General features: G+C 67.4%; 43 protein-coding genes and 1 riboswitch. Of the genes, 13 read left to right on the top strand and 30 right to left on the bottom strand.

The window, feature by feature from the left end:
- Positions 1 to 435 precede the first annotated feature (435 nt).
- Complete coding sequence (locus ATI53_RS16530) at positions 436 to 2,064, top strand: thiamine pyrophosphate-binding protein (protein WP_111550890.1); 1,629 nt, start codon at positions 436 to 438, stop codon at positions 2,062 to 2,064.
- Here the strand turns inward: ATI53_RS16530 and ATI53_RS16525 are convergent, their stop codons facing one another.
- From ATI53_RS16525 to hmgA, 10 genes are all read right to left on the bottom strand, one after another.
- The gene (locus tag ATI53_RS16525) at positions 2,065 to 2,502 is read right to left on the bottom strand and encodes a MarR family transcriptional regulator (protein ID WP_009504274.1); all 438 of its coding nucleotides are present in this window, start codon (positions 2,500 to 2,502) and stop codon (positions 2,065 to 2,067) included.
- Positions 2,503 to 2,507: 5 nt separating this feature from the next.
- Positions 2,508 to 3,815, bottom strand: coding sequence for a TRAP transporter large permease (locus tag ATI53_RS16520; RefSeq protein WP_009504273.1), 1,308 nt, complete (start codon positions 3,813 to 3,815; stop codon positions 2,508 to 2,510).
- Positions 3,808 to 4,248: a TRAP transporter small permease gene (locus ATI53_RS16515; RefSeq protein WP_034452281.1), complete on the bottom strand. Its 441-nt coding sequence runs from the start codon at positions 4,246 to 4,248 to the stop codon at positions 3,808 to 3,810. Before ATI53_RS16515 ends, ATI53_RS16520 begins: the two co-directional genes overlap by 8 nt.
- Before the next feature lie 11 nt (positions 4,249 to 4,259).
- Positions 4,260 to 5,288, bottom strand: coding sequence for a TRAP transporter substrate-binding protein (locus tag ATI53_RS16510; protein WP_009504269.1), 1,029 nt, complete (start codon positions 5,286 to 5,288; stop codon positions 4,260 to 4,262).
- A gap of 39 nt (positions 5,289 to 5,327) precedes the next feature.
- A complete protein-coding gene (gene maiA / locus ATI53_RS16505; protein ID WP_111550889.1) occupies positions 5,328 to 5,963 on the bottom strand; it encodes a maleylacetoacetate isomerase in 636 nt (211 codons plus the stop codon).
- Positions 5,956 to 6,144 (bottom strand): DUF2783 domain-containing protein, encoded by a 189-nt coding sequence (locus tag ATI53_RS16500; protein ID WP_009504266.1) that lies wholly within the window; start codon positions 6,142 to 6,144, stop codon positions 5,956 to 5,958. The genes maiA and ATI53_RS16500 overlap by 8 nt, the downstream gene beginning before the upstream one ends.
- Positions 6,141 to 7,742: an FAD-dependent monooxygenase gene (locus ATI53_RS16495; protein ID WP_009504265.1), complete on the bottom strand. Its 1,602-nt coding sequence runs from the start codon at positions 7,740 to 7,742 to the stop codon at positions 6,141 to 6,143. Before ATI53_RS16495 ends, ATI53_RS16500 begins: the two co-directional genes overlap by 4 nt.
- Positions 7,743 to 7,806: 64 nt before the next feature.
- Positions 7,807 to 8,757, bottom strand: a complete 951-nt coding sequence (locus ATI53_RS16490) for an MBL fold metallo-hydrolase (protein ID WP_009504264.1) — start codon at positions 8,755 to 8,757, stop codon at positions 7,807 to 7,809.
- Positions 8,754 to 10,004 carry a fumarylacetoacetase gene (fahA, locus tag ATI53_RS16485; RefSeq protein WP_111550888.1) on the bottom strand — a complete coding sequence of 417 codons (1,251 nt, stop codon included), beginning with the start codon at positions 10,002 to 10,004 and terminating at the stop codon, positions 8,754 to 8,756. Before fahA ends, ATI53_RS16490 begins: the two co-directional genes overlap by 4 nt.
- A gap of 93 nt (positions 10,005 to 10,097) precedes the next feature.
- Positions 10,098 to 11,396 (bottom strand): homogentisate 1,2-dioxygenase, encoded by a 1,299-nt coding sequence (hmgA, locus tag ATI53_RS16480; protein ID WP_223865935.1) that lies wholly within the window; start codon positions 11,394 to 11,396, stop codon positions 10,098 to 10,100.
- Positions 11,397 to 11,579: 183 nt separating this feature from the next.
- Here hmgA and ATI53_RS16475 point away from each other — a divergent pair, with 183 nt between their 5' ends.
- Complete coding sequence (locus tag ATI53_RS16475; RefSeq protein ID WP_009504261.1) at positions 11,580 to 12,014, top strand: MarR family winged helix-turn-helix transcriptional regulator; 435 nt, start codon at positions 11,580 to 11,582, stop codon at positions 12,012 to 12,014.
- Here ATI53_RS16475 and ATI53_RS16470 read toward each other — a convergent pair.
- From ATI53_RS16470 to cbiE, 8 genes are all read right to left on the bottom strand, one after another.
- Positions 12,011 to 12,505 (bottom strand): Lrp/AsnC family transcriptional regulator, encoded by a 495-nt coding sequence (locus ATI53_RS16470; protein ID WP_223865933.1) that lies wholly within the window; start codon positions 12,503 to 12,505, stop codon positions 12,011 to 12,013. The genes ATI53_RS16475 and ATI53_RS16470 overlap by 4 nt on opposite strands.
- A 273-nt stretch (positions 12,506 to 12,778) precedes the next feature.
- Positions 12,779 to 13,549: a precorrin-6A synthase (deacetylating) gene (cobF, locus tag ATI53_RS16465; protein ID WP_111550887.1), complete on the bottom strand. Its 771-nt coding sequence runs from the start codon at positions 13,547 to 13,549 to the stop codon at positions 12,779 to 12,781.
- A 71-nt stretch (positions 13,550 to 13,620) separates the two neighbouring features.
- The gene (locus ATI53_RS16460) at positions 13,621 to 14,298 is read right to left on the bottom strand and encodes an energy-coupling factor ABC transporter permease (RefSeq protein ID WP_111550886.1); all 678 of its coding nucleotides are present in this window, start codon (positions 14,296 to 14,298) and stop codon (positions 13,621 to 13,623) included.
- A gap of 97 nt (positions 14,299 to 14,395) precedes the next feature.
- Complete coding sequence (gene cobA / locus ATI53_RS16455) at positions 14,396 to 15,115, bottom strand: uroporphyrinogen-III C-methyltransferase (RefSeq protein WP_111550885.1); 720 nt, start codon at positions 15,113 to 15,115, stop codon at positions 14,396 to 14,398.
- On the bottom strand, positions 15,112 to 16,428 hold the full coding sequence (locus ATI53_RS16450; protein WP_111550884.1) for a cobyrinic acid a,c-diamide synthase CobB: 1,317 nt from the start codon (positions 16,426 to 16,428) through the stop codon (positions 15,112 to 15,114). Before ATI53_RS16450 ends, cobA begins: the two co-directional genes overlap by 4 nt.
- Entirely contained in the window at positions 16,421 to 17,227 is an 807-nt protein-coding gene (gene cobM, locus ATI53_RS16445) for a precorrin-4 C(11)-methyltransferase (RefSeq protein WP_009504255.1), read from the bottom strand. The genes ATI53_RS16450 and cobM overlap by 8 nt, the downstream gene beginning before the upstream one ends.
- The gene (locus ATI53_RS16440; protein ID WP_111550883.1) at positions 17,224 to 17,640 is read right to left on the bottom strand and encodes a cobalamin biosynthesis protein; all 417 of its coding nucleotides are present in this window, start codon (positions 17,638 to 17,640) and stop codon (positions 17,224 to 17,226) included. The genes cobM and ATI53_RS16440 overlap by 4 nt, the downstream gene beginning before the upstream one ends.
- A complete protein-coding gene (gene cbiE / locus ATI53_RS16435) occupies positions 17,637 to 18,830 on the bottom strand; it encodes a precorrin-6y C5,15-methyltransferase (decarboxylating) subunit CbiE (protein ID WP_111550882.1) in 1,194 nt (397 codons plus the stop codon). Before cbiE ends, ATI53_RS16440 begins: the two co-directional genes overlap by 4 nt.
- Between cbiE and ATI53_RS16430 the strand changes: the two genes are divergently transcribed.
- A complete protein-coding gene (locus tag ATI53_RS16430; protein ID WP_111550881.1) occupies positions 18,829 to 19,584 on the top strand; it encodes a cobalt-precorrin-6A reductase in 756 nt (251 codons plus the stop codon). The genes cbiE and ATI53_RS16430 overlap by 2 nt on opposite strands.
- Here the strand turns inward: ATI53_RS16430 and cobJ are convergent.
- Genes cobJ through ATI53_RS16395 form a run of 7 tightly spaced genes read right to left on the bottom strand, consistent with a single transcriptional unit; the run spans position 19,557 to position 27,595 of the window.
- The gene (gene cobJ, locus ATI53_RS16425) at positions 19,557 to 20,309 is read right to left on the bottom strand and encodes a precorrin-3B C(17)-methyltransferase (protein ID WP_009504712.1); all 753 of its coding nucleotides are present in this window, start codon (positions 20,307 to 20,309) and stop codon (positions 19,557 to 19,559) included. The two genes, ATI53_RS16430 and cobJ, sit on opposite strands and share 28 nt — an antisense overlap.
- Positions 20,306 to 21,073 (bottom strand): precorrin-2 C(20)-methyltransferase, encoded by a 768-nt coding sequence (gene cobI / locus ATI53_RS16420; protein ID WP_111550880.1) that lies wholly within the window; start codon positions 21,071 to 21,073, stop codon positions 20,306 to 20,308. Before cobI ends, cobJ begins: the two co-directional genes overlap by 4 nt.
- Positions 21,070 to 21,699, bottom strand: a complete 630-nt coding sequence (locus ATI53_RS16415; protein WP_111550879.1) for a precorrin-8X methylmutase — start codon at positions 21,697 to 21,699, stop codon at positions 21,070 to 21,072. The genes cobI and ATI53_RS16415 overlap by 4 nt, the downstream gene beginning before the upstream one ends.
- Positions 21,700 to 22,863 (bottom strand): ferredoxin-like domain-containing protein, encoded by a 1,164-nt coding sequence (locus tag ATI53_RS16410; protein ID WP_240778616.1) that lies wholly within the window; start codon positions 22,861 to 22,863, stop codon positions 21,700 to 21,702. It lies immediately after the preceding gene.
- Entirely contained in the window at positions 22,860 to 26,126 is a 3,267-nt protein-coding gene (gene cobN / locus ATI53_RS16405; RefSeq protein WP_111550877.1) for a cobaltochelatase subunit CobN, read from the bottom strand. Before cobN ends, ATI53_RS16410 begins: the two co-directional genes overlap by 4 nt.
- Positions 26,127 to 26,131: 5 nt before the next feature.
- Positions 26,132 to 27,190 carry a cobalamin biosynthesis protein CobW gene (gene cobW, locus ATI53_RS16400; protein ID WP_111550876.1) on the bottom strand — a complete coding sequence of 353 codons (1,059 nt, stop codon included), beginning with the start codon at positions 27,188 to 27,190 and terminating at the stop codon, positions 26,132 to 26,134.
- 3 nt (positions 27,191 to 27,193) lie between these two features.
- A complete protein-coding gene (locus ATI53_RS16395) occupies positions 27,194 to 27,595 on the bottom strand; it encodes a DUF1636 family protein (RefSeq protein WP_111550891.1) in 402 nt (133 codons plus the stop codon).
- A gap of 90 nt (positions 27,596 to 27,685) precedes the next feature.
- Positions 27,686 to 27,908: riboswitch (cobalamin riboswitch) on the bottom strand.
- Positions 27,909 to 27,944: 36 nt separating this feature from the next.
- On the opposite strand from ATI53_RS16395, the gene cobO reads away from it, so the two are divergent.
- Together cobO and ATI53_RS16385 are read left to right on the top strand one after the other, a co-directional pair.
- A complete protein-coding gene (gene cobO / locus ATI53_RS16390; RefSeq protein ID WP_009506413.1) occupies positions 27,945 to 28,556 on the top strand; it encodes a cob(I)yrinic acid a,c-diamide adenosyltransferase in 612 nt (203 codons plus the stop codon).
- 585 nt (positions 28,557 to 29,141) lie between these two features.
- Complete coding sequence (locus ATI53_RS16385) at positions 29,142 to 29,408, top strand: hypothetical protein (RefSeq protein WP_009506412.1); 267 nt, start codon at positions 29,142 to 29,144, stop codon at positions 29,406 to 29,408.
- A gap of 443 nt (positions 29,409 to 29,851) precedes the next feature.
- On the opposite strand, the gene ATI53_RS16380 is transcribed toward ATI53_RS16385, so the two are convergent.
- Positions 29,852 to 30,943 carry a sulfotransferase family protein gene (locus ATI53_RS16380; RefSeq protein WP_009506411.1) on the bottom strand — a complete coding sequence of 364 codons (1,092 nt, stop codon included), beginning with the start codon at positions 30,941 to 30,943 and terminating at the stop codon, positions 29,852 to 29,854.
- Positions 30,944 to 31,205: 262 nt separating this feature from the next.
- Here ATI53_RS16380 and ATI53_RS16375 point away from each other — a divergent pair, with 262 nt between their 5' ends.
- The 7 genes from ATI53_RS16375 to ATI53_RS16345 all read left to right on the top strand — a co-directional run bounded on the left by ATI53_RS16375 (position 31,206) and on the right by ATI53_RS16345 (position 39,075).
- A complete protein-coding gene (locus tag ATI53_RS16375; protein ID WP_170134600.1) occupies positions 31,206 to 31,928 on the top strand; it encodes a calcium-binding protein in 723 nt (240 codons plus the stop codon).
- A gap of 591 nt (positions 31,929 to 32,519) precedes the next feature.
- Positions 32,520 to 33,731, top strand: a complete 1,212-nt coding sequence (locus ATI53_RS16370) for a Gfo/Idh/MocA family protein (RefSeq protein ID WP_111550874.1) — start codon at positions 32,520 to 32,522, stop codon at positions 33,729 to 33,731.
- Positions 33,732 to 33,877: 146 nt separating this feature from the next.
- Positions 33,878 to 35,185, top strand: coding sequence for an extracellular solute-binding protein (locus tag ATI53_RS16365; protein ID WP_009506408.1), 1,308 nt, complete (start codon positions 33,878 to 33,880; stop codon positions 35,183 to 35,185).
- 70 nt (positions 35,186 to 35,255) lie between these two features.
- Complete coding sequence (locus tag ATI53_RS16360; protein WP_009506407.1) at positions 35,256 to 36,137, top strand: ABC transporter permease subunit; 882 nt, start codon at positions 35,256 to 35,258, stop codon at positions 36,135 to 36,137.
- 7 nt (positions 36,138 to 36,144) lie between these two features.
- A complete protein-coding gene (locus ATI53_RS16355; RefSeq protein WP_009506406.1) occupies positions 36,145 to 37,035 on the top strand; it encodes an ABC transporter permease subunit in 891 nt (296 codons plus the stop codon).
- Between the two features lie 10 nt (positions 37,036 to 37,045).
- A complete protein-coding gene (ugpC, locus tag ATI53_RS16350; RefSeq protein ID WP_009506405.1) occupies positions 37,046 to 38,089 on the top strand; it encodes a sn-glycerol-3-phosphate ABC transporter ATP-binding protein UgpC in 1,044 nt (347 codons plus the stop codon).
- A complete protein-coding gene (locus ATI53_RS16345; protein ID WP_111550873.1) occupies positions 38,086 to 39,075 on the top strand; it encodes an endonuclease/exonuclease/phosphatase family protein in 990 nt (329 codons plus the stop codon). Before ugpC ends, ATI53_RS16345 begins: the two co-directional genes overlap by 4 nt.
- 954 nt (positions 39,076 to 40,029) lie before the next feature.
- Here the strand turns inward: ATI53_RS16345 and ATI53_RS16335 are convergent.
- From ATI53_RS16335 to ATI53_RS16325, 3 genes are all read right to left on the bottom strand, one after another.
- Complete coding sequence (locus ATI53_RS16335; RefSeq protein ID WP_111550871.1) at positions 40,030 to 41,067, bottom strand: NAD(P)-dependent alcohol dehydrogenase; 1,038 nt, start codon at positions 41,065 to 41,067, stop codon at positions 40,030 to 40,032.
- A gap of 164 nt (positions 41,068 to 41,231) precedes the next feature.
- Positions 41,232 to 41,528 (bottom strand): CcdB family protein, encoded by a 297-nt coding sequence (locus ATI53_RS16330; RefSeq protein WP_009506402.1) that lies wholly within the window; start codon positions 41,526 to 41,528, stop codon positions 41,232 to 41,234.
- The gene (locus ATI53_RS16325) at positions 41,528 to 41,773 is read right to left on the bottom strand and encodes a type II toxin-antitoxin system CcdA family antitoxin (RefSeq protein ID WP_009506401.1); all 246 of its coding nucleotides are present in this window, start codon (positions 41,771 to 41,773) and stop codon (positions 41,528 to 41,530) included. The genes ATI53_RS16330 and ATI53_RS16325 overlap by 1 nt, the downstream gene beginning before the upstream one ends.
- Positions 41,774 to 41,906: 133 nt before the next feature.
- Between ATI53_RS16325 and ATI53_RS16320 the strand changes: the two genes are divergently transcribed.
- On the top strand, positions 41,907 to 42,386 hold the full coding sequence (locus ATI53_RS16320) for a MarR family winged helix-turn-helix transcriptional regulator (RefSeq protein WP_009506400.1): 480 nt from the start codon (positions 41,907 to 41,909) through the stop codon (positions 42,384 to 42,386).
- A gap of 41 nt (positions 42,387 to 42,427) precedes the next feature.
- Here ATI53_RS16320 and ATI53_RS16315 read toward each other — a convergent pair whose 3' ends face one another.
- On the bottom strand, positions 42,428 to 44,371 hold the full coding sequence (locus tag ATI53_RS16315; protein ID WP_111550870.1) for a TonB-dependent receptor plug domain-containing protein: 1,944 nt from the start codon (positions 44,369 to 44,371) through the stop codon (positions 42,428 to 42,430).
- Between the last annotated feature and the right edge of the window lie 278 nt (positions 44,372 to 44,649).

Here is a 44,649-nt window from a genome sequence, read left to right as displayed (position 1 = left end):
TGGTCCACATCCAAAAGCTCCTGCAAAACCTTGCCTCCGCCAAGGATTCACAAGTGATTCCAAAGATTCAAGATGTTCCCGGATGGACACTTAGAACCGGTCGCCGGGGGCCATGGCGTACCGCGTGCTGACGGTTCCTTCAGCATCGCCCATGTTTTCAATGATAATGGCCATATGAAAAGCGCCTCTGATTGTAAATGCATTCAACGGTCGAAGCTTTACCGAACTTACCAATCCGATCAACCGAAAGCTGTGGGCCGGGGGCGCACCGGCCTGCCTGTCGGCGGCGACGGCGTGGCGTGGCGCGTGCGATCATCGCATGCGTGGCCGCGGTTTCATGCACGGATCGTGCATCAAACCGCCGCAGCACCCCGCAAGATGCGCGCCACACGCATGACCGCTGCGCTATCCTTTGCCCAAAGAGGAGCGCCCGCAATGTACGACACCACCCCCCGGGACATCCCCGTGCATCAGGCCATCGCCCGCGCGGTACGGCACCACGGCATCGACGTGATGTTCGGCCTGATGGGCGATGCAAACCTGTTTCTGGCCGATCATTTCGTGCGCGGCTGTAACGGGCGTTTCGTTCCCGCCGCGCATGAAGGCAGCGCCGTGCTGATGGCGCTGGCCTATGCGCAGGTCACCGGGGCGCCCGGCATCGCCACCGTCACCCATGGCCCGGCGCTGACCAACTGCATGACCGCGCTGACCGAAGGCGTGCGCGGCCAGATCCCCGTCGTTCTGCTGGCCGGGGACACCCCCGTCGCCAACCCCCGCCACCTGCAGGGCATCGACCAGCGCGCCGTGGTTCTGGCCACCGGCGCGGGGTTCGAACAGCTGCGCGCGCCTGACACCGCCGCGCGGGATGTCGCCCGCGCGATCTGGCGGGCGCGGGTCGAACGCCGCCCCGTGGTGCTGAACATGCCGGCGGATTTCATGTGGGCCGAGACCCCCTATGCGCCCCACGCGCTGACCGTGTTCGAAACCCGCAGCTATGTGCCCGAAGGCGACGCGCTGGATCAGGCCATCGGCATGATCGCCAGCGCGCGCCGACCGGTGATCCTTGCCGGGGGCGGCGCGGTTCACGCGCGCGACCGGATCCTGCGGCTGGCCGAACGGCTTGAGGCACCCGTCGCCACCACCCTGCGCGCCAAGGGGCTGTTTCGCGGCCATCCCCATGATCTGGATATCTTTGGCACGCTCAGCACGCCCGCCGCCTATGACGTGATCGGCAAATCCGACTGCATCGTCGCCTTTGGCGCGGGGCTGCATGATTTCACCACCGACCGGGGCAAGCTGACGGCCGGCAAGCGGCTGGTGCAGGTTGACACCGACCCCACCGCCATGGGGCGGTCTGTGCATCCTGACGCGGCGCTGGTGGCCGACGCGGGTCTGACGGCGGATAATTTCGTGCATTGGCTGGATGAGGCGGAAATCGCGCCCTCGGGCTTTACCCCCGAACTTGATCCCGCAACGCTGCGCACCCATGTGCCGGGGCGGAAATCTACCAGCCATGTGAGCTATGTCGCAGCCCTCGACCGGCTGGAACGCGTGCTGCCGCAGGACCGCGTGCTTGTCACCGACGGAGGCCGCTTCATGACCGAGGTCTGGTGCCGGATTTCGGTGCGCGACCCGCAAAGCTTTGTCGTTACAGCGCATTTCGGGTCCATCGGGCTGGGCCTGCCCGAGGCGATCGGCGCGGGCATCGCGGCTCCGGACCGTCCCGTGGTGCTGTTTTCCGGCGACGGGGGGTTCATGATGGGCGGCTTGGGCGAATTCAACACCGCCGTGCGGCTGAAACAGGATCTGGTGGTGATCCTGTGCAACGATGCCGCCTATGGCGCGGAACATATCCAGTTTCTGGACCGCAAGATGGACCCGTCGCTGACCGAATTCGACTGGCCGACCTTTGCCGACGTGGCGATCTCGCTGGGCGGGCAGGGGGTTCTGGTGACCGACGATGCGGGGCTGGACGCGGCGCTGGATGCGATTGCGACCCGAGACCGCCCCTTGCTGATCGAACTGCGCCTTGACCCCAACGATGTGCCCCGGATGCGGATCTGACTAGCCCTCGCCGCAATCGACGATGAACGCATCCAGCAGCGCCACAAGCTGCGCGTACCGTTCCCGCCCGAACCGATCCGCAAAGCCATCGGTGACGGCGCGCGATACCGGCGCGGAGCGTGCGATCAGCGCCTGGCCCTGCGCCGTTGCCGTCACCACCTGACGCCGCCGGTTGGCGCTGTCCTGCCGACGCAGCACCAGCCCGCGTTCCACCATGGATTGCAGAATGCGCGACACCGATGTGGGCTGCAGACAGGCCGCCGCCGCCACATCCTGCACCGACAGCGCGCCCTCATGGGTCAGCACCCGCAGGATGCGCCATTGCGGTTCGGTCAGCCCCGCGTCGGCCATCATCGGGCGCAGCTCGCGCAGCATGGTTTCGCGCGCAAGGATGAGCAGGATCGGCAGCGAGGCGCGGGGCGGGGGCAGATCGATCATGGCCGCTACAGAAGACACAGCGACAGCCACGGCACCAGCACCAGCAACGCCAGCCGTACCAGATCGGCCAGCCAGAACGGCGTGATGCCGCGAAAGATGTCGGTCAGCGGGATGTCGGGCATGACGCTGCGCAACACGAACACATTCATCCCCACGGGCGGCGTGATAAGGCTGACCTCGGTCACGACCACGACGACGACGGCGAACCAGATCAACAGCGCCTCGGGGTCGGCCAGCGGGCCGGAGCCGAAATCAAGCTGGACGATGATCGGGTAGAACACCGGCACCGTCAGCAGGATCATCGACAGGCTTTCGAACACGCATCCCATCAGCAGGTAGATCCCCACCATGATCCAGACCACGGTCCAGGGGTTCACGTCGGCCTCGTAGATCATGTCGACCAGCGCGTCGGGCAGCCCGGCAAAGTTGACGAAGGCGGAAAAGATCTCGGCGCCGATGATGATGGCGAATATCATGGCCGAGGCCAGCAGCGTCTCGCGGCACGCACTTGCAAAGCCTTTCCACGTCAGCGCGCGCATTCCCAGCGCCAGGCCAAGCGAGGCGATGGCGCCCATGCCGGCCGCCTCGATCGGCGTGAAAAACCCGCCGTAGATCCCGATCATGATAAAGGCGAACAGCCCCAGCGTGCCCAGCACTCCCAGCTTGTCCTGCCGGGTCATGGGCTGGGACTGGCCCGCCTCGGGGGCAAGTCCGGGGTTCAGGCGCACCGCGACCATCACAGCGATCAAATAGAACAGGATGCCCAGCACGCCGGGGATCAGCCCCGCGATGAACAGCTTGCCGATGTCGCTTTCGGTCAGCAGCCCATAGATGATCATGATGACCGAGGGCGGAATAAGGATGCCCAGCGTGCCCCCGGCGGCGATGGACCCTGCCGCCAGGCTGTCGGCATAGCCGAACTTGCGCATGGGGGGCATGGCGACGCGGCTCATGGTGGCGGCCGTGGCAAGCGAAGACCCCGAGACGGCGGAAAACCCGCCACAAGACAACACGGCAGCCAGCGCCAGCCCGCCCTTCATGCGCCCGAACAGCCGGTCGGCCCCGGCGAACAGCCCGTGCGCGATGCCCGATCCCGCCAGAACGTTGCCCATGAAGATGAACAGCGGCACCACCGACAGCGAATAGCTGAGGCCGGTTTCGAACACGGCGGCCCCGACCATGGCGCTGGCCGGTTCCCAGCCGCGCAGCAGCGCAAAGCCCACCCCGCCCACAAGCGCCATGGCAAAGGCGATGGGCACGCGGGCGAACACCAGCCCCAGCAGGATGGCGATGGCGACAAGCGATTCAGTCATGGGTAAATCCCCGGATCAGTCCGAACAGCGCCGACAGCAGGCAGGCCGCTGCCCCCAGCGCGGCAAATGGCGCCAGCGGCACCCCCATCGACACCGACCGCGCGCCGTCGTGGATCTGGCCCAGCATCAGCATCAGCAGCGTCCAGGCGAACCAGCACAGCACCCCCGCTGACACCAGCGCGGCGAAAACCCCCAGCCCGCGGTTGACGGCGCGCGGCAGCACGCCCGCGACCAGATCGACCTCGACATGCGCACCGTTGCGACTGACCAGCGGCAGCGCCGTGAACACCAGCGCGCCCAGCAGCAGCTCGGTCATTTCGAACGCGCCGGACAGCGGCGCGTTCAGCAGGTAGCGGCCGATCACGTCGATCCCCGTCACCGCCATGAGGGCCAGCAGCAGCACCGCCGCCAGCCCCAGCAGACTTGTTTCCAACCGGTTCAGGATCATTGGGTCGCCAGGGTCTCCACGCCGGTCATCGCGCGCAGGCGCGCCAGGGCGGCGGCGCCGTCTTCGCCTTCGGGCAGGCTGTCGGCCCAGGTCCGTTCGTGTTTCCCGGCTGCCGTGCGCACCGCGTCGACCACCGCGTCCGGCGCCGGGTAAAGGTCGATCCCCGCGTCCGTTATGGCCGCTTCGGCGGCGAGGTCGGCGTCGTTCCACGCCTGGCCCACCAGCCGGGCAAAGGCCGCCCCCGAGATCGCGTCGATCGCCGCCTGATCCTGTTGCGGGATTTCATCCCACTTGTCCTGGTCCATCACCAGGAACCAGCTGGTGTTGTAAAGGCCGCCGGGCACGGTCATCGAATATTTGATGTCGTCGGTCAGCTTGAACGCGGTCAGCGCCTCATAGGTGAACGCTACCCCGTCGATCACGCCGCGCGACAGTTTTTCGTAAACCTCGGGCGAGGACATGAACAGCGGCGTCGCGCCGAGGTCTTCCGTCAGCGCCGCCACATAGCCCCCCGGAACCCGGATCTTGAGCCCGGACAGATCGGCGGGGGTTTCGATCTTGCGCACGTTGTTGTGCAGCAGACCCGGCCCGTGGACGAACAGGCCCAGCAGGTGGGTGCCGTCGTGTTCGGCCCGCGCGTTCAGGTCTTCGGTGTAGACGGTCCAGAATGCTTCGGACGCGCCGATCGCGTCATCGCCCAGAAACGAGAACTGCCCCAGTTGCGCCCCGGAAAAGCGGTCGTCCTGGGTAAAGCTGTGCAGCCCGTAGGTGATGTCGGCGATGCCATCGCGCGCCATGTCGAAATGCGACGGAGGGCTGCCGAGCGGTTTGCCCAGAACGCGCACGCTGACGCGGCCCTCGGTCACCTCTTCGATCTGTTTCGCCCATGGCTTGATGGCGTTGACAACGATGGGGTGGCGCGGCGGCAGCCAGCTGGACAGCGCCAGCGTCACGTCGGCAGCCTGTGCCGCGCCAGACATCGCCAGCAGGGCCAGCGCCGAAAGGCCGGTTTTCAGATGGGTCATGGTGTGTCCTCCCTTGGATCGGGCTTTGGCCCGGATCGTTTATGGTGTCGTCAGCTGCATCGCGGCCGCGTCGGCTCGCACAAAGGCATCCAGCGCGGCGCAATGCGCCGCCGCGCGCGTCAGGCGCGGCAGATCGTCGGTCGGCACGCCCCAGCGCGCGGCGTTGTAAAGCTGCGGCGTGATGCACAGATCGGCGAGCGTCAGCGCATCGCCCATGGCAAAGGGGCCGGTGGGGTGCAGCAGGGTTTCCACCGCTTCCAGCCCCGGACGGATGAAATGGCGCATCCACGCGGCGCGGGTGTCGGGGTCGGCGGTCAGCGTGGCGGCATGGGCCGCGACGCGCAGGTTGCACACCGGGTGGATGTCGCAGGCGATGGTCATGGCCACGGCGCGGGCGCGCGCCGCCTGCGCGGGATCCGCGGGGGTCAGCGACAGGCGGCCGGTTGCCTCAAGATAGTCGATGATCACAAGGCTTTGCGTCAGGCGGATGCCGTCGATGTCCAGCACCGGCACCAGCCCCTGGGCGCTGCGTGCCAGATGCGCGGTCGCGCGCTGATCGCCCGCCACCAGATCGACCGGGCGGCTGACCCAGTCGATGCCCGCCAGGTTCAGCGCGATGCGCACCCGCCAGGCGGCGGTGGATCGCCAGTAATCATACAGCACCGCGTCAGGCATCGGCGGCGGCTTTCAGCAGATCCTTCAGCACATCGACATCGCCGATCCGGTTGGCAAGGATCAGCACGAGGCGCGCGTTCAGCGCGTGGCTGGCAGGCTCGTCCAGCCCGTCATGCACCGCTATCAGCGCCTCGTAAAATTCATCGCCCCGGCTGCCGAGGCCCATCTGTTGCACGGTCATGCCGAAACCCTTTCGCAGCGTTTGCCCATGGCGCGGGCCAGCGCGGTCCGCGCGGCGTGGGCATCGACGACGCCCGTGAAGGTCGCGGCGACATGCCCGTCGGGGCGCACAAGATGGGCCACCCCGGTACCGTAGCGTTGCAGCGCATAGCCCTGCGGGTCGTCGTGACACTCATAGCCCCGCGCGGGTCCGCCGATGCCGACGCGCGGCAGACCGATGTCGGGCAGGGCGATGTCGCCAAAGCCCACCAGCGCGAACCGCCCCTGCACCAGCGGCAGCAGCCAGCCATCGCCCAGCGGCGCATCCACCATCGCCAGCCCGACGCCCGGACCGGGGGTCTGCAACGACAGCCCGTCCAGAGCGCAGGGCAGCGACAGCCGCCCCGAGTTTATCAGTTGGCGGGCAAAGGGATGGGTGTGGGCAAGACGCAGGGTTTCGCGGCGGAACATCGCCTCGACCGGGGTCTTGGGGGTCATGAAATTGGTGGCGCGGGTCGAATTTCGGATGTTTTCGGCGGACCCGCGGCTGCGTTCCTCGTGATAGCTTTCCAGCAGCACGGTGTCCGCATCGCCCCGGATCACGGCCGCCAGCTTCCAGCCCAGATTGTCGACGTCCTGAATGCCGCCATTGCCGCCGCGCGCGCCAAACGGGCTGACCACATGGGCGCTGTCGCCGACGAACACCACGCGGCCATGCACGAAGCGATCCAGCTTGATGCAGCGGAACGTGTAGACCGACAACCAGTCCAGCCGGAAGGGCCGGTCACCGACGATGGCGCGGATGCGGGGCGTGACCTTTTCCTCGGTCGCCTCCTGTTCGGCATCGGCGCCCTGATCCAGTTGCAGATCAATCCGATAGAGGTTGTCGGGCTGCATGTGCAGCAGCGCCGACTTGCCGGGGTGAAATTCGGGATCGAACCAGAACCAGCGCTCTGGCGTGCCCTGATCGAAGGGGCTTTCGGCCAGTTCGATATCGGCGATCAGGAACTGTTCGGCAAAGGTCTGTCCGGCGAAATCCAGCCCCATGCGGGCGCGCGTCTGCGAACCCGCGCCGTCGCAGGCCAGCAGCCAGTCGGCGTGCAGTGTGTAGGCCCCTTCGGGGGTGTCGACCTCCAGCGCCACGCCGGTGTCTGTGGCGCGATGACCGGTGACCCTGGACAGGAACCGCAGGTCGATCAGGTCGGGAAAATCGCGGGCGCGTTCCAGAAGGTATTGTTCGACGTAATATTGCTGAAGGTTGATGAAGGCGGGGAACTTGTGCCCGTCCTCGGGCAGCAGGTCAAAGCTGTAAACCTCGTCCGCGCCGTGAAACAGCCGCCCCACCTTCCAGGTGACGCCCTTGGCCAGCATCCGGTCGGCAACGCCGAGGCGGTCGAAAATCTCCAGCGTGCGTTTGGCCCAGCAGATGGCGCGACTGCCGACCGACACCACGTTGTTGTCATCCAACACCACGCAGCGCACGCCCTGCAACGCAAGATCGACGGCCATGGCAAGCCCGATCGGCCCCGCGCCGACGATGGCGACGGGCGCGCCGGTGCTGCCGCCATCCAGTTCGGGCGGGCGCACAAAGGGTTGGGGGTCGTAGGAATAGGCGGGCATCGTTGTCTCCTCCGTCGGGTCGGGGCGGTCCGGCTGCTGTTTCGGGCCGCCCCCCTTGCGCCGTTCAGCTTTGCAGATCGGCCCACATGGTCTGGTCGCGCTCGGCGGTCCAGATGCGCGGGGTGTCAATGCCGCGCGCCTCGTCATAGGCCCGCGCGACGTTGAACGGCAGGCAATGTTCATAGATCGCGTAATCGGCGAACTTGGGGTCGCATTCGGCGCGCACCGCATCCCAGGCCTCGCGCAGGGTGCCACCACGGGCGACCACCTTGGCCACGGGTTTGTAGGTCGAGCGCACGAAATCCGCCGTGGCGGCCAGCGCGGCGGCAACCTGATCCTCGCCCACCAGCGCATCGCCCCGACCCGGCGCGATGGCCTTGGGTTCATAGGCGGCGATTTCCGCCAGCGTCTCGGGCCAGTCGGCGAAATGCCCGTCGCCGCAATAGCAGGCCGAGTGATATTCGACGATGTCGCCGGTGAACATCACCTCTTGATCGGGCACCCAGATCACCGCGTCGCCCGCCGTGTGGGCGCGGCCCAGATGCATGATATCGACCCGGCGCCTGCCCAGATACACGGTCATGCGGTCGCTGAAGGTGGTGGTCGGGCGGGTCAGGCCGGGGATTTCCTCATGCCCCTGAAACAGCCGGGGAAAGCGGCCGAACTCGCTGTCCCAGTCTTCCTGACCGCGCTCTTCGACCATGGCGGCGGCAGTGTCGGACATGATGATTTCCCGCGCCCCATAGACCGATGCCCCCAGCACGCGCACCGCGTGGTAATGCGTCAGCACAAGGTGGCTGATCGGCTTGTCGGTGACGCTGCGCACGCAGTCGATCACCTTGCGCGCCAGACGCGGCGTGGCCTGCGCCTCGACGATCATCACGGATTCATCGCCGATGATGACCCCGGTGTTGGGATCGCCCTGCGCGGTAAAGGCATACAGCCCGTCACCCACCTGCGTGAAACTGATGGTCTTTTCTTCCAGATCGCCTTGCGATGCGAATGCCTTGCTCATGTCGTGCTTTCCTGTTTTGTCCATTCGGGCTGTGGGGTCGCGGGCAGAACCGTGCCGGTGCAGGCGCCGAACCCGATGCGATACCCATCGCCCTCTGCCGCGCCGTACAGCGTCAGCGTGTCGCCATCTTCCAGAAAGCTGCGCTGGGTGCCGGAGACGGTGATCGGCTCCTTGCCCCCCCAGCTCATTTCCAGAAGCGATCCGCGCGCGCCCTGGTCCGCCCCCGAAATCGTGCCCGATCCAAGCAGGTCGCCGGTGCGCATCGGGCAGCCGCTGGTGGTGTGGTGGCACAGCTGTTGCGCGGCGGAATAATACATCTCGGAATAGTTGGTGCGCGAGATGATCTGCTCATCCGCGCCCTCGGGGGCCAGGCCGACCGAAAGCGATATGTCATACAGCATCGGCCCCGGTTCGCGCAGATAGGGCAGCAGGTCACGCTCACGCGCCGGCGTGTCGACCCGGAACGGCGCAAGCGCCGCCGCAGTGACGATCCACGGGCTGATCGTCGTCGCCGTCGCCTTGGCCTGAAACGGGCCCAGAGGCTGGTATTCCCAGGCCTGGATATCGCGCGCCGACCAGTCGTTCAGCAGCACATAGCCAAAGATCATCGCGTCCGCATCGGCCACCGACACCATGCCCTCGGAACCGGTGCCGACGATGGCGCCCAGCTCCAGTTCCAGATCGAACCGCGCGCAGGGCGCAAAGCGCGGCGCGTCATCCTGCGGGCCTTTCAACTGCCCCCAGGGGCGGCGCACATCGCTGCCCGATACCACGACCGACGACGCCCGCCCGTTATACCCGATCGGGATCGACAACCAGTTCGGCGGCAACGCGTTCTCCGCCCCCCGGAATATCGTGCCCACATTGGTCGCGTGGTGCCTGGATGCGTAGAAATCCGTGTATTCGCTGACCGCAAAGGGCATCTTCAGCGCCACGCCCGAAAGCGCCACCAGATGCTCCGACACCGCGTCGCGATGCGCGTCGTTCCCAAGCAGTTCCATCAGCCGCGCCCGCAGCGCCGCCCAGACCTCCGGCCCCGCCGCCATCACCGCATTCCACGACGGGTCCGCGAAAAGCGCGGCGTCCAGCCCGTGATCCACCGCGGCCACATCCAGCACGCAATCGCCGATGGCCACGCCCATCCGCGCCCCCGCCCCGGCATCAAATACCCCATAAGGCAGGTTGTTCAGCGGAAATTCACAGCCGGGCGCGTTCGCGCTCTCCAGCCAACTTTTCTTCAAGCTCATTGCTCGTCCTTCCATGGACGCGGGGCGCCCATTCTTCATCTTGCCAAATAAACTCCGGGGGGCCGAAGGCGGGGGCAGCGCCCCCTCGACGGATCAGTCCCAGTTGCCCTCGATCGTGCCGTCGAACCGCTTTTTCAGGCTGTTCCAGCACTCTATGTAATCGTCCTGCAACGGCGCTTCGGTTGCGGCAAAACCGGTCAGATGCTGGGGAAACCGGGTTTCGAACATGAACGACATGGTGTCGTCCAACTTGCCCGGCTTCAGATCCGCAAGGCTGGCCTTTTCGAACGCCTCGTTGTCGGGCCCGTGCGGCAGCATCATGTTGTGCAGGCTCATGCCGCCGGGCACGAACCCCTGCGGCTTGGCGTCATATTCGCCGTAGATGTTGCCCATCAGCTCGGACATGACGTTCTTGTGGTACCATGGCGGGCGAAAGGTGTTCTCGGCCACCATCCAGCGTTCGCGGAACAGCACGAAATCGATATTCGCCGTGCCCGGCACGCCCGAAGGCGCGGTCAGCACGGTAAAGATCGACGGATCAGGGTGGTCGAACAGCACCGCGCCCACCGGGCAATAGGTGCGCAGATCGTATTTCACCGGCGCGTAATTGCCGTGCCAGGCGACCACGTCCAGCGGCGAATGGCCGATTCTGGTTTCGTGAAACTGGCCCTGCCATTTGATCGTGACGGTCGAGGGTGTCTCGCGATCTTCGAACGCCGCGACGGGCGTCTTGAAATCGCGCCGGTTGGCCATGCAGTTCGCGCCAATCGGGCCACGACCGGGCAGTTCGAATTTCTGGCCGTAGTTTTCGCAGACGAAGCCGCGCGCCGGGCCGTCCACCAGTTCCACCCGGTACACAAGGCCGCGCGGCAGAATGGCGATTTCCTTGGGTTCAAGGTCGATCACGCCGAGCTCGGTGCAAAACCGCAGGCGGCCTTCCTGGGGAACCACCAGCAACTCGCTGTCGGCGCTGTAGAAATAGGCATCCTCCATCGACCGGGTCACCAGATAGACATGCGACGCCATGCCGACCTGAGTATAGACGTCGCCGGCCGTGGTCATCGTGCGCATCCCCGTCAGCCAGGTCAGGGGGGCATCGGTATGGGGCACAGGGTCCCAGCGGTACTGGCCAAGGCTGATGACGTCGGGATCGACGCAGGGCGCGGTCTTCCAATAGGGCAGGTCGATCTTTTCATAGCGTTGTGAATGCTTGACCGACGGGCGGATGCGATAGCACCAGCTGCGTTCGTTCTGATGGCTCGGCGCGGTGAAGGCGGTGCCCGTAAGCTGTTCGCCGTACAGCCCATAGGCGCAACGCTGAGGGCTGTTCATGCCCTCGGGAAGGGCGCCGGGCAGGGCCTCGGTTTCGAAATCATTGCCGAAGCCGGGCATGTAGCCTTCGTGCAGGGCGCTGATGCCGCCGGCGCGGGTCAGGCCAGAGATTTGGCCAGAGATTTGGCCCGCTTGCCGGCCGGGTATTCTGCGTTGGTCTGTCATGTAGGGTCCCCTCCCTCGACGAATTGCTGACATGATGTTAGTTACCTTTGTAACCAACAAGGGGCTTTTCGAAAAATCATGCAAACCGAAGACGACTTTGAACTCGCGGGCTTTACCCCCTATCTTCTGACCCTTGCCGCCGAGTCGCAAAGCGATGTTTTTTCACGGAATTATCGTGATCTCTACGGCATGCTGCGCACCGAATGGCGGGTGCTGTATCATCTGGGACGCTACGGCGAGCTGAGCGCCAGGGAGATTTCCGAGCGCGCGCGCATCCACAAGACCAAGGTGTCTCGCGCTGTGCGGGCGCTTGAGGAAAAGCGATTCCTCGCCCGCGTGACCTCGGACACGGACCGGCGCAGCGAGCGGCTGTCGCTGCGCGCGCCGGGGCGCGCAGCCTTCGACGTGCTGAGCCAGGCCGCCCGCGATTACGAGGCAGCCCTTGAACGCAGGCTGGGCAAGCGCGACGCCAGAACCCTGCGCCGATTGCTGAAACGCCTGGCCGCGACCTAAAGCGTCACGCCCCCCCGATCCTTGAGCGTCTTGAGCACCAGTTCCGATCGCACCTGCCCGACCTGCGGATGCGGCAGCAGGTGGTCGTGGATGAACGCGGCATAGGCATCCGGGTCGCGCACGCGGATGTCCAGCACATAATCCGCATCGCCCGACACGGAAAAGGCGGCACAGATCTCGGGGCGTTCGGCGACGAAACGGGCGAAATCGGCGTCGCCCCCCTGCCCGTGGCTGCGCAGGTTGACGCGCGTGATCGCGCGCAGCCCGAACCCCAGCTTGCCCGCGTTGAGCCGCGCGGTATAGCCAAGGATCACCTGCGCCGATTCCAGCGCCGCGCGCCGGCGCGAAATCTGGCTGGCGGACAGATGCACCGTTTCGGCCAGCGCGGTGTTGCTGACGGTCGCGTCTGCCTGAAGCGCCACGAGAATCGCACGGTCGAAGCGATCCAGTTCCATATCGTGCACCTTTCCGGCCATGGGTGAGGGTTTCATGCAGAACCGCGCCTCCCATGGGTACCGCGCCCGCGCCGCCTTGCGCAAGTCCGCGCATAGGACGATGCTGCCGGGTTGCATGCGCCGTCCCGCCGCGCGTGACCGGCCGGGTGGCGCCGCCGCTCAACCGGTCGCGACCGCCCGGCCCCGCCTGATCGTCTGAACGCGATCAGAGGCCCTGTCACGTTCGGCGTGGACCGTCGCGGTCCGATCCCGCCAAAGCCGCGCCGCCGAGCAAGATACGATGAAGACCGCCGCCCGGCCCCGCCTGCGTCATCGCGTCGGCGGGGATCGGCGCCGCAGCAGATAGGTGTCCATGATCCATCCCGCCCGGGCCCGGCTGTCGGCACGGGTCGCGACGATGTCATCGGCCACTTCCGCCACCGGCCCCGCGCGCAGCACCTGCGCCGGGCTGCCAAGGTGCGCGCCCCACCAGATATGCAGTCCCACCGGATCGAGCGCGCGAAAGCTGCAATCGCTGTCAAGCATCACCACCAGGGTGTCTTTGCAGTCGGGGTCGCGGGGGTCGTCGGGCCAGCCGCCGGCGCGCAGCTGGCGGCCCGTGGTGATCCTGACCGGGCCGTTCAGCGTGCTCAACGGGATTGCATGGGCGGCGGTCAGCGCCTGCACGGCGGTGATGCCGGGGACCACGCGCAGCGTCGGGGGCGGGATCAGCCGCCGGGCAATGCGCAGGGTGCTGTCATACAGCGACGGGTCCCCCCAGACCAGCAGCGCGACCGGGCCGCGCGGCGCGTCAGCCCCAAGCGCGTCCATCCAGCGCGCCGCGATGGCGTCGTGCCAGACGCGGACACGGTCTGCATAGGGCAGGGCGGGATCGCGCAGCGGATAGTCGAAGGTCCGGATTTCGGCGCTGGTGTTCGCGGCGTGCAGGATGGCGTAGCGCAGGGCGGCGAGCTCTTCCTTGCTCTCGCCCTTGAGCGGCAGCAGGATGACGGCGGCATCGCGCAGCGCCTGCATGCCTTCCAGGGTCACATGCGCCGGGCTGCCGGTGCCCATTCCGATCAGCCAGAGATCCGTCATCATGTCGGGTGTCCTTTCACGACGCGCCCGGGGCGGCGAGTTCCGCCTCGGGCCGGTGTCCGTGTCGCGCCGGATCAGGCGGGGTCATACAGCCGCCGCGCCAACAGCCGCGCCGCGCCGGTGTTGCGGATCGCCCTGGCCCCGGCAAGGGCCGTCAGATCGGCCAAGGGTTCGATCAACAGCACAACCGCGTAGGCCGCGCCGAAGCTCAGCACCGACTGGAATGTCGCCGCGTTGACGCCCTGGCCGTAAAACACCCAGAAGGCGACCCAGGCGACCACGCCGCCCTGATACAGCGCCGACAGTTTCAGCACGTCGGCACAGGTCAGATCGACATAGGCAGTGCCTTGCGGAACCAGTCGCCGCGCCAGGGCCGACACGGCGAACAGCGGCACCAGCAGCGTGGTCACGTTGACGAAATACATCGGCAGGTCCGAGGGCGCCAGGAACAGGCCCTGCACCAGCAGCCCCAACGCCAGCCCCAGCGCGGCGGGGGCGCTGCCCAACAGCACGAACAGCGTCGTGCCAAGGATGAAATGCACCTCGGACACGCCGACGGCGAAATGCGGCAGCACCTCGAAGAATACGAAGGTGCCGACGCTGGCCAGCGCGGTGCGCAGGGCGAACGACACGGCGGTGCTGTGCGACAGGTCCGCGACGGTTTCCCTGACGGTACAGGTCGCCGCCCCTGCCGCGGTCGCACAGGCCAGGATCATCTTGGCGCCATCCACGACGCCGGGTTCGATATGCATGTAAAGTCCTCTCTGGATAGGCTGCCCCACCGGCAGCCGGTGGTGCCCTTGCGGGCGATGAATTGGGGGGCATGGCCGCTGGGGCCGGGGTGCTGCGCTACTCCTCCGCCAGGGGTCCGAACAGGATCAGCCCCGCCTTGTCGCCGGGATCGGATGACAGGGCTGCGGCAAGGCTTGCCACCGTGTGCCGGGTCAGGGACTGATCCGGGTGACTGACCGATTCCGCAAACAGCGCCGGAGTGTCGGGCGGCAGGCCATGCGCGACGAGCTTTTCGGCAAGGCGCGGAAAGGTGCGCTTGCCCATGAAGATCGCGGTCGTCGCGGTCGGGTCCGCAAGGGCGGCAAGGTTGGCATCCGCGGGCAGCGCGCCGGTGACATCGTGGCCGGTGGCGAATTGCACGCGCCGGGCCGTCAGGCGGCGGGTCAGCGGAATCCCGGCGGCGGCGGCGGCAGCGCAGGCCGACGGCACGCCGGGGATGATTTCATACGCGATGCCAGCCGCCTTCAGCGCCGAGATTTCTTCTTCGAGCCGCCCGAACAGACCGCAGTCGCCGGATTTAAGCCTGACCACGCGCTGGCCGGTCCGCGCGTAGTCGACCAGCAACCGGCTGACGTGATCCTGCCGGGGCGAGGGCCGCCCGGCGCGTTTGCCCACGCCGACAAGATCGGCGTCCTTGCGCGCATGGTCCAGAATCGGCCCCGAGGACAGGTCGTCGTACAGCACCGCATCGGCGCGCCCCAGCCGGTCGACGGCCTTCAGCGTCAAAAGCGCGGGGTCTCCGGGGCCAGAGCTGACAAAGCTGACAAATCCGGTCATGCGGCGTCCTCGGGTGCGATCAGGTGAAAAAAGGTGCCGGTGACGTGGCCCCGCACCGATCCGGTTTCGGCGACGGGCGCGCCATCGGCGTCGGTGACGGCGGCAAGCGGCGCGTCGGGTTGTTCCAGGATGGAGGAATAGTGAAATTCATGACCGCGCAGCACCGCCCCGCGCGCGTGGCCGGGCATCGCGGCGCGCAACGTGGCGCGTCGGTAGCCAAGGTGGAACCTGCGCTTTTCGTAACTGGTCACCAGCCCCAGCAGCCCGGCCATTCGGTGGCGCGTGCCGTCCTTGTCGATCAGCCCCGCGCCAAGCGCCATGTAACCGCCGCATTCGCCATGCACGGGCCGGGTTTGGGCATGGGCGCGCAGCCCGGCGCCAAAGGTCTCGGCGGCGGCAAGTCGCCCGGCATGCAGTTCTGGGTAGCCTCCGGGCAGCCAGACCAGATCGGCCCGCGGATCGGGCGGGGCGTCGGCGAGGGGCGAAAACGGCAGGATCTCGGCGCCCGCGGCGTGCCAGCCCCGCAACAGATGCGGATAGGTGAACGAAAACGCCGCATCGCGGGCGATGGCGATGCGCTGCGCGGGGGGTGGGGGCAGGGGCGCGCTGGCCGGCAGGGCGTGCCCCCGCGCGGCGGCCCCGATGGCAGGCAGATCGACATGCGCGCGCAGGAAATCCGCATAGCCGGCGATGGCCGCGTCCAGGTCCGGGTGCTCGCTGGCCTGTATCAGGCCAAGGTGGCGTTCGGGCAGCGCAAGATCGCCGCGCCGGGGCAACGCGCCCAGCACCGTCAGGCCCGCACGGTCCATGCCCGCCCGCGCCAGCCGTTCATGCCGCGCGGAAGCGACCCGGTTCAGGATGACCCCGGCAAAGGGCAGGTCCGGCATGTACTGGCGAAACCCCATCGCGGTGGCGGCGGCGCTTTGCGCCTGCCCGCTGACATCCAGCACCAGCACCACGGGCCAGCCCATGGCCCGCGCGGTTTCCGCGCTGCTGCCAAAGCCCTGCTGGCCGCGCGTCGCGACCCCGTCATACAGCCCCATCGACCCTTCGGCGATGCAGATGTCGGCATCGACCGCCTGCGCCCCGATCGCGCGCCACAGATCCGCGCCCATCGCCCAGCCATCCAGGTTGAAGCTGTGGCGCCCGGCGGCGGCGCGGTGAAAGGCCGGGTCGATGTAGTCGGGCCCGGATTTGAACGGTTGCACCCGCAGCCCGTCCTCGGCCAGCGCGCGCAGCAGCCCCAGCGTCACGGTGGTTTTTCCGGTGCCCGATGAGGGCGCCGAGATCAGCAGACCGGGGACCTCAGCCATCCTGACTGTCCTGCGCGGGTGTCCATCCGTGCCACGGGCTGCCGGCGCTCTGGGGGCGGTACCGGCGGTCGTAATCCGCCGCGTAAAGGCAGCTTTCGTCGAACGCTTCGCCGCCAAGCGCCGGGCCGACCAGGATCAGCGCGGTCCGGGTGATGCCGGTGCCCAGCTTTTGCTGAATATCGCCAAGCGTGCCACGGACGATCTGCTGGTCGGGCCAGCTGGCGCGATAGACCACGGCGACGGGGCAATCACGTCCGTATCGGGGCGCAAGATCGGCCACCACCTGCACGATGTTCCGGATCGACAGATGGATGGCCAGCGTCGCGCCGGTGGCGGCGAAATTGGCCAGCGTCTCGTGCTCGGGCATGGCCGACGCGCGCCCAGGCGTGCGGGTCAGCACCACCGATTGCGCAAGGCCCGGCAGGGTCAGTTCCGCCCCAAGCGCGGCGGCGGCGGCGGCAAAGGCGGGCACGCCAGGGGTGATCGACACCGGGATGCCAAGCGATCCCAGGCGGCGCAGCTGTTCGCCGAGCGCCGACCATACCGAAAGATCCCCCGAATGCAGCCGCGCCACATCCCGCCCGGCGTCATGGGCGGCGGCGATCTCCGCGATAATCTGATCCAGGCTGAGCGGGGCGGTGTTCACGATCCGCGCGCCGTCGGGGCAATGCTTCAGGATCGCCTCGGGGACCAGCGATCCGGCATAAAGGCAGACCGGGCAGGCAGCGATGATATCGCGCCCCCGCAGGGTCAGCAGGTCGGGGGCGCCGGGGCCGGCACCGATGAAATGAACGGTCATCTGTCTTGTCCTTCGTGCGACGCTGCGGCCAGCGCGCAGCTGGCCATGCGGTCGGTGGAAATCCGGCGTGCGCCCAGCAGCGCCGCGCCGGACCCGGCGGCGTTCGGGGCAACGGCAGGGGCAACGGCAAGGGCGGCGGCAAGGGCGGCGGCTTCGGCCACCGACCCGGTGCCGCGTTCGGCAAGGGCGCGGGAAGATCGGGTCAGCGTGGTCTGCGCGCACAGATCGGATGGCGCGACGCCCAGGGCGGGCAGGCCAAGCGCGTCTGCCAGCGCGCGAAACGCCGGGGCGGTGACCTTGTCGGCGGCGGTCGCGATGTGGGTCGCGCGCGCGGCGCCCTGTGCCTTGTCAAACGCGTCACGCAGGCTGGCTGGCGTCGCGGCGGCGCGAAATCCAAAGCCGGCGACAATCATGGGCGGCTCCATTGCATGATCGGAAAGGCGGGTTTCCAGCCGCGCCTCGTGCCGATGGCGGTGACTGACGACAGTTCGGCGCGCAGCAGATCGCCGCCGTGCCGGGCATGGGCGGCGACCAGCAGGGATTGGGTTTCCAGGGTCACCGCGTTGGCGACGATGCGGGGCCGTCCAGGCAGGGCCATCAGGTGATCCAGCAGGTCCGCGCCAAGCCCGCCGCCCACGAAAACCGCATCCGGGGGCGCAAGCCCCGACAGCGCCGGTGGGGCATGCCCGGTGACCACCCGCAGACGATCGACCCCCAGCCGGGTCGCATTGGCCGCGATGCGCGCGGCGCGCTCGGGGCGGGGTTCGATGGCGGTTGCGGTCAGGGTGGGGTCGCACAGCAGCCATTCGATGCCGATCGACCCGGACCCGCCGCCGATATCCCACAGGTGATCGCACGGGCGGGGGGCGAGCGCGGACAGGGTCAGGGCGCGCACCGGACGCTTGGTGATCTGGCCGTCGTGGTCGTACCAGTCGTCCGCCCGCCCCGATGCCAGAGGCACCACCGCGCCATCCCCCGCGATGTCGACGGCAGCGCAGACCGGCGCGGCGTACCGCCGATCCGCCAGCGCATCGCCGCGACACAGGCTGACACGTTCGCGCGGACCGCCAAGGCATTCCATCACCGTCACCTGTGACGGGCCAAAGCCCAGATCGCCAAGGTAGGCGCCCATTTCCGCCACCGCCGCGCCATCGCGCAGCAGCACGATCATCCGTTTGCCGGGCGCCAGCCGGGGGCGCATCCGGGTCAGCGGGGCGGCGTGCAGCCCGAGGCAGTCGGTCGTCTCCAGCGGCCAGCCCATGCGCGCCGCGGCAAGGGCAAACACCGACGCGCCCGGAAAGGCCCGCCATTCGCCGCGCGCCAGGCGCCGCGCCAGCACCGCCCCCGCCCCGAACCAGAACGGATCGCCAGAGGCCAGCGCCACCACCCGCTGCCCGCGCAGGGCGATCAACCGTTCGATCCCATCGGCAAAGGGCACCGGCCACGGGATGCGCCGTGCCCCGCTGTCGGGGATCAGCGACAGGTGGCGCGCCGGCCCCATGACGATTTCCGCCCGCTCCAGCGCCGCGCGGCTTGCGGCGCCAAGCCCGTCCGGGCCATCTTCGCCCAGACCGATGATGGTGAGCCAGGGAGCGTCAGACATGAACCCGAACCTGCTTGTGCTGGGCGGCACGCAAGAGGCCACCCGCCTGTGCCGAACGCTTGCGGGGGCCGGGGTGCGCGGCACGGTGTCGATGGCCGGGCGCGTGGCGACCCCCGCCGCCCAGGCGCTGCCCCTGCGGACCGGCGGGTTCGGCGGCCCCGACGGGCTGGCGCGCTATCTTGGCACGCACCGCATCAGCCATGTGATCGACGCCACCCATCCCTTTGCCGCGCGGATCAGCGCCAACGCGGTGCAGGCCTGCGCCGCGCGGGGCGTGCCGCTGATCGCGCTGACCCGTGCGCCCTGGGGCGAAACCGCCGCCGACCGCTGGCAACGCGTGCCCGACATGGCCGGCGCCGTCGCCGCGCTTGGGGGCGCCGCGCGCCGGGTTCTGCTGGCGGTGGGGCGGATGCACCTGCCCGAATTCACGGCAAACCCGCAGCATTTCTACCTGTTGCGCCTTGTCGACCCGCCCGCCCTGCGCCCGGCGTTTCCCGACCATCATGTCATCGTCGACCGCGGCCCTTTTGACGTCGATGCTGATACCGCGCTGCTGCGCCAGCATCGGATCGACCTGATCGTGTCGAAAAATTCCGGCGGCACGGGCGCCTTTGCCAAGATCGACGCGGCGCGTCGGTTGGGCTTGCCCGTGGTCATGATCGACCGGCCCGTTCTGCCAAGGCGCCGCGAAACCCATGACGCCGATGCGGTGTTGCGCTGGCTGGATCATGCGGGCACCGACCGGGGCGTGTAGACGAACGGCGCCCCCGCCCGCGCGATGATGCGCGTCGCCGAAGACCCCACGATCACCACCGTGCGCATGTCGGCCATATCGGCGCGGGCTTCGGGCAGCGGTACGACGCGGATCTGTTCGCGCGCCGTCGATACGGCGCGGGCAAAGATCACCGGGCGGGTATCGCGGCAGGCATCGTTGAGAATGTCCAGCGTGCGCGCAAAGCCGTCGGGGCGGGATCTGGACCGGGGGTTGTAAAACGCCATGGCGAAATCCGCCTTCGCCGCCAGCCGCAACCGCCGTTCGATCAGCCCCCAGGGTTTCAGGTTGTCGCTGAGATTGATGGCGCAGAAATCATGCCCCAGCGGCGCGCCGGCGCGGGCGGCGGCGGCCAGCATCGCGGTGATGCCGGGCAGCACGCGGATGTCCAGATCGCGCCACGCGGGGGGGCCGGCCTCGATCGTTTCGAACACCGCCGAGGCCATGGCAAAGACTCCGGGATCGCCCGACGACACCACCACCACCCGGCGCCCATCCCGCGCCAGCCCCAGCGCCTGGCGCGCCCGGTCGATTTCGACCCGGTTGTCCGAGGCGTGCAGCGTCAGACCGGGGCGGGCGGCGACCCGCGCGACATAGGGGATATAGCCCACCACATCGCTGGCGCGCGCCAGCGCGGCGCTGACCTCGGGGGTGACAAGCGCGTCGCTGCCGGGGCCAAGCCCCGCGATCACAAGGCTTCCGGTCATGGCCTGCGCCCCTGTCCGTGAACGAGGATGATCGAAAAATAGGGGGTGATGCGGCCCTCGGCCTCGGACAGGCGCTGCACGGTCTGATCCGGCATGGCGGCGTATTCCACCAGCCACGCGGCATCATAGCGCCCCGCGCGGCGCAGGGCGCGGCGGATCTTGTCGATGTTGCGGCCGATCTTCATGATGACCAGCGCATCGGCGCGAACCATCTGATCGACAAGCGCCTCCTCGGGAAGCGTGCCCATCAGCGTGCACATCACATCGTCGCCCCAGCTGATCGGCGTGCCCGTGGCGGTCCAGGCGGCGGCCATGCCGGTGATCGCGGGCACCACCCGCATCGGCACGGCATCGCGCAGGCGGATGTAAAGATGCATGAACGAGCCGTAAAAGAACGGGTCGCCCTCGGCCAGCACAAGCACCTCGTGCCCCGCATCGGACAGGGCGCGCAGCCGGGCGGCGCAATCGGCGTAAAACCGCGACAGCAGCGCGTTGTAACGCGGATCGTCCAGCGGAATTTCCGTGGTGACGGGGTATTCCATGGCGGTCTCGGTCACGTCTTCGGGCAGCAGCCCGTCGACGATGCGGCGAGCCTGTCCGCTGCGCCCGGCCTTGCGGAAATAGGCGACATGGCGCGCACGGCGCAGCAGGCGGTCGGCGCGCACCGACATCAGATCGGGATCGCCCGGCCCCAGCCCGACGCCCCAGATGGTGCCCTGAACGCGGGCCGCCGTCGGCGCGGCGATCTCTTCGCGGGCGTTCATTCGGCGCGGCTCGCGATGGCGTTGATCGCGGCGACGGTGATGGCGCTGCCGCCAAGGCGCCCCTCGACGATGCAGCAGGGCGCGGGTTGATCGGCCCAGAGCGCGGCCTTGCTTTCCATCGCGCCGACAAAGCCGACCGGGCAGCCGATGATCGCGGCGGGGCGGGGGCAGGCGGGGTCCTCCAGCATGTTGAGCAGGTGGAACAGCGCGGTGGGCGCGTTGCCGATCGCCACCAGCGCCCCGGCCAGCCTGGGGCGCCACAGCTCCAGCGCGGCGGCGGAGCGGGTGGTGCCGCCGCCGCGCGCGAGATCGGCCACCGCCGGGTCGCGCAGGGTGCAGATCACGTCGTTTCGGGCGGGCAGGCGGCGGCGGGTGACGCCTTCGGACACCATATGCGCGTCGCACAGGACGGGGGCGCCCCGCGCCAGGGCCGCGCGCGCCGTGGCGCCGAAGCCGGGGGAAAAGCGCAGGTGCCGTTCCAGCCCGACCATTCCCGCGGCATGGATCATGCGCACCGCGATCGGTTCGTCGTTGGCATCAAAGCGGGCCAGATCGGCCTCGGCGCGGATGGTCGCAAAGCTTTGCCGGTAGATCGCGGCGCCATCTTTTTCATAATCATAGGGCATTCAGATCATCCTGCTGGGGTGGGTGAGGTGCCTGGGGTCGATGCCGCGCCGGACGGGCGGATCGGTGGGCGTGCCTTGCCGCACCAGGTCGAACGCGCCGTCGCGCCCCACCAGCGTGACATCCGCCGGGCCTTGTAGCGCGCAGCCCTTGGCACAGCCCGACACATGCAGGGTGCCCGTCGCTAGCGGCGCCAGCCGTGTTGCCAGCGCGCGGGTTTCCACACTGGCCTGCGGGCACTGCGGCGCGCCGGGGCAGGCATGGGCGTCCAGCATCCGCGATCCCGGCGCGGTGACGAAGTCCGGCGCGGCAACCGGGCGGGCCCCGGTCAGACAGATCAGCCGACCCGGCATCGGGCGCAGCGCCGTCGCGCCGCTGTCGCGGATCAGCGCCGTCGCCGCGCGTGCCGTCATGCTGCCGAACGGCGTCCCGACGATCAGACCCTGCGCACAGGCGCCGGGCCGGGGCGGCGCGGCGGCGGCGCGCGGGGCAAGCCGGCACCACGCTGCCGGCAGGGCGTGGCGGCGCAGATGGCGCGCCATGCGGCCCGCGCCCGGCCCGCCGGTTGCCACGAACCACGCGACCAGCCGGATCAGCGCCGACATCGCCCGCGCTTCGCTCGACGGCCAACCCAGCGCCGCCCCGTCGGCGCGCAGGATCAGCCCGCCGTCCCGGGCCAGTTCGAACCGGAAATCGCCCGACCCGGTCCCCAGCACCGCGCCGCCGCCGGTGTCCAGCACAAAGCCCATCTTTTCCGGCAGCGCCGGAAGGCTGGGCAGCGTGGCGATCAGCGCCCCGTACAGCCGGTCGGTCAGATCGCCGCTTTTGCGGTCCGGCGCGACAAGGATATTGCGACGCGCTTCGCTCAGGGGGTCGGGATCGAGCAGGCCATGCGCGTCCAGCGCCCGCACAAGCGCCGGATGATCCTTCGGCGCCACGCCCCGGATCTGAAGGTTCGCGCGTGAGGTCAGATCGACCGTGCCGTTCCCCAGCCGCTGCGCCAGTTCGCACAGCGCAAGCGCCTGCGACCGATCCAGTTCGCCGCGAAAGGGGCGCACCCGCACCACCAGCCCGTCGCCCGACATCATGGGGCGATGCGCGCCGGGGCACCGGCCCCTGACCACCGGCAACCTGAGCAGCGGCGATCTGTCGGGCGGCGCGCTCATGCCCCGGCCCCAAGCCTGGCGTTGCGGCGGGTGTGCCACAGCCCCGCGTCCATCAGCGCGCGGAACCTGTCCAGCATCGCCGCATGGGCACCGGGGTTGGCATCGCGCAGAAAGCTGTCGGTGTCGGGATCGCCCAGCGTGGCCTCGTGGTAAAGGTCGAACAGATGCGGGCCAACCGCATCGGCAAGCTGGGCAAAGGCGGCCATATGATCCAGCGTCGCGGCGATTTCCGCGGCCCCGCGAAAGCCGTGGGCGCGCATGCCCGCGATCCAGCGGGGATTGGCGGCGCGGGCCTGCACCACACGGGCGATTTCTTCGGGCAGGCTGCGGGTGCGGGGATGATCGGGGCGGGTGGCGTCCAGATGATACAGCCGCGCCTTGCCCCCGGTGACCGCCTGCGCGGCGGCGAACCCGGCCTCATGCGCGGCATAATCGGCGGCCAGCAGCAGGTCGGTTTCCGGCAGATCCTGAAGATGCACAAAGCTGTCGGCCTGCGCCACGCGGGTCCGGATGCCGCCCATGTCCCGCGTGGCCTGCTCGCCGTCCAGCGCCCAGGACGACGCGGCAAGCCAGGCCTCGCCCGCGGCCAGGCGGGCCTGTGCGCCATGGCTCTCGGGCAGATCTCCCATGCCCAGGCCAAAGCGGCCCGGCGCGGGGCCATAGACGCGGGCGCCCGGCGCGTGCCCGGCGTAGGGGTTCCAGTCCGGCGCCTCGTCGCGCGCGGACAGCGCGCGCACCGCCTGGGCGAACAGCGCCGACAGCGTCGGAAACACATCCCGAAACAGCCCCGACACCCGCAGGGTCACGTCGATGCGCGGGCGGTCCAGCGCGGCGATGGGCAGCACCTCGATGCCCGACACCCGTTCGGACCCGGCATCCCAGATTGGGCGCACCCCCAGCAGATGCAGCGCCATGGCAAATTCCTCGCCCGCGGTGCGCATGGTCGCCGATCCCCACAGATCGACGATCAGCCCGCGCGGCCAGTCGCCTTCGTCCTGAAGATGGCGGCGCACCAGATCCTCGGCCAGCCGCGCCCCCTGGGCGTGGGCGGCGCGGGTCGGCACCGCGCGCGGGTCGGTGGTGAACAGGTTGCGCCCGGTCGGCAACACGTCGCGACGCCCGCGATAGGGCGACCCCGAGGGCCCGGCGTCGATGCGCCGCCCGTCCAGCGCGGCGATCAGCGCCGCGCGTTCCCCCGCCGCCGCCTCGGCATGGTCGGGCAGGTCCGGGCGACCCCAGACATGCAGCCCCCTGCCGAACTGGCTTTCCTTGATGTCGCAGACAAAGCGGTCGATCCGCGTGATCGCCTCGGCGGTCGAACTGGCGCGGTCCAGCCCGAGATCGTGTTCGACGCCGCGCGCCCGCGCCTCGGCGCGGATGTCGGCCTGCAAGCGGTCGCGGCGCCGGGGGTCCAGCCCATCGGCGGTGGAAAATTCATCAAGCAGGGCGTCCAGATGGGCCAGCCGGTCGGGCGTGTCGCTGTCGGCCAGAGGGGGCGGCACATGGCCCAGCGTCACGGCGCCGATGCGCCGCTTGGCCTGCGCCGCCTCGCCCGGATCGTTGACGATGAACGGATAGATCACCGGCAGCGCGCCGGTCAGCGCCTCGGGCCAGCAGGTGTCCGACAGCGCGACCGCCTTGCCCGGCAGCCATTCCAGCGTGCCATGCGCGCCGATGTGAACCAGCGCGTCCACCCGCCCCTGAAGCATCAGGTAAAACGCGACGTAGGAATGGCAGGGCACCCGCGACAGATCGTGATACTCGTCCTCGCGCGCCGCCGGTCTGCCGCGTTCGGGCTGAAGGGCGACCAGCACCGTGCCAAGGTCGATGGCCGCAAGGGAAAACGCATCGCCCGCGGCCAGCGCGTCATCTTCGGGGGCGCCCCATGCGGCGGCCAGCTGGTCGCGCAGCGTATCCGGCAGAGTGGCCAGCGCCGCCCTGTAATCGGCCAGCGGCAGGCGAAAGCTGCGGTTTTGCAACCGCTTTTCCAGGTCGGCGCTGTCGGGCGGCACGCTGTAGCCCGCCGCGCGCAGGTCCGACAGGATGGCGCGCACCGAGGCAGGGGCGTCAAGCCCCACCGCATGGCCAAGGTTCCAATCCTTGCCGGGGTAGGTGGACAGCACCAGCGCGATGCGCCGTTCGGATGGCGCCCGGCCCGCCAGCGTCAGCCAGCCGCCCACCCGCGCCACCAGCGCGGCGATCCGGTCGGGGTCGGGGCGGTGGGTCCGGCGGGCAAATTGCAGGAACGGATCGCGCGCACCCGGGTCCTTGAACGACACCGCGCCGCCCGACAGGCGACCGTCGACCTCGGGCAACACCACATGCATGGCAAGATCGGCCGGGGAAAGCCCCCGGTCGGCATCCGCCCATGCGGCGCGGGTCGATGTGGCAAGCGCCGCCTGAAACACCGGCACGCCGGCGGCGTCCAGCGCCGAGGCGCCGCTGTCGCCCCGCCCGGAAAAGGCGGTGAGGTTGATGATCGCGTCCGGTGCCTGCGCCACCACCGCCTCGCGCACCCGGCCCGCAACCTCCGGCCCCTTGAGCGAGGGCGCATACAGCCCCGTGACCGTCGCCCCCTGCGCGCGGAAGGCGGCGCACAGCGCCTCGACCGGGGCCATGTCCGCCGATACCAGATAGGCGCGGTAGAACACCACCAGGATCCGGCGCCCCCGCAACGGGCCGTCCGCCGGCGCGGGGGGCGGGTTTTCCGGCGACCACAGCCCCGCCTGCGGCAGCGCCTTGGACCCCGGCACCGGGGCGGCGTACAGCCCCGAGGCCAGCGCCAGTTGCGCCAGCGCCGCCTGCGCGGCGATTATGCCGCCGGTGTCGCAGAGCTGCGCCAGGCGGCGCAGCGTCGATACTGGCAGGGTCGATGCGCCGTCCAGCCGGGCATCGACGCGCCCGTCGGCGGGCAGCACCGCGAGCGCGATGCCGCGCGCCTGCGCCAGCGCGCGGACCTGCGCCAGCCCGTATTCCCAGTAGGGCACGCCGCCGATCAGCCGCACAAGGATGCCCCTGGCCCCGGACAGCGTCTGTTCGACATAGCTGTCCACCGACAGTGGGTGCTGCAACGCCGCAAGGTTCGCCAGCCGCAGCGACGGCAGCGCCCCGGCAGGCCCGCCGCCCCGGTGCCACGCCTGCGCGAATGCCCCCAGATCGCTGTCCGAAAACGACAACACGACCAGATCGGCGGGCGCCTGGCGCAGATCCACCGGGGGGGCGGTTTCCTCCAGCCCGTGACTTTCGCGAAAGACGACGTGCACGGCCGTTACCCGGCCGGGGCGGGGGTGACGGCGTGCAGCGCGGCGCGGATCTGATCGGGGTGGATGTCATCGTGTTCGGCGATGACCACCAGCCGCCCCCGTCGCGCCTCATGCGGCGCCCAGGGTCGGTCGTATTGATGGCGTACCCGCGCGCCCACCGCCTGCACCAGCAGCCGCATCGGCTTGCCCGCGACCGAGGCATGGCCCTTGACCCGCAGGATGTTGTGGCTGCGCGCCAGCCCCTCGATGGCCGCGACCAGATCGGCGGGATCGGCCAGTTCGGGGATGTCGACCACGATGCTTTCGAAATCGTCGTGGTCGTGGTCGGGGGCGCCGTCGTGATGGCTGGGCCGCGCATCCAGATCGTTTTCCGCCGCCGCGCCAAGGCCAAGGATGATGCGGGGGTCGATGGCGCCCTCGGCCACCTCGACCACGGGCAGGGACCGGGACGCTTGCGCGGCGATGATGTCGCGGGCGCGGGCGACACCTTCGCGACCGGCAAGGTCGGGCTTGGTCAGCACCACGATGTCGGCGCAGGAAATCTGATCTTCGAACACCTCGGACAGGGGCGTTTCGTGGTCGATGCTGTCATCGGCGGCGCGTTGCGCATCCACCGCCGCGACGTTGGGGGCGAAGCGCCCCGCCGCCACCGCTTCGGCATCGGCCAGCGCGATCACGCCATCCACGGTGATGCGGGCGCGAATGTCGGGCCAGTCGAACGCGCGCAGCAGCGGCTTGGGCAGCGCCAGCCCCGAGGTTTCGATCAGGATGTGATCGGGGCGCGGGTCCAGCGCCATCAGCGCCTCGATGGTGGGAATGAAATCATCGGCCACGGTGCAGCAGATGCAGCCGTTCGCAAGCTCGACGATGTTTTCCGCCGGGCAGTCGGGAATGGCACAGCTTTTCAGGATGTCGCCATCCACGCCCACATCGCCGAATTCATTCACCACCACGGCCAGCCTGCGCCCGCCGGGGGCCTGCATCAGCTGCGAAATCAGCGTGGTCTTGCCCGACCCGAGAAATCCGGTGATGACGGTGACGGGCAGCTTGGTCAGATCGGTCATGGCTCAGGCCTTGTTGGGGGAAAGCGGGGGAATGCGCGCCAGGCAGTTGCGCTTGAAATGCTCGGGGCGGTCGCGCCACGGGATCACGCCATCGGGGGCGCCGTGGTATTGCGCGGCCCCGGCGGCCAGCATCGGGGCGTGGGCCGATTCATCGACGTTGGAAAAGATGTAGGTCCATTTCGCATCGCCCCCGCGCAGCGCGACGGTGCAGGCGTTGGAACAGTTTTGCAGGCATTCCACCGGAGTGACGGTCAGCCCGGCGGGCAGCGCCTCTGCGACGATCCGATCGTACAGCACCCGGCCCGGCCGGCGGGGGTCATCCGGCGATGCCCCCTTGCGGCGGCAGGTCACGCAGACCAGCATCTCGGTGGCGGTATCCCCAGGCGTGTGCGCAAGGTCTTTCATTCGCGTGTGCCCCATCGGCTTGGCAGACAGGGCTATCGGCGGAAGGGCGCACATGCGGGCGCACTCCGACGCCGGCACACCCCGTCCGGTCGGTCTTCGGTCAGGTTGGCAGGTCTCCCGGCTCACGAAATTCAGGGCGGTGGCCCAGCGGGTGCTCTGCCTTCCCAGCCTTGCGGCCAGTGGCATTAAGCGCCCTTTTTCGTTCACGGTCGCGGGGGCGGCTGAGGTTGACCACGACGCCCCTTGCAGAGCGCCCCGATTCCACATTCCCTTTTCACCTGTTTACACAGGCACCAACGTCAGGCCACATCAGGCAAAATTCACAGACAAGTCAAGAGCACAGCCGGACATGACCGAAGATAAAAACACGCGCCACAGCGAAAAGATGAAGAAAATCAAGGTCGCGCGTGATCGCATGATGGCCACGAAAACCGACGAAAAGGGCCTGCTGATCGTGCACACCGGCACCGGCAAGGGCAAGTCGTCGTCGGGGTTCGGCATGATTTTGCGCTGTATCGGTCATGGGATGCCCTGCGCCGTGGTGCAGTTCATCAAGGGCACCTGGATCACCGGCGAGGCCGAAATGCTGCGCACGCGCTTTGCCGACGAGTGCCGTTTTTTCGTGTCCGGCGAAGGGTTCACCTGGGAAACGCAGGACCGCGCGCGCGACATCGCCGCCGCCCGCGCGGGGTGGGATATCGCCAAGGCGCAGATCCTTGACCCCGACATCCGCTTCGTGCTGCTGGACGAGATCAACATCGCCCTGCGCAACGATTATCTGGACATCGACGAGGTGGTGGATTTCCTGCTGACGCAAAAGCCGGCGATGACCCATGTCTGCCTGACCGGGCGCAACGCCAGGCCCGAGCTCATCGAAGCGGCGGATCTGGTGACCGAGATGACGCTTGTCAAACATCCGTTTCGCGACGGCATCAAGGCCCAGCAGGGCGTCGAGTTCTGACCGGGCGCATCGGCGGCCCCGGTGCGCCGGTCGGTGTCCGGCGTCGGCGCGGCGCTTCGTCCACCATGATCGGCGCCGGTATCGACATGGTCGCCGCGCCTGTCGGTATCAGGGCAGCGGCGCGGGGTCAGGGCGCAGGGCCGGACATCAATCCGATTGCCCGTCGAAGCCTGCGGTGTGGTATCATGCTGGAACTGGCTCGACCTCGGCGCCCGACCACGCGGCCCGTGGCGCTGTTTGCGGCGCCGATCGCGAATTCCCTGCCTGACGGCCCGTTCGACCGGACACAGGCCCGGCTTTGCTTGTGCCGGGGCGCCGGGTGCAGGCAGGGCGAATGCGGCACAAACACGAAAAACACATAAACTTGCAAGGAAATCACCGTCGTCCTTACCATCACCTTAAACCTTTGTTTCCAAAATAATTTGCCCGGCATCGTCAAGCCAATCGGGGATGCGGCCCAATGGCATCCGGCCCCAACGGCCACCTTGCCCGCCCGATTGTGGCCTTCCAAAGGCAAGGAGGCGCGCCCGGCCATATTTCGGTCACCTTGCGCCTGAATGATACCCGGCACGAAAAGGAGCCGCCATGTATCTCGATAAGCTGTTTGACAAGTTTGTCCCTGTGTCCTGCCCGCCGCCGGGTTCGGTGAACGTGCGCATTGGAAACCCCGTCGAAGGCCCCGGAGGGCGCTGGATTCCGTGCGCCTCCGCGATTGCCGGCGGGTCCTACCTGTCGTGCGTCTATGAAGTCGGGCCCGGTCGCAGACAGGTGTGTTCCGCGCTTCCCCCGACGCGCTGCGCCGAAGAGGCGCTGTGCCAAGCGGTCGAGCTTGCCGCGACCGCCGCGGCCTGACCGCACACCGGACGTGCGGGGCGGACGTTTTCCGGCGTCGCTGCGACTTCTGCCTTTTCGGTCAGCGCATTCAGCCGGGGACTATTTGTGCCCCCGTCGATTTCAGCTGCGATCACGCTGATCGGCTGTCTTGCTTCCCGAGTTTGTTGAACTGCGTTGCGTTCACGCAAATCCAGCTCAGTATGGGCCATCTCCGTTCTCGTTGCTTTCCAGCAAGACAGGGGAGCTGTCGCAACACATTGCAGAATATGCCCGGCTTGCCCAGGAACATCTTGCAGGGTGGGGTAAGTGGTTTTCGCGATATGCCTCCCGGCATCGCGGGCGGGCGCGATGGCAGACCTGCCTTCGGCGGGCGTTTAGCTGGCAAGAGGAAGCAGAGACGCGGCGCACGGGCCGGCCCTGTCCGGAAGGCCGGGCGCGTTCCCTTGGCGGGCGCCTGCCCCCTAGAACAGCGGAGGACGGCCTTGGGCGGTTTGCCCAAGAGCCGCTTCCAGCCGGGAAAGCCGCTCGTGCATTCCGGTCAGGTCCGCCTTGTTGACCTTTTTGCGCAGCTGGATGAATTCGGAAAACACGAAGCCCAGCAGCAGGTTCCGGTTGATCTCTTCCTGGCTCATCGGCTCCGGCAGGTTCTCGGCGAAGCGATCCAGCGGCAGGTTGCAGTTGGGCAGCGTTTTCAGCCAGTCGATCGACGATGCGGCGCGCGCGCGGGCGGACGGCACGCCAGAGCCGGGCGTGACCACCTGTTCATCCTGCGCGGCCATATAGGCCAGCGCCTGACGTCTGATCGCGCCGATTGTGCCTTGCGGTAAATCGAGGTTCTGCATCAGCCGCACCAGCTCGCTCACCCGGTCGTCAAGGCGCGGGTTCTGTTCTTTCACCACGCGCGTGGCGTCGGTCAGGGTGACGCCGACGCTGCCGAAGAAGTCGTCGTGCAGCGCCGCGGGGTTGTTACGGTCGAAACTATAGGGCCGCACATCGACATTTTCCGCGCCAAGCAGCCTGCACCAGGGGGCGACGGCGCGGCGGTAGTCGAAATGGATGTCTTCGATGTCGCCGTTCAGCGCCGTGTTCAGGTCGGCGACATGGCGGTTCATCTTGATCAACTGGTTGTACCAGGATCGCAGATGCGACGCAGGATCGCGCAGGTAGACGACGGCGCGCACCGTCAGGCCGGCAGGACGGGTGGCAAGGATTTCGCCCAGCAGGGCCTGCGCGGCGGGGAACTGGCCAATGCGCATGAACTCTTCGGAGCTGACCAGCGTCACGGGGTACGGCGAGGATTCGATATGTTTGAACATATCGCCCCACACCTTGTGGGGCGATACGGTATTGGCGTAGCCGTGCATCAGCTTGGTCACGCCGATCTGTCGAAGGATCGAGAAAAGCAGCGCGGAATGCTTGGCGCGATTGTGCCAGACCTTGGGATAATCGACGCCGTGTTCGGCCAGGAACCGGCGGTTCTCGACAGCGAAGACCTGCAAGGCCGTGGTTCCGGTTTTGTAGTGCCCGATGTGCAGGATAAGCGTCTTGGTCATGGGTCACCGCGTATTGTGTCCAGAGTGCGATTCGAACCTGCCTGATACCTGGCCGTGGGGTGCCCGAAAACCGCCGACTATCACTGCCGGAAGTTGCAAACAGGGTCAAGTCATGGCCTGCACACCCCTCGCAACGCGTGTATTCGAGCACATATCGGCCACAAATCATATTTGCGCCCGGTTTTTTACACCCGTGGGCAATTATTCAACTGTCAAGCGCGACATGTGTCCTCTGGCATTATGGTTGAAGGGATTGAGCAGAATGGCCGCAGTCAACGGATTCCAGTTTGACGATCCGCTCGATGGAACCGCCGCGAATGACATTCTGAACGGCTTTGCAGGGGCCGATACGCTGCGGGGCCTGGGCGGCGATGACACGCTGTTTGGCGGCTGGGGCAACGATGCCCTGTTCGGCCACGTCGGAGATGATGTGCTGAAGGGGGCGGCCGGGGCGGATGTATTCGTCTGCAATGCCGGTTTCGGCAACGACACAGTCGAAAATTTCGCAACGGCCGCCTATTCCAACGCGCATGACACGCTGCGGATGCAGACTGGCATCGGCGAGGACGAAAGCCATGACGCATTCATCGCGACCACCACTCAGGTCGGCGCCGATGTGATCCATGATCCGGACGGCGACGGGGTGAACACGATCACGATCCTGAACACCTTTCTGGGCAACCTCGGGGCCGCGTTTTCCAGCGAGCACATTTCATCCTGGATTCGCGAACCCGATGCGATCCGCGCGTTCGACGATGTGCGTTACATCGCCTACATCCGCGATCCGCTGGAGTTCATTCCCCAGCGACGTGTCCGAACGTGCCAAGCGTGGCTCTCCGATCACGATGAACCAATTTGTCGGATTTTTCACCCGGGACATCAACTGGAGCACGGTTCTGCTGAACTGGGTCCGGACGGTCGGAAAGGACCGGATGGATCTGCGGTTGCAGGACCGCAACGTCCTTGTCGGCGGCGATCTGCTTGAAGATTTCTGCCAGGCGCTTGGCCTGTCCCGCGATGGGTTGAAAGCGCCGGTGCATGACAACCTCTCGCTGACCCTTCCCGGATTGCTGGCAATGCGCCGGAGCGCCGAACAGCTGTCGCCGGTCGATGCCGGGAAGGGCGGGGTCAACCCCCGCTTCAAGACAAGCGTGCAGCGCGTGATGGCACTGACGAAGAACGGCCAGAAGCTGCGGCTGAACGCCGCGCAACGGGCCCGCGTCGTCGTGGCCACGGCCTATTGGCAGGAACAGTTGCACGCGACCTTCTTTCCCGATGCGGCGTATCTGGTCCCGCCAAAGGGCGACACCGGGGGGATGAATTTCAAGGCCGCCGACCGCCGTGCCAAGGCGGTGGCCGCACAGGTTCTTGCCGACATCACCGAGCCCGGCGGCGCTCCTGGCCGCAAGCGTCCGCCTGCCTCCGGCGGGAGTTTGTCTGGCAAGATGAAGGGCGGGGCGGCGCGTCGGTCCCCTTTCCTGCGACATTTTTGGCCGGGCAGACGGCTGGACAGCCTGCGTGGAAACGATGACAACGGGGCAAGAGCCGCCGTTGGCGCGGCAGGGGGAGGACAAGAATGGTTTTCGCGGACAGCAGCGCCCTGCGCATTCCTCCTCTGGGACGGCGTTTGCGGCTTGGGTTTGTCGGGGGAGGGCGCGGCGGGCTTGTCGGCAACTGGCATTTCGCCGGGGCACGCCTGTCGAACCACTGGGAGGTGGTCGCCGGGGCGCTATCGTCGCGCCCCGAGGTCGCGGCCGCGTCTGCCCGCGACTGGTGCATCGCGCCGGATCGCAGCTATACCCATTATCGCGAAATGGCCGCGTGCGAGGCGGCCCGCCCGGACGGGATCGAGGCGGTGTCGATCTGCACCCCCAACGACAGCCACGCCGGGATCGCCGCCTGCTTCCTGCGTGCCGGCATCGACGTGATCCTGGACAAGCCGATGACCACCACCGTGGCCGATGCGCGGATGCTTGTGGCGCTTCGGGCCGAAACCGGCGTCAGCCTGACGATGACCTATCCGTTTGCGCAGCATGCCATGGTCCGTCAGGCTTCGGCGTTGATCGAAGAGGGCGCCATCGGGCAGTTGCGCCAGGTGCAGATGGAGTATTTCCAGGATTGGAACCAGGGGGGCCAGCCCGAGGAGTCCCCGATCTGGCGACAGGACCCGGCGCGGGTCGGGCGCAGTTCCATCGTGGGCGACATCGGGACCCATGCGCTGCATCTGTTGCAGGCGATGACCGGCCGTGATGTGGTCTCGTTGCGCGCCGACATGTTCACCTGCGGCGCGCCGAAGCCGCAGCCGGACACCGCGCATGTGTCGCTGCGGCTGGACAATGGCGCGCCGGGCCTGCTGCATCTGTGCAACGCGGCGCCGGGGCAGTTCTGTGCCTTGCGCGTTCGGGTCTGGGGCAGCGGGGGCGCGCTGGAATGGGATCAGGAAACCCCCGAGCGGCTGCGCTATGTGCCCCGCGATGCCGAAGAGCACATCTTTGTGCGCGGCGGGGGGCAGGGCATCCGCCCCGATGCTGCCCGGATCAGTCACCTGCCCCGTGGCCATGGCGAGGCGCTGAGCGACGCATGGGCCAACCTTTATGCCGAAGCCGGCCTGGCGGTCGCCGCGCGTCGTCATGGCGTTGCGCTGGCGCCGGGGACGCTGCGGCATCTTCCGGGGGCCATCGAGGGGCTGAGGGGAATGCTGTTCACCGACGCCTGCGCCGACAGCTACGAGGCCGGGGGGACCTGGGTGACGCTTGCATCCGCGACGGCCCCGGTGCCGCCCGCCTGACGCGCCGTTGCGGCGCGACGCCTGCGCGCTGGTGATACCAAACTGTCAAGCAGAGGTCACATCGCCGTTACACAACGTCTCTAGCCCGTGATCGTCAAGAGGGACGCCCCCGCGCCCCTTCCCGCCATCACGACCGGAGACAACCGATGAAGCACATTGCGCATTTCACCGCCGTCAGCCTTGCGCTGACCGCCCAGGGGGCCTGGGCCGAAACCGAGATCACCTGGTGGCACGGCATGGGCGGCCATCTTGGCGACGTGGTCGGCCAGATCGCGACCGGCTTCAACGAAAGCCAGGACGAATACACCATCACCCCGGTGTTCAAGGGCTCGTACGAGGAAACCCTGACCGCCGCCATCGCCGCCTTCCGCGCGGGCGAGCAGCCCAACATCGTGCAGGTGTTCGATGCCGGCGCCGCCACGGTGATCGGCGCGCAGGGCGCCACCATTCCGGTGCAGGATCTGCTGACCCAGAACGGCGTCGATTTCGACATCAACGATTACATCGCCGGGGTGCGCTATTTCTACGCGGACAGCGACGGCAAGATGATCGGCATGCCGTTCAACTCGTCCTCTCCGGTGTTGTACTACAACCAGGATGCGCTGGACGCGGCCGGTGTGTCGGCCCCCGCCACCTACGAGGATTTCGAGGCCGCCGCCCCCGCGATCAGGGAAGCCGGCTACACCCCGCTGGTGCAGACGCACCTGCCTTGGGAATTCATCGAGAATTTCCATTCGCGCCACAACCTGCCGTTTGCCACCAACAATAATGGCTACGACAGGGCAGAGGGCACCGAGATCCTGATCAACTCGCCCGAGATGAAGATGCACTTCACCAAGGTGAAGGAATGGCTGGATGCGGGGCTGTTCGGATTTTACGGCACAAGCTGGGATGACAACAAGGCGCATTTCACCGATGGCGACGCGGCCATGTACATCGGGTCTTCGGGCGATTTCGGCGGGCTGACCGCGCTGGACCTGCCGTTCGGATGGGCCTCGACCTATCTGCCCTACTGGGCGTCGATCACGCCCGAAGGCTACCAGACCTTCATCGGCGGCGCGTCGCTGTTCGCCATGTCCGGCAAGTCGGATGAGGAAAACGCCGCCTCGGCCGCGTTCTTCGAATACCTGACCTCGGCCGAGGTGCAGTACATGTGGCACCGCGAAACCGGCTATGTGCCGATCACCAACGCCGCCTATGAACTGGCGAAATCCGATGGTCATTACGACCGCTTTCCCGCCGCCGAAACCGGCATCAAGCAGCTCATGCTGCAAGCGGGCGAGCATACCCACGGCTACCGCATGGGATTTTACGTCCAGATCCGCGACGTCGAGAACCGCGAGCTGTCGCGCTTTCTGAGCGGCGACACCACCATCGACGAGGCACTGGCCAATATCGAAGCCGAGGGCAACGACCTGCTCGCCCGCTTCGCCCAGACCAACGCCAGCAACTAAGCCTGTCAGACCGACATCGGGCGGCGGTCACATCGGTGGCCGCCGTTCCCCGTTGCAAGGAAATATCCCCGTGAAACGCGCCGCATTCGACAACCGCTGGCTGCCGATCCTGCTGCTGGTACCACAGTTGTCGATCATCTGCCTGTTCTTTTACTGGCCCGCCTGGGCGGCGCTGCGGTCTTCGTTTTTCCTTCAGGACCCGTTTGGCTTTGGCGAAACCTTTGTGGGCTGGGCCAACTACACCCGGCTGTGGGGCAGCGCCGAATATCTGAAAAACGCCGGGTTTACCGTGATATTCTCGCTGTGCGTCACGCTGTTCTCGCTGTCCATCGCGCTGCTGCTGGCGGTCAAGGCCGACACGGTGCTGCGCGGCGCGAAAACCTATCGCACGCTGTTGATGTGGGTCTACGCGGTGGCGCCCCCGGTGGCGGGCTTCCTTGCGTTGATCCTGTTCAACCAGCGCTGGGGCCCGCTGGTGGATTTCTTCGCCATGTTCGGCTGGCAGATGCGGGTGCGGCTGGATTATTTCGACACCGGGTTCGTGATGATCGCGGCGGCGGTCTGGAAACAGATTCCGGTGAACTTCATCTTCTTTCTGTCGGGGTTGCAATCCATCCCCCGCGCGGTGCGCGAGGCGGCGATGATCGACAATGCGTCCGGCTTCAGCCGGTTCTGGACCGTCACCTTTCCGCTGCTGGCGCCGACCGGGTTTTTCCTGCTTATCATCAACATCACCTATGCGCTGTTCGACACCTTCGGGCTGATCGACACGATCCTGCGCAACAACCCCGGCGACAGCCCGATCACCCTTGTCTACCAGGTCTATCTTGACGGGTTCCGAGGGCAGGACATCGGCGGCAGCTCGGCGCAATCCGTTGTTCTCATGGTGCTGGTTCTGGCGCTGACCATCATGCAATTCCGCCTCGTCGAGCGGCGCATCCATTACACCTGAGGCACGCATGGCAGACCTGACCCAAACCGCCCCCGCCCAAACCACGCGCAAGCCGGTCCGCTGGGCCAGCGTCATCAACCACGCCATCCTGATCGCGGGCGCGGCCCTGATGATCGTGCCGCTGCTGGTGATGTTGCAGATGGCCACCATTCCCGACGCGCAGATCATGCAGCACGGCCCCTCGCTGGACATCGGCGGCGAATTCCGGGGCAACCTGAAAAAAGCGCTGTTCCAGTCCATGAGCTTTTCCGGCGAAACCACCGGCCTGACGATGTTTCGCAATTCGATGATCCTGGGGCTGGGCTTTGCCATTGGCAAGATCGTCGTGGCGATGATGGCCGCCTATGGAATCGTCTATTTCCGACTGCGGTTCGCCGGCCTCGCCTTCTGGCTGATCTTTACCACGCTGTTGCTGCCGCTTGAGGTGCGCATCGTGCCCAGCTACGAAATCACCCAGAAACTGGGCCTTCTCAACAGCTGGACCGGGCTGATCGTGCCGCTGATCGCGTCGGCCACCGCGACGTTCTTTTTCCGGCAGTATTTTATGTCCGTCCCCGAAGAACTGGCCGAAGCCGCGCGCATCGACGGCGCCGGGCCGGTGCGGTTCTTCATCGACATCCTTGTACCGCTGTCCCGGACCATGATCGCCGCGATGTTCATCATCATGTTCGTCTATGGCTGGAACCAGTACCTGTGGCCCACCATGGTTTCGACCGAAGAAGGCAAGGTGACGCTGGTGCAGGGCATCAAGCAGATCACCCAAAGCCTCGAAGGCAACCACATCCCCGAATACGGTCGGTCCAACGTGCTGGCGTTGCTGGCGGTTCTGCCGCCGGTGCTGGTGGTGCTGTTCTTTCAACGCTGGTTCGTCAAGGGCCTCACCGAGTCCGACAAGTAAGGAAACGCTCATGTCCCGCGTCATGCTCAATGCCGTCCGCAAGGTCTATTCCAACGGGTTCGAGGCGGTGAAACCCTGCTCGTTCCGGATCGAGGACGGAGAATTTCTGGTGCTCGTCGGCCCGTCGGGCTGCGGCAAATCCACGCTGCTGCGCATGGTTGCAGGGCTGGAACCGATCACCTCAGGCACTCTGTCGATCGGGGATCGCGTGGTCAACGATGTCGACCCTGCCGAGCGCGACATCGCCATGGTGTTCCAGAACTACGCTTTGTACCCGCATATGACGGTGCGCAGGAACATCGGCTACGGGCTGAAGAACCGCAAGATTCCCGGCCATCAGATCGCCGCCAGGGTCGATGAGGCAGCCCGCATGCTGAATCTTGTCGAGCACCTCGATCGCAAGCCCGCGCAGCTTTCGGGCGGGCAGCGCCAGCGCGTCGCGATGGGCCGCGCCATCGTGCGCGATCCGGCGCTGTTCCTGTTCGACGAACCGCTGAGCAACCTGGATGCCAAGCTGCGCAATCAGATGCGGATCGAGATCAAGGCGCTGCAACGCCGCCTTGGCGTCACCTCGATCTATGTCACCCACGATCAGGTCGAGGCGATGACCATGGCCGACCGCATCGTGGTGCTGAACGGCGGCGTGATCGAACAGATCGGCACCCCGGCCGAGATCTATCACGCCCCCGCCTCGACCTTTGTCGCCAGCTTCATGGGCGCGCCGCCGATGAACCTGATGACCGCCGAGGTCGCCGACCACGGGCTGCACCTGGGCGACGGTGCGGCGGTCATGGCGGCCCCCAACGGCTATCGCGGCCCCGTCACCATGGGCATCCGTCCCGAAGACGTGCGCATCGGCACCGGCAGCGCCCGGTTCGACGTCACGCTGGTCGAAGAACTGGGCGCGCACCGCCTGCTGCACGGGCAGATCGCCGGGCAGACCTTTACCGCGCATGTGCTCAAGGATGTCGCGATTACGCCGGGGACGTATCCGATTGACCTGCCCGGCCCGGCGCTGGCGCTGTTTCACCCCGAAACCGGGGCGCGGCTGTGATCGCGGTCGTGCCCGCGCTGCCCCCGGTCACCGATGCCGAACGTCAGCAGCTGCTGAGCGCGCCGCGCAGCGTCGATGCCCATCGCGCCCTGATGGCGACCATCCCCGCCATGCGCATGGTCCAGACCGGCGGCACGGCAATCGCCCCGGCGCTGCCCCGCGCGCTGTCGGTCGTGGCCTGGAACGTCGAACGCGGCCTGTTCCCCGAAGACAGCGCCGCCCATATCGCGCATCTGGCCCCCGACGTGGTGCTGCTGTCCGAGGTCGATCACGGCATGGCTCGCACCCGGCAGCGCCACACGACCGAGGTGATGGCCTCTCGTCTGGGCATGACCTACGCTTACGGCGTCGAATTTCACGAACTGGATCTGGGCGGGCCGACCGAACGGCATTTCTGCCAGGATGAGTTCAACGCGCTCGGCTGGCATGGCAATGCGGTTCTGTCCAGAGCGCCCTTCGACAAGGTCACGCTGATCCGGCTGGACGATCACGGCCATTGGTTCAGCGCGGGTGCCGACCCCGACCAGCCACGCCTTGGCGGGCGCATGGCGATTGCCGCCGTGGTGCCGACCGCCGCGGGGCCGGTCTGCGTCGTGTCCACCCATCTGGAAAGCAATTCCGGCGCCGATCACCGCGCGGGCCAGATGATCGGGCTGCTGGACGGCATCGACCGCTTTGCCCCCGACATGCCCGTGCTGATCGGAGGCGATCTGAACACCGGCAATCACATCCCCCCCGATTTCGATTGGCGGCAGGAATCGCTGTTCGATGCCGCCCGAACGCGCGGCTATGCCTGGGATTTCACGGCGGACGGCATGACCACGCGGCCCAGCCTCATCACGCCCCATCCCGAACGCAAGATGAAGCTGGACTGGTTCGCCGGGCGTGGCCTGACGCCGGGAAACAACGCGGTGATCCCGTCCGAGGATGCCGACGGCCGCCCGCTGTCGGATCATGACGCGGTCTGGACCCGCGCGACGCTTTAGCCCCGCGCAGGCGGCACGGGGGCAGCGCGGGGGCAGCGGAAAACAGCGCATCATCGGTGACAGACAGCGGATCGACCGCCCGGCGTTCGGGCAGATCGCGCAGGCCCCCGGTCCCAAAGCGGATCGCGATCACCCAGGACCGGGGGTGCCTGGCAGGCGTGCTCAGGGCGCGCATGGCGGTCTTCGACCGGGGGGCCTGGAACGGCTCGGCATAGCGTTTGATTTTCCACGAGCGCACCCGGTGATCGACGAAGGCGGCGCCCATCGGCGCGCTGGGTTGCGCGGGGGGTCACGGCCCCCAAAGAGGACGCTAGCCTGTCATTGCCACGGGCATCCATTCCCCGAAAAGTCGCCCCGGCGATCCTGTGGAACCGTCTGCCGTGGTCGCTCAGGTTGTGTGCCTTTCGGCATCCCTTCAGGACCTGGCGGGCAGGAACGGCAAAGATCGGCAACCGAAGAATGTCGGGATTCAGGTTATCTGGTGAAGGCGTCAGTCGCCTCGCAGCATATGACAGTTCGCGCGCATCTTGTTGAAAATCCGTTGCTTGATCGACAGTCGCGGGGCCGGTTCAATTCCCGCACCCCGCACGCGGCGCAACCGGCGCTGTTCTACGGGTTCCCGCTGGACGATCATGCCCCGCGGGGCGGCGGGGCCCCCTCTGGCGCTGCAACGATCGGTTCGTCGTTCTGATCGGCCCCTGTGCCTGCCTCGCCGGTTTGTGCAGCCACACGGGGCGCCCATCCGTCGCCCCCGAGCTTTTGATCCGCGTGCCGCCGGTCGGCCATTCGATGACCGGCGCGCCCTCTGCGATGGCCTGCGAGGCGGCGCCGACCCTGCCTCGGGGCGGCGTGTGCCGGGCAAGCCAATGGCATGAAGGAAAAATGAGGCGGCGCCTGCGGGAATACCTGTGCAGATGGCGCCTGTTCTTTTCAGACAGGATCGCCGACCGGGTTTCAGTCCGGCATACGGATTTGCAGCTTGACGTCGGTGGGCCGCGCCTCGACAGCGCGGTCAAAGGCGGCGATGGCGTCGTCAAAGGCCAGAGTGTCCGACACCAGCGGTGCAAGATCGACCTTGCCCGAGGCCAGCAGCGCGATGGCACGGTCGTAGACGTTGGCATAGCGGAACACGGTTTCAATGCGCAGCTCGCGCGCCTGAAGGCCCACGATGTCCACCGGCACCGGGTCCACCGGCATGCCCACCAGCACGATGGCGCCGCCGGGGCGGGCCAGCTGGTGCATCCCCAGAATCGCCGGCGCCGCGCCCGAGCATTCGAACACCACGTCGGCGCCCCAGCCGTCGGTGCCCCTGGCCACCGCATCGGCGGCGGGCGTGTTTCGGATGTTGACCGTCTCGATACCGTCATAGGCGCCGATGATGTCCAGCTTGGGCTGGGCCATGTCGGCGACGATGACGCGCGCGCAGCCTCCCGCGAGCGCGGCAAGCGCCACCATCATGCCGATCGGCCCCGCGCCGGTGACGACGGCGATGTCGCCGGGCTGGATGCGCGCCCGCAGCGCCGCCTGCATCCCGATGGCGAAGGGTTCGACCATGGCCCCCATCGCAAAGCTGACCGTATCGGGCAGCTTGTAGGTAAAGGCGGCGGGGTGGATCACCTCGGGTGTCAGGCAGCCGTGCACCGGGGGCGTCGCCCAGAAGGTCACGGCGGGATCGACGTTGTAGATGCCCAGCTTGCTGGCGCGGCTGTCGGGGTCGGGGATGCCGGGTTCCATGCAGACCCGGTCGCCGGGGGCGAGCCCGGTCACCTCGGGGCCGCAGGCGATCACGGTTCCGGCCGCTTCGTGCCCCAACACCATCGGCCGGGTCACCACGAACGGCCCGATCTTGCCATGGGTGTAGTAATGCACGTCCGACCCGCAGATCCCCACGGTATGGATCTTGATCCGCACATCGCGCGGGCCAAGCGTTCCGGGAATGTCGAAATCCCGCAGCGTCAGCTTGTTCTTTCCCTCCAGCACCAGCGCCTTCATCGTGTCTTTCCTCCGGTCATGAACGGCTTCGCGCCTTTCTGGTGCGCCAGGCCGGGGGCGTTGTAAACGGGTTTCCGCGCCCGCCCCGTGCAGTTTGCGCAGCGCCGGAACCCACCTTACGATGCGCCGCGTATCGGCTGCCGCCAAAGACCGGCGCGGGCGGGTCAGAACCCCGAAAACACCATATCGAGCGCGCGCCGGATGTCGTAGTCGCGCGCGGTCAGGTCGGCCAGCGGCGGATCTTGCAGCAGGTGCGTCGCCACCGCGGCCATTTCGGCGGTGTGCAGCACATGCTCGATGCCGCCGATGTCAAAGCCGGGCTCGAGCCGATCCAGCGCGCGGGGGCCTTCGGACCTTGGGATCAGGGGCGCGACGACGCGGGTGCCGGTGTCGATCAGGTCGGTCTGAAGATCCAGCACAAGCCGCCCCCGCGCAATCCTGTGGACGTGGAATTGCGCCATCAGTCGATCCGCAGCACCTGAACGTCGGCGAGCGGGGCACCGTGGGTTTCGATCCACCGGCGCCGCTCGGCGATGGCCGCGGCGTTCCGGTCGGCCCAGGCACGGCTTTCGGCCTCGGCCACGGCCCTGGCCAGCGCCGCATCGCTGATGGCCGACACGTTCAGGCCGAATTTCCGCGCCTTTTCCAGCGTTCCGGCGGTCAGCGTCACGTTGGTCCGTTGCTTTTCCTGGGCGGGCTGGGGCATGGCATCCGGTCCTTTGGGGGGGTGACAGGGAATATACACACGCCTTATGTGTATCGCAAGGGCGCGCGGCCGTGCTTGTTGCGGCCCGACCGGCAGCGTATTACGGTTGGCGAACCGCCCGGAGATCCAGACAGTGAGCGCGCCAGGCAACGCCAGCAAGCCCCCGGCCTTCGCCGCCGACGCCTGTGACGAGGTCGCCTATAACCGCGTCTGGTTCAACCTGATGCGCATCCAGCGCAGTCTGGGGCCGAAAATCGCGCGGGCCCTGCGCGACGAAGGCCTGGACGATCCCGTCTGGTACGAAATCCTGCTCGAACTGGAACGCGCAGGCCCCGGCGGCGTCGCGATGGCGGATCTGGAAGGCAGGCTTTTCATGCCGCAATACGCCCTGTCGCGCCACGCCCAACGGCTGGAGAGCACGGGCTGGATCAGCCGCAGCCCCAGGCCGGGGCCGGGGCGCGGCCAGATCCTGGCGCTGACCCCCGAAGGGCTGGGCGTGCACCGGCGCATCTGGACGGTTTACGAAACCGCGATCCGCGCGCAACTGGAAAGCCGCATGACCACGGACGAGGCTTATGCGCTGTCGCGGATGCTGATCCGGCTCTATCCCTAGACGGCCAGCCGCCCTGCGGAGGGGATGCGGCCTTGCCCGGATCAGAATCGCGCGACGGCCACCAGCGACAGCGTGCGACCCGGTTCCTTGAGCGTTTCGAACCCGGCGTAGTCGCCGCCATAGGTGCCACGATCGGCGTATTCCGCATCGAACAGGTTCTGCACCTCGGCGCGCAGGGTGATGCTGTCCGTCTGCTGGGGCACATATTCGGCGAACAGGTTGACCGCGCCGTAGCCATCCAGGTCTTGCAGCCCCGAGGGCATGTCATGGGGCGCCGCCGCGTCCAGACCGCCGCCCACACGCAGTCCGTCCACGCGGGTGTCCTGTTCGATTTCAAACGCCATGACCGTGCCCAGCGGCGCGCCGAAATCCAGCAGCGCATAGCTTTCAGCGCGGTCGCCGTCGATGAACCCGTTGCTTCTGGACAGGGTGAACCGGGCAAAGCCGCTGTCCCAGCCAAAGCTCGCCCCAAGATTGAAGCCCTTGCTTTCGAAATCGAAATTTTCGCCGCCGCCGCGTGCGTCGTCGATGGCGGTCACGAACACTTCGCCCCCCAGTTTCAGGCTGCCGCGCTGCCAGTCCAGCCCGACCGTGGCGCTGCGGGCGCGGGATGCGTCCAGCGTGCCGTAGTCGAACGGATCGGTGAAGGCGAAATAGGTGTAGTTGTCTTCGATATCGATTCCGCCAAAGATCGAGCTGACGCCGCCGCGCAGGGTCAGCCCGTCCGTCAGCGCGTAGCTGGCCGAGAGATTGCCCGAGGCACCGGATTGCGACACGGTCTTGCCGGTCACGCCCTCGAACTCCTGCCAATCGTAGCGCGCGCCAAAGGACAGGGTCAGCCGCTCGGTCGGATCAAGCCGCGCCTGGGCAAACACGCCATGGGTGCGGCTGTGCTCGGTCTGGTATTCCGCATAGGCCGGGCTGTCGTATTCCCCGAAGCGTTCGCGGTAATCGTAACCCGCATTCACCGTGCCGCTGGCCAGGTTGAACGTGTTCATCAGCGTCGCGGATCCGGTCCAGGACAGGCCGTTGCTGTCATAGGGATCGGGGATGATGACATCGCTTTCCGAATAGCCCAGATGCACCGAAGGGTCCCACAGCCCGGTGGCGGCGGTGTTTTCATAGCGCAGCGAATAGCTGCTGCGGGTGGTGTCGTAGCCGCGCAGGAAATCGTCGTTGCCGCCGAAATTGGCGCGGAACTGGCGCCGCGCGTCGTCCCTGATCTGGTGGGCGGAAAATTCCAGACGGGGGCCCGTCGGCGCCTGGTAGGCGACCTTGCCCAGCCAGCTGTCAAGGTCCGCGGCGGTGCCGCCCATTTCGTCGCCGGCGCCGGTGGTGTAATCCTCGCCCGTCGCGCGCCTGGCATAGCCCAGCATCGACAACCCGCCGGTGCGGCCCGAGACGGTCAGCGCGCGCTGGAACGTCTCGCCGTTGTCGCCATAGCTCAGGCGCAGGTTGCCGCCGAAATCCCGGCCCTCGCCCAGCAGGCTTTCGGGGTCGACGGTTTCCATCACCACGGAGCCGGCAAGGGCATAGGGCCCCGCATCGGCAGGCGACACGGTGGCATCGACGCGCACCTCTTGCAGCAGGCCGGGGTCGATGGCATTGGCGGTGGTGTGATGAAAGGTGCGGTTGTTCTGCGCGGTGCCGTCGATCGTCACCCCGAGGTTCAGCATGTCGACACCGTTCACAAAGATCTTTTGCGCCACCGGAATGGCCCCGCCGACGCTGACCGACGCGATTCCCGCGAACAGATCCTTGAGATCGCCGGTGCGGGCGCGTTCCAGTTCGAACCCCGAGACATACATGGATGTCGCCCGGTCCGCCGCCCCGGCCTGCGGGTCCCGCAGTTCGAAATAGAGCGGGTCAAGTTCGTAATAGCCGCCGGTATCCCGCGTGCTGTCCTGCGCGGCGGCGGGTGCCGTGCCAAGAGCGCCTGTGGCTGTTCCGGCAAGCAGGGCGGTGCGAATGATCTGTGACGCCATGGCTGATGTCCCCCAATGTGCGATCTGTCCCGAAGTCGCTTGGCAGGGCCTGGCTGGGGCTGGCATTAGCCGCTCTGCCCGAAACATGCAATTGCATGTTTCTGCCCGCCCGAAAGCCGTTGCACATGGGAAACAGTCAGCCCGGCCACCGCGCCCCGTGCTGCCGTCAGTGACCGCCACCTTGGGGTAGATTCCTGCTGAGTGCAGAATAGTACGTTAAGGCTGGTCATCGCCGATTTTTCCATCTGTACTCGCCCGTGAGCAGGATATGCGCCCAT

The organism is Salipiger aestuarii (genome assembly GCF_003259905.1).
GTDB lineage: Bacteria > Pseudomonadota > Alphaproteobacteria > Rhodobacterales > Rhodobacteraceae > Salipiger > Salipiger aestuarii.
The sequence above is the reverse complement of the archived record's forward strand: the minus strand, read 5'-3'. Positions and strand labels throughout refer to the sequence as shown.

Excerpts from the sequence above, each read along its gene's own strand:
- ATI53_RS16530 (WP_111550890.1), top strand. The coding sequence starts at position 436 with ATGTACGACACCACCCCCCGGGACATCCCCGTGCATCAGGCCATCGCC.
- ATI53_RS16525 (WP_009504274.1), bottom strand. The coding sequence starts at position 2,502 with ATGATCGATCTGCCCCCGCCCCGCGCCTCGCTGCCGATCCTGCTCATC.
- ATI53_RS16520 (WP_009504273.1), bottom strand. The coding sequence starts at position 3,815 with ATGACTGAATCGCTTGTCGCCATCGCCATCCTGCTGGGGCTGGTGTTC.
- ATI53_RS16510 (WP_009504269.1), bottom strand. The coding sequence starts at position 5,288 with ATGACCCATCTGAAAACCGGCCTTTCGGCGCTGGCCCTGCTGGCGATG.
- maiA (WP_111550889.1), bottom strand. The coding sequence starts at position 5,963 with ATGCCTGACGCGGTGCTGTATGATTACTGGCGATCCACCGCCGCCTGG.
- ATI53_RS16500 (WP_009504266.1), bottom strand. The coding sequence starts at position 6,144 with ATGACCGTGCAACAGATGGGCCTCGGCAGCCGGGGCGATGAATTTTAC.
- ATI53_RS16495 (WP_009504265.1), bottom strand. The coding sequence starts at position 7,742 with ATGCCCGCCTATTCCTACGACCCCCAACCCTTTGTGCGCCCGCCCGAA.
- ATI53_RS16490 (WP_009504264.1), bottom strand. The coding sequence starts at position 8,757 with ATGAGCAAGGCATTCGCATCGCAAGGCGATCTGGAAGAAAAGACCATC.
- fahA (WP_111550888.1), bottom strand. The coding sequence starts at position 10,004 with ATGAGCTTGAAGAAAAGTTGGCTGGAGAGCGCGAACGCGCCCGGCTGT.
- hmgA (WP_223865935.1), bottom strand. The coding sequence starts at position 11,396 with ATGCCCGGCTTCGGCAATGATTTCGAAACCGAGGCCCTGCCCGGCGCC.
- ATI53_RS16475 (WP_009504261.1), top strand. The coding sequence starts at position 11,580 with ATGCAAACCGAAGACGACTTTGAACTCGCGGGCTTTACCCCCTATCTT.
- ATI53_RS16470 (WP_223865933.1), bottom strand. The coding sequence starts at position 12,505 with ATGAAACCCTCACCCATGGCCGGAAAGGTGCACGATATGGAACTGGAT.
- cobF (WP_111550887.1), bottom strand. The coding sequence starts at position 13,549 with ATGATGACGGATCTCTGGCTGATCGGAATGGGCACCGGCAGCCCGGCG.
- ATI53_RS16460 (WP_111550886.1), bottom strand. The coding sequence starts at position 14,298 with ATGCATATCGAACCCGGCGTCGTGGATGGCGCCAAGATGATCCTGGCC.
- cobA (WP_111550885.1), bottom strand. The coding sequence starts at position 15,115 with ATGACCGGATTTGTCAGCTTTGTCAGCTCTGGCCCCGGAGACCCCGCG.
- ATI53_RS16450 (WP_111550884.1), bottom strand. The coding sequence starts at position 16,428 with ATGGCTGAGGTCCCCGGTCTGCTGATCTCGGCGCCCTCATCGGGCACC.
- cobM (WP_009504255.1), bottom strand. The coding sequence starts at position 17,227 with ATGACCGTTCATTTCATCGGTGCCGGCCCCGGCGCCCCCGACCTGCTG.
- ATI53_RS16440 (WP_111550883.1), bottom strand. The coding sequence starts at position 17,640 with ATGATTGTCGCCGGCTTTGGATTTCGCGCCGCCGCGACGCCAGCCAGC.
- ATI53_RS16430 (WP_111550881.1), top strand. The coding sequence starts at position 18,829 with ATGAACCCGAACCTGCTTGTGCTGGGCGGCACGCAAGAGGCCACCCGC.
- cbiE (WP_111550882.1), bottom strand. The coding sequence starts at position 18,830 with ATGTCTGACGCTCCCTGGCTCACCATCATCGGTCTGGGCGAAGATGGC.
- cobJ (WP_009504712.1), bottom strand. The coding sequence starts at position 20,309 with ATGACCGGAAGCCTTGTGATCGCGGGGCTTGGCCCCGGCAGCGACGCG.
- cobI (WP_111550880.1), bottom strand. The coding sequence starts at position 21,073 with ATGAACGCCCGCGAAGAGATCGCCGCGCCGACGGCGGCCCGCGTTCAG.
- ATI53_RS16415 (WP_111550879.1), bottom strand. The coding sequence starts at position 21,699 with ATGCCCTATGATTATGAAAAAGATGGCGCCGCGATCTACCGGCAAAGC.
- ATI53_RS16410 (WP_240778616.1), bottom strand. The coding sequence starts at position 22,863 with ATGAGCGCGCCGCCCGACAGATCGCCGCTGCTCAGGTTGCCGGTGGTC.
- cobW (WP_111550876.1), bottom strand. The coding sequence starts at position 27,190 with ATGACCGATCTGACCAAGCTGCCCGTCACCGTCATCACCGGATTTCTC.
- ATI53_RS16395 (WP_111550891.1), bottom strand. The coding sequence starts at position 27,595 with ATGAAAGACCTTGCGCACACGCCTGGGGATACCGCCACCGAGATGCTG.
- cobO (WP_009506413.1), top strand. The coding sequence starts at position 27,945 with ATGACCGAAGATAAAAACACGCGCCACAGCGAAAAGATGAAGAAAATC.
- ATI53_RS16385 (WP_009506412.1), top strand. The coding sequence starts at position 29,142 with ATGTATCTCGATAAGCTGTTTGACAAGTTTGTCCCTGTGTCCTGCCCG.
- ATI53_RS16380 (WP_009506411.1), bottom strand. The coding sequence starts at position 30,943 with ATGACCAAGACGCTTATCCTGCACATCGGGCACTACAAAACCGGAACC.
- ATI53_RS16375 (WP_170134600.1), top strand. The coding sequence starts at position 31,206 with ATGGCCGCAGTCAACGGATTCCAGTTTGACGATCCGCTCGATGGAACC.
- ATI53_RS16370 (WP_111550874.1), top strand. The coding sequence starts at position 32,520 with ATGGTTTTCGCGGACAGCAGCGCCCTGCGCATTCCTCCTCTGGGACGG.
- ATI53_RS16365 (WP_009506408.1), top strand. The coding sequence starts at position 33,878 with ATGAAGCACATTGCGCATTTCACCGCCGTCAGCCTTGCGCTGACCGCC.
- ATI53_RS16355 (WP_009506406.1), top strand. The coding sequence starts at position 36,145 with ATGGCAGACCTGACCCAAACCGCCCCCGCCCAAACCACGCGCAAGCCG.
- ugpC (WP_009506405.1), top strand. The coding sequence starts at position 37,046 with ATGTCCCGCGTCATGCTCAATGCCGTCCGCAAGGTCTATTCCAACGGG.
- ATI53_RS16335 (WP_111550871.1), bottom strand. The coding sequence starts at position 41,067 with ATGAAGGCGCTGGTGCTGGAGGGAAAGAACAAGCTGACGCTGCGGGAT.
- ATI53_RS16330 (WP_009506402.1), bottom strand. The coding sequence starts at position 41,528 with ATGGCGCAATTCCACGTCCACAGGATTGCGCGGGGGCGGCTTGTGCTG.
- ATI53_RS16325 (WP_009506401.1), bottom strand. The coding sequence starts at position 41,773 with ATGCCCCAGCCCGCCCAGGAAAAGCAACGGACCAACGTGACGCTGACC.
- ATI53_RS16315 (WP_111550870.1), bottom strand. The coding sequence starts at position 44,371 with ATGGCGTCACAGATCATTCGCACCGCCCTGCTTGCCGGAACAGCCACA.